Origin of the sequence: Caulobacter endophyticus, from assembly GCF_003116815.1 — a bacterium.
Classification (GTDB): Bacteria; Pseudomonadota; Alphaproteobacteria; order Caulobacterales; family Caulobacteraceae; genus Caulobacter; species Caulobacter endophyticus.
In genome coordinates, this window is the sequence record NZ_QDKQ01000041.1 from 1 (window position 1) to 56,003 (window position 56,003).

Annotated in this window: 50 protein-coding genes (1 of these 50 running past the window's edge); 26 read left to right on the forward strand and 24 right to left on the reverse strand. The window is 69.2% G+C overall.

Annotated elements, in window-relative coordinates; genetic code table 11:
- Nucleotides 1-205: 205 nt before the first annotated feature.
- Both hslU and hslV read right to left on the reverse strand, forming a co-directional pair.
- Entirely contained in the window at nt 206-1,501 is a 1,296-nt protein-coding gene (hslU, locus tag DDF67_RS11850) for an ATP-dependent protease ATPase subunit HslU (protein WP_109101104.1), read from the reverse strand.
- Nucleotides 1,501-2,100 carry an ATP-dependent protease subunit HslV gene (hslV, locus tag DDF67_RS11855; protein ID WP_199228459.1) on the reverse strand — a complete coding sequence of 200 codons (600 nt, stop codon included), beginning with the start codon at nt 2,098-2,100 and terminating at the stop codon, nt 1,501-1,503. The genes hslU and hslV overlap by 1 nt, the downstream gene beginning before the upstream one ends.
- A 5-nt stretch (nt 2,101-2,105) precedes the next feature.
- Between hslV and DDF67_RS11860 the strand changes: the two genes are divergently transcribed.
- Together DDF67_RS11860 and DDF67_RS11865 are read left to right on the forward strand one after the other, a co-directional pair.
- Nucleotides 2,106-2,843, forward strand: coding sequence for a HesA/MoeB/ThiF family protein (locus tag DDF67_RS11860; RefSeq protein WP_199229217.1), 738 nt, complete (start codon nt 2,106-2,108; stop codon nt 2,841-2,843).
- A 131-nt stretch (nt 2,844-2,974) separates the two neighbouring features.
- Nucleotides 2,975-4,489 (forward strand): acetyl-CoA hydrolase/transferase family protein, encoded by a 1,515-nt coding sequence (locus tag DDF67_RS11865; RefSeq protein WP_109101107.1) that lies wholly within the window; start codon nt 2,975-2,977, stop codon nt 4,487-4,489.
- A gap of 7 nt (nt 4,490-4,496) precedes the next feature.
- On the opposite strand, the gene DDF67_RS11870 is transcribed toward DDF67_RS11865, so the two are convergent.
- Both DDF67_RS11870 and DDF67_RS11875 read right to left on the reverse strand, forming a co-directional pair.
- Complete coding sequence (locus DDF67_RS11870; protein WP_233247630.1) at nt 4,497-6,464, reverse strand: alpha/beta hydrolase family protein; 1,968 nt, start codon at nt 6,462-6,464, stop codon at nt 4,497-4,499.
- A gap of 170 nt (nt 6,465-6,634) precedes the next feature.
- Nucleotides 6,635-7,621: a 2-hydroxyacid dehydrogenase gene (locus DDF67_RS11875; RefSeq protein WP_109101109.1), complete on the reverse strand. Its 987-nt coding sequence runs from the start codon at nt 7,619-7,621 to the stop codon at nt 6,635-6,637.
- 73 nt (nt 7,622-7,694) lie between these two features.
- Between DDF67_RS11875 and DDF67_RS11880 the strand changes: the two genes are divergently transcribed.
- The 8 genes from DDF67_RS11880 (at nt 7,695) to DDF67_RS11915 (ending at nt 13,569) form a co-directional block, all read left to right on the forward strand.
- Nucleotides 7,695-8,249, forward strand: coding sequence for an SH3 domain-containing protein (locus DDF67_RS11880; RefSeq protein WP_109101110.1), 555 nt, complete (start codon nt 7,695-7,697; stop codon nt 8,247-8,249).
- A gap of 86 nt (nt 8,250-8,335) precedes the next feature.
- Nucleotides 8,336-8,851: a 3-hydroxyacyl-[acyl-carrier-protein] dehydratase FabA gene (gene fabA, locus DDF67_RS11885; RefSeq protein WP_058348531.1), complete on the forward strand. Its 516-nt coding sequence runs from the start codon at nt 8,336-8,338 to the stop codon at nt 8,849-8,851.
- A gap of 72 nt (nt 8,852-8,923) precedes the next feature.
- Nucleotides 8,924-10,138 carry a beta-ketoacyl-ACP synthase I gene (gene fabB / locus DDF67_RS11890; RefSeq protein ID WP_109101111.1) on the forward strand — a complete coding sequence of 405 codons (1,215 nt, stop codon included), beginning with the start codon at nt 8,924-8,926 and terminating at the stop codon, nt 10,136-10,138.
- Nucleotides 10,139-10,220: 82 nt separating this feature from the next.
- Nucleotides 10,221-11,090, forward strand: coding sequence for a hypothetical protein (locus tag DDF67_RS11895; RefSeq protein ID WP_109101112.1), 870 nt, complete (start codon nt 10,221-10,223; stop codon nt 11,088-11,090).
- A 28-nt stretch (nt 11,091-11,118) separates the two neighbouring features.
- Nucleotides 11,119-12,042 carry a phytanoyl-CoA dioxygenase family protein gene (locus DDF67_RS11900; RefSeq protein WP_109101113.1) on the forward strand — a complete coding sequence of 308 codons (924 nt, stop codon included), beginning with the start codon at nt 11,119-11,121 and terminating at the stop codon, nt 12,040-12,042.
- A gap of 65 nt (nt 12,043-12,107) precedes the next feature.
- Nucleotides 12,108-12,923, forward strand: coding sequence for an enoyl-ACP reductase FabI (locus DDF67_RS11905; RefSeq protein ID WP_109101114.1), 816 nt, complete (start codon nt 12,108-12,110; stop codon nt 12,921-12,923).
- Between the two features lie 95 nt (nt 12,924-13,018).
- Nucleotides 13,019-13,252, forward strand: a complete 234-nt coding sequence (locus DDF67_RS11910; RefSeq protein ID WP_109101115.1) for a ribbon-helix-helix domain-containing protein — start codon at nt 13,019-13,021, stop codon at nt 13,250-13,252.
- Nucleotides 13,249-13,569 (forward strand): type II toxin-antitoxin system RelE/ParE family toxin, encoded by a 321-nt coding sequence (locus DDF67_RS11915; RefSeq protein ID WP_109101116.1) that lies wholly within the window; start codon nt 13,249-13,251, stop codon nt 13,567-13,569. Before DDF67_RS11910 ends, DDF67_RS11915 begins: the two co-directional genes overlap by 4 nt.
- On the opposite strand, the gene DDF67_RS11920 is transcribed toward DDF67_RS11915, so the two are convergent.
- From DDF67_RS11920 to ccmA, 5 genes are all read right to left on the reverse strand, one after another.
- The gene (locus DDF67_RS11920) at nt 13,566-14,174 is read right to left on the reverse strand and encodes a TetR/AcrR family transcriptional regulator (RefSeq protein WP_109101117.1); all 609 of its coding nucleotides are present in this window, start codon (nt 14,172-14,174) and stop codon (nt 13,566-13,568) included. The two genes, DDF67_RS11915 and DDF67_RS11920, sit on opposite strands and share 4 nt — an antisense overlap.
- Entirely contained in the window at nt 14,174-15,778 is a 1,605-nt protein-coding gene (locus tag DDF67_RS11925) for a DHA2 family efflux MFS transporter permease subunit (protein ID WP_109101118.1), read from the reverse strand. Before DDF67_RS11925 ends, DDF67_RS11920 begins: the two co-directional genes overlap by 1 nt.
- A 12-nt stretch (nt 15,779-15,790) precedes the next feature.
- Entirely contained in the window at nt 15,791-16,909 is a 1,119-nt protein-coding gene (locus DDF67_RS11930) for an HlyD family secretion protein (protein WP_199229218.1), read from the reverse strand.
- Nucleotides 16,910-17,050: 141 nt separating this feature from the next.
- Entirely contained in the window at nt 17,051-17,716 is a 666-nt protein-coding gene (gene ccmB / locus DDF67_RS11935; protein WP_109101120.1) for a heme exporter protein CcmB, read from the reverse strand.
- A complete protein-coding gene (gene ccmA, locus DDF67_RS11940) occupies nt 17,713-18,330 on the reverse strand; it encodes a heme ABC exporter ATP-binding protein CcmA (RefSeq protein ID WP_109101121.1) in 618 nt (205 codons plus the stop codon). The genes ccmB and ccmA overlap by 4 nt, the downstream gene beginning before the upstream one ends.
- A gap of 181 nt (nt 18,331-18,511) precedes the next feature.
- Between ccmA and acnA the strand changes: the two genes are divergently transcribed.
- The 3 genes from acnA to DDF67_RS11955 all read left to right on the forward strand — a co-directional run bounded on the left by acnA (nt 18,512) and on the right by DDF67_RS11955 (nt 23,021).
- Nucleotides 18,512-21,199: an aconitate hydratase AcnA gene (acnA, locus tag DDF67_RS11945; protein WP_109101122.1), complete on the forward strand. Its 2,688-nt coding sequence runs from the start codon at nt 18,512-18,514 to the stop codon at nt 21,197-21,199.
- Between the two features lie 185 nt (nt 21,200-21,384).
- On the forward strand, nt 21,385-22,095 hold the full coding sequence (locus DDF67_RS11950; RefSeq protein WP_109101123.1) for a DUF1223 domain-containing protein: 711 nt from the start codon (nt 21,385-21,387) through the stop codon (nt 22,093-22,095).
- A gap of 596 nt (nt 22,096-22,691) precedes the next feature.
- The gene (locus DDF67_RS11955; RefSeq protein ID WP_101715256.1) at nt 22,692-23,021 is read left to right on the forward strand and encodes a DUF2794 domain-containing protein; all 330 of its coding nucleotides are present in this window, start codon (nt 22,692-22,694) and stop codon (nt 23,019-23,021) included.
- Nucleotides 23,022-23,093: 72 nt separating this feature from the next.
- Here the strand turns inward: DDF67_RS11955 and DDF67_RS11960 are convergent, their stop codons facing one another.
- Nucleotides 23,094-23,846 (reverse strand): Bax inhibitor-1/YccA family protein, encoded by a 753-nt coding sequence (locus DDF67_RS11960; protein ID WP_109101124.1) that lies wholly within the window; start codon nt 23,844-23,846, stop codon nt 23,094-23,096.
- A gap of 200 nt (nt 23,847-24,046) precedes the next feature.
- Here DDF67_RS11960 and DDF67_RS11965 point away from each other — a divergent pair, with 200 nt between their 5' ends.
- Nucleotides 24,047-25,099: an aldo/keto reductase gene (locus tag DDF67_RS11965; protein WP_109101125.1), complete on the forward strand. Its 1,053-nt coding sequence runs from the start codon at nt 24,047-24,049 to the stop codon at nt 25,097-25,099.
- A gap of 151 nt (nt 25,100-25,250) precedes the next feature.
- Here DDF67_RS11965 and DDF67_RS11970 read toward each other — a convergent pair whose 3' ends face one another.
- Nucleotides 25,251-26,447 carry a CaiB/BaiF CoA transferase family protein gene (locus DDF67_RS11970; protein WP_109101126.1) on the reverse strand — a complete coding sequence of 399 codons (1,197 nt, stop codon included), beginning with the start codon at nt 26,445-26,447 and terminating at the stop codon, nt 25,251-25,253.
- A gap of 115 nt (nt 26,448-26,562) precedes the next feature.
- On the opposite strand from DDF67_RS11970, the gene DDF67_RS11975 reads away from it, so the two are divergent.
- On the forward strand, nt 26,563-27,159 hold the full coding sequence (locus DDF67_RS11975) for a DUF4142 domain-containing protein (RefSeq protein WP_109101127.1): 597 nt from the start codon (nt 26,563-26,565) through the stop codon (nt 27,157-27,159).
- A gap of 225 nt (nt 27,160-27,384) precedes the next feature.
- Here the strand turns inward: DDF67_RS11975 and DDF67_RS11980 are convergent, their stop codons facing one another.
- Nucleotides 27,385-30,990 carry an ABC transporter permease/M1 family aminopeptidase gene (locus DDF67_RS11980; protein WP_109101128.1) on the reverse strand — a complete coding sequence of 1,202 codons (3,606 nt, stop codon included), beginning with the start codon at nt 30,988-30,990 and terminating at the stop codon, nt 27,385-27,387.
- A gap of 12 nt (nt 30,991-31,002) precedes the next feature.
- The gene (locus DDF67_RS11985) at nt 31,003-31,881 is read right to left on the reverse strand and encodes an ABC transporter ATP-binding protein (protein WP_109101129.1); all 879 of its coding nucleotides are present in this window, start codon (nt 31,879-31,881) and stop codon (nt 31,003-31,005) included.
- A gap of 170 nt (nt 31,882-32,051) precedes the next feature.
- Here DDF67_RS11985 and DDF67_RS11990 point away from each other — a divergent pair, with 170 nt between their 5' ends.
- The 4 genes from DDF67_RS11990 to DDF67_RS12005 all read left to right on the forward strand — a co-directional run bounded on the left by DDF67_RS11990 (nt 32,052) and on the right by DDF67_RS12005 (nt 34,740).
- Nucleotides 32,052-32,732: a fumarylacetoacetate hydrolase family protein gene (locus DDF67_RS11990; RefSeq protein WP_109101130.1), complete on the forward strand. Its 681-nt coding sequence runs from the start codon at nt 32,052-32,054 to the stop codon at nt 32,730-32,732.
- A 16-nt stretch (nt 32,733-32,748) separates the two neighbouring features.
- The gene (gene maiA / locus DDF67_RS11995; protein ID WP_109101131.1) at nt 32,749-33,393 is read left to right on the forward strand and encodes a maleylacetoacetate isomerase; all 645 of its coding nucleotides are present in this window, start codon (nt 32,749-32,751) and stop codon (nt 33,391-33,393) included.
- Nucleotides 33,386-34,027, forward strand: a complete 642-nt coding sequence (locus DDF67_RS12000) for a carbonic anhydrase (protein WP_109101132.1) — start codon at nt 33,386-33,388, stop codon at nt 34,025-34,027. Before maiA ends, DDF67_RS12000 begins: the two co-directional genes overlap by 8 nt.
- Before the next feature lie 95 nt (nt 34,028-34,122).
- Nucleotides 34,123-34,740 carry a DedA family protein gene (locus DDF67_RS12005; protein WP_101720328.1) on the forward strand — a complete coding sequence of 206 codons (618 nt, stop codon included), beginning with the start codon at nt 34,123-34,125 and terminating at the stop codon, nt 34,738-34,740.
- On the opposite strand, the gene pbpC is transcribed toward DDF67_RS12005, so the two are convergent.
- The 4 genes from pbpC to DDF67_RS12025 all read right to left on the reverse strand — a co-directional run bounded on the left by pbpC (nt 34,737) and on the right by DDF67_RS12025 (nt 43,474).
- The gene (gene pbpC / locus DDF67_RS12010) at nt 34,737-36,794 is read right to left on the reverse strand and encodes a penicillin-binding protein 1C (RefSeq protein WP_233247632.1); all 2,058 of its coding nucleotides are present in this window, start codon (nt 36,792-36,794) and stop codon (nt 34,737-34,739) included. The two genes, DDF67_RS12005 and pbpC, sit on opposite strands and share 4 nt — an antisense overlap.
- A 124-nt stretch (nt 36,795-36,918) precedes the next feature.
- Nucleotides 36,919-41,946, reverse strand: coding sequence for an alpha-2-macroglobulin family protein (locus DDF67_RS12015; protein WP_109101134.1), 5,028 nt, complete (start codon nt 41,944-41,946; stop codon nt 36,919-36,921).
- Between the two features lie 122 nt (nt 41,947-42,068).
- Entirely contained in the window at nt 42,069-42,929 is an 861-nt protein-coding gene (locus DDF67_RS12020) for a carbonic anhydrase (RefSeq protein ID WP_109101135.1), read from the reverse strand.
- Nucleotides 42,930-43,000: 71 nt separating this feature from the next.
- Nucleotides 43,001-43,474: an Lrp/AsnC family transcriptional regulator gene (locus DDF67_RS12025; protein ID WP_109101136.1), complete on the reverse strand. Its 474-nt coding sequence runs from the start codon at nt 43,472-43,474 to the stop codon at nt 43,001-43,003.
- Nucleotides 43,475-43,594: 120 nt separating this feature from the next.
- Here DDF67_RS12025 and ald point away from each other — a divergent pair, with 120 nt between their 5' ends.
- Nucleotides 43,595-44,719: an alanine dehydrogenase gene (gene ald / locus DDF67_RS12030; RefSeq protein WP_109101137.1), complete on the forward strand. Its 1,125-nt coding sequence runs from the start codon at nt 43,595-43,597 to the stop codon at nt 44,717-44,719.
- A 171-nt stretch (nt 44,720-44,890) separates the two neighbouring features.
- On the opposite strand, the gene pyrF is transcribed toward ald, so the two are convergent.
- The gene (pyrF, locus tag DDF67_RS12035) at nt 44,891-45,580 is read right to left on the reverse strand and encodes an orotidine-5'-phosphate decarboxylase (protein ID WP_109101138.1); all 690 of its coding nucleotides are present in this window, start codon (nt 45,578-45,580) and stop codon (nt 44,891-44,893) included.
- An 89-nt stretch (nt 45,581-45,669) separates the two neighbouring features.
- Between pyrF and DDF67_RS12040 the strand changes: the two genes are divergently transcribed.
- Nucleotides 45,670-46,368, forward strand: a complete 699-nt coding sequence (locus DDF67_RS12040; protein WP_109101139.1) for a MarC family protein — start codon at nt 45,670-45,672, stop codon at nt 46,366-46,368.
- 126 nt (nt 46,369-46,494) lie between these two features.
- Here DDF67_RS12040 and DDF67_RS12045 read toward each other — a convergent pair whose 3' ends face one another.
- The 3 genes from DDF67_RS12045 to DDF67_RS12055 all read right to left on the reverse strand — a co-directional run bounded on the left by DDF67_RS12045 (nt 46,495) and on the right by DDF67_RS12055 (nt 48,649).
- On the reverse strand, nt 46,495-47,295 hold the full coding sequence (locus tag DDF67_RS12045; RefSeq protein ID WP_109101140.1) for an SDR family NAD(P)-dependent oxidoreductase: 801 nt from the start codon (nt 47,293-47,295) through the stop codon (nt 46,495-46,497).
- A 162-nt stretch (nt 47,296-47,457) separates the two neighbouring features.
- Nucleotides 47,458-48,066 carry a flavodoxin family protein gene (locus DDF67_RS12050; protein WP_109101141.1) on the reverse strand — a complete coding sequence of 203 codons (609 nt, stop codon included), beginning with the start codon at nt 48,064-48,066 and terminating at the stop codon, nt 47,458-47,460.
- Between the two features lie 133 nt (nt 48,067-48,199).
- Complete coding sequence (locus tag DDF67_RS12055; RefSeq protein ID WP_109101142.1) at nt 48,200-48,649, reverse strand: Rrf2 family transcriptional regulator; 450 nt, start codon at nt 48,647-48,649, stop codon at nt 48,200-48,202.
- A gap of 176 nt (nt 48,650-48,825) precedes the next feature.
- On the opposite strand from DDF67_RS12055, the gene DDF67_RS12060 reads away from it, so the two are divergent.
- The 4 genes from DDF67_RS12060 (at nt 48,826) to DDF67_RS12075 (ending at nt 53,309) form a co-directional block, all read left to right on the forward strand.
- Nucleotides 48,826-50,820 (forward strand): potassium transporter Kup, encoded by a 1,995-nt coding sequence (locus DDF67_RS12060; RefSeq protein WP_109101143.1) that lies wholly within the window; start codon nt 48,826-48,828, stop codon nt 50,818-50,820.
- The gene (locus DDF67_RS12065; protein WP_109101144.1) at nt 50,821-51,183 is read left to right on the forward strand and encodes a hypothetical protein; all 363 of its coding nucleotides are present in this window, start codon (nt 50,821-50,823) and stop codon (nt 51,181-51,183) included.
- 92 nt (nt 51,184-51,275) lie between these two features.
- Entirely contained in the window at nt 51,276-52,502 is a 1,227-nt protein-coding gene (locus DDF67_RS12070; RefSeq protein WP_109101145.1) for an argininosuccinate synthase, read from the forward strand.
- Nucleotides 52,503-52,643: 141 nt separating this feature from the next.
- On the forward strand, nt 52,644-53,309 hold the full coding sequence (locus DDF67_RS12075; protein WP_146198019.1) for a DUF6624 domain-containing protein: 666 nt from the start codon (nt 52,644-52,646) through the stop codon (nt 53,307-53,309).
- Here DDF67_RS12075 and DDF67_RS12080 read toward each other — a convergent pair.
- From DDF67_RS12080 to DDF67_RS12090, 3 genes are all read right to left on the reverse strand, one after another.
- Nucleotides 53,306-53,695: a hypothetical protein gene (locus DDF67_RS12080; RefSeq protein WP_109101147.1), complete on the reverse strand. Its 390-nt coding sequence runs from the start codon at nt 53,693-53,695 to the stop codon at nt 53,306-53,308. The two genes, DDF67_RS12075 and DDF67_RS12080, sit on opposite strands and share 4 nt — an antisense overlap.
- Before the next feature lie 13 nt (nt 53,696-53,708).
- Entirely contained in the window at nt 53,709-54,152 is a 444-nt protein-coding gene (locus DDF67_RS12085) for a hypothetical protein (protein ID WP_109101148.1), read from the reverse strand.
- 108 nt (nt 54,153-54,260) lie between these two features.
- Nucleotides 54,261-55,082 carry an acid phosphatase gene (locus DDF67_RS12090; RefSeq protein WP_233247631.1) on the reverse strand — a complete coding sequence of 274 codons (822 nt, stop codon included), beginning with the start codon at nt 55,080-55,082 and terminating at the stop codon, nt 54,261-54,263.
- 152 nt (nt 55,083-55,234) lie between these two features.
- Between DDF67_RS12090 and DDF67_RS12095 the strand changes: the two genes are divergently transcribed.
- A protein-coding gene (locus DDF67_RS12095; protein ID WP_109101153.1) for a TonB-dependent receptor crosses the window boundary here: on the forward strand, nt 55,235-56,003 show its start. 1,274 nt of this gene lie beyond the right edge of the window; the window shows 769 of its 2,043 coding nt (coding positions 1-769); the start codon lies at nt 55,235-55,237; the stop codon falls past the right edge of the window.

Genomic DNA, 56,003 nt, shown 5'->3' on the forward strand with positions numbered 1-56,003 from the left:
TTTCGCCGAACGCCGGGGATCCACGCTGCTCTATCCCCATAACCAGGAACCTCCCCCTGTGGGGGAGGCGATCGCGAAGCGATCGGTGGGGGGAGTTGGTGCGAGGCTGGCCGGCGCCTCGGAAGCTGAGAACGGCCCCCCTCCGGCCCTTCGGGCCGCCTCCCCCAGAGGGGGAGGATCTTTCAGGCCGCCTTCCCCCTCCCCGTCAGAGAATATACCGGCTCAGATCCGCATTCGCCGCCAGGGTTCCGACGCGCTTGTTGACGTAGTCGGCGTCGATGGTGACGGTTTCGCCGCCGTGGTCGGTGGCGGTGAAGCTGATCTCCTCGACGACCTTTTCCATGATCGTCTGCAGGCGACGGGCGCCGATGTTCTCGACCGAGGCGTTGACCGCCACGGCCGCGTCGGCCAGGGCGTCGATGGCCTCGTCGGTGAACACCAGGGTCAGGTTCTCGGTGGCCATCAGGGCCTGGTGCTGGCGCAGCAGGTTGGCTTCCGGCTCGGTGAGGATGCGGCGCATGTCGTCGCGCGACAGGCCCTTCAGCTCCACGCGGATCGGCAGGCGGCCCTGCAGCTCGGGCAGCAGGTCCGACGGCTTGGCGACGTGGAAGGCGCCCGAGGCGATGAACAGGATGTGGTCGGTCTTCACCGGCCCGTACTTGGTCGACACCGTCGTGCCCTCGATCAGCGGCAGCAGGTCGCGCTGCACGCCTTCGCGGGACACGTCGGCGCCGCCGCGCTGGGAGCTGCTGGCGACCTTGTCGATCTCGTCGAGGAAGACGATGCCGTGGTTCTCGGCCAGGGCCAGGGCTTCCTGCGTCAGGGCCTCCTGGTCGAGCAGCTTGTCGCTCTCCTCGGCGATCAGCGGCGCCCAGGCGCCCGAGACCGTGGTCTTGTGGGTCTTGGTGCGGCCGCCGCCGAACGACTTCATCATCTCGCCCAGGTTCAGCACCGAGGCGCCGGGCTGGCCGGGAATCTCGAACATGCCGCCGCCGCCGTTGTCGGCCAGGGTCAGCTCGATCTCCTTGTCGTCGAGTTCGCCGGCGCGGAGCTTCTTGCGGAAGCTGTCGCGGGCCGCCGTGGCGCCGGGGCCGGTCAGGGCGTCGAGGATGCGGTCCTCGGCGGCGGCTTCGGCCTTGGCCTTCACGCCGGCGCGGCGCTTGTCGCGGACCATGGCCAGGGCGCTTTCCACCAAGTCACGGACGATCTGGTCGACGTCGCGACCGACATAGCCGACCTCGGTGAACTTGGTGGCCTCGACCTTGAGGAAGGGCGCCTGGGCCAGCTTGGCCAGGCGGCGGGCGATCTCGGTCTTGCCCACGCCGGTGGGGCCGATCAGCAGGATGTTCTTGGGGGTGATCTCGTCCTGCAGGTCGGCCGGGGTGCGGCGGCGGCGCCAGCGGTTGCGCAGGGCCACGGCCACGGCGCGCTTGGCCTCGGCGTGGCCGACGATGAAGCGATCCAGTTCGGAGACGATTTCGCGGGGGGAGAACTCGGTCATCAGAGGCTTTCAACCGTCAGGTTGCCGTTGGTGTAGACGCAGATCTCGGCGGCGATGGCCATGGCGCGGCGGGCGATCTCCTCCGCGGTCAGGTCCTGGTCGATCAGGGCCTTCGCCGCGGCGAGCGCGTAGTTGCCGCCCGAGCCGATGGCCGCGACCGCGCCGCCGCCGGGGCTTTCGCCCGGCTCCAGCACGTCGCCGACGCCGGTGACGGTGTAGATGGCGTCCTTGTCGGCGACCAGCAGCATGGCCTCCAGCCGACGCAGGTAGCGGTCGGTGCGCCAGTCCTTGGCCAAGTCCACGCAGGCCCGGGCCAACTGGTTGGGATATTGTTCGAGCTTGGCTTCCAGCCGCTCGATCAGGGTGAAGGCGTCGGCCGTGGCCCCGGCGAAGCCGGCGACGACGGCGCCTCCGGCCAGGCGGCGGACCTTGCGGGCGTTGCCCTTGACGACGGTTGGGCCCATGGACACCTGTCCGTCGCCGGCGATCACGGTCTGGCCGTTCTTGCGCACCGCGAGAATGGTGGTGCCGTGCCAGTCGGGGAACGAGTTCGAGCTTTGCATGGCTTCGCATGTGGCGAGGCCGGCCTGGAGGGTCAAGCGCCATGAGCTTTTCGGAACGCGAGGTCGAGCGCTACGCCCGCCACTTGGTGCTGCGCGAGATCGGCGGGCCGGGGCAGCAGAAGCTCAAGGCGGCCAGGGTTCTGATCGTCGGCGCTGGCGGGCTGGGCGCGCCCGCGGCCCTCTATCTGGCGGCCGCCGGGGTGGGGACGATCGGCATCGCCGACGCCGACACGGTGTCGCTGTCGAACCTGCAGCGCCAGGTGCTCTATGCGGAAGCCGACGTCGGCAAGCCCAAGGTCGAGGCGGCGGCCGCGCATCTGGCGGCGCTGAACCCGAACGTGGCGGTGGTCCCCCACCCCGTCTGGCTGGACGAGGCCAACGCCCGCGAGATCGTGCGCGGCTACGACATCGTGCTCGACGGCACCGACGACTTCTCCACCCGCTTCGCGGTCAGTGACGCCTGCCTGGCGCAAGGCAAGGTGCTGGTCAGCGGAGCCCTGGGGCGCTGGACGGGCCAGGTGGGCGTGTTCCACGGCCAGCCCTGCTATCGCTGCCTGGTGCCCGAGGTTCCGCCGGACGCCGAGACCTGCGCCCTCGTGGGCGTCGTCGGCGCCCTGGCCGGCGTGATCGGCTCGATGATGGCGCTGGAGGCGGTGAAGGTGATCACCGGAGCCGGAAAGCCGCTCGACGGGCGCCTCCTGATCTACGACGCCCTGGCGGCCGAGACCCGCACGGTACGCATCGGCGCGGACCCCGCCTGTACCGCCTGCGGAGCATAGCGCCGTTCGGCGAAAACCTTGTGCCTACGGGGCTTTACGGGGTCGAGTCGGTGGATCGTTTGGTCTAGGTTGCCGGCCGCCGGTCCCGGCGGACCTCCCCCTTGCCGCCGGTCGGCCAAGGGAGAAAACCGATGACCACCTCTCGCATCGCCCACCCCGGCCTGGCCGCCAAGGTCATGAGCGCGCAGGACGCCGCCGGCCTGATCGAGCCGGGCTCGACCGTCGGCATGAGCGGCTTCACCGGCTCGGGCTATCCCAAGGCCGTGCCGCTGGCCCTGGCCGAGCGCATCGAGACCGCCCACGCCGCCGGCCAGCCGTTCCGGGTCAAGGTGTGGACCGGCGCCTCGACCGGCCCTGAGCTGGACGGCGCCCTGGCCAAGAGCGACGGCGTCGAGTTCCGGCTGCCCTACAATTCCGACCCCATCGCCCGCGAGAAGATCAATCGCGGCGAGATGGAGTATTTCGACATGCACCTGAGCCAGGTCGCCCCGATGGCCTGGCAGGGGTTCCTGGGTCCGCTCGACACGGCGGTGGTCGAGATCGCCGGGATCCGCGCCGACGGCTCGCTGATCCCGTCCTCGTCGGTGGGCAACAACAAGACCTGGCTGGACCGGGCCTCGAAGATCATTCTCGAGGTCAATCGCTGGCAGAACCCGGCGCTGGAGGGGATGCACGACATCTACTACGGCACCGCCCTGCCGCCGAACCGCGTACCGATCCCGCTGGTGAGGCCCGACGACCGCATCGGCGAGGCCTGGTTCCGGGTCGATCCGAGCAAGGTCGTGGCGGTGGTCGAGACCGACGCGCCCGACCGCAACCTGCCCTTCGCCGCCCCCGACGCCTCGGCGCTGGCGATCGCCGGCCACCTGCTGGAGTTCTTCGCCCACGAGGTGAGGATGGGCCGCCTGCCCGCCTCGCTGCTGCCGCTGCAGTCGGGCGTGGGCAACATCGCCAACGCCGTGCTGACGGGCCTGGTGGACGCCCCGTTCGAGAACATGACCGCCTATACCGAGGTGATCCAGGACGGGATGCTCGACCTCCTGGCCGCCGGCAAGCTGCGCATGGCTTCGGCCACGGCCTTCTCGCTGAGCCCCGAGGCCGCCGCGGGCCTCAACGCCGACATGGCAAGCTTCCGCGACAAGATGATCCTGCGCCCGCAGGAGATTTCCAACCATCCCGAGCTGATCCGGCGCCTGGGCTGCATCGCCATGAACGGCCTGATCGAGGCCGACATCTACGGCGCGGTGAACTCGACCCACGTGATGGGCTCGCGCATCCAGAACGGCATCGGCGGCTCGGGCGACTTCGCCCGCAACGCCTATGTGTCGATCTTCATGACCCCGTCGACGGCCAAGGGCGGCAAGATCTCGGCCATCGTCCCGCAGGTCAGCCACGTCGACCACATCAACCAGGACGTCCAGGTGATCGTCACCGAGCAGGGCCTGGCCGACCTGCGCGGCCTGTCGCCCAAGCAGCGGGCCCGGGTGATCATCGACAACTGCGCCCACCCCGATTTCCGCCCGGCCCTGGAGGACTATTTCCAGCGCGCCCAGCTGGGCGCCTACGGCCGCCAGACCCCGACCCTGCCGGGCGAGGCGCTGTCGTGGCACCAGCGCTTCATGGAGACCGGCGACATGCGGGGCTGAGGCGGCTTCAGGCGCCGAAGGCCTTGGCGATATGGTCGACCGTGCGGGTGTAGAGCAGACGCCAGTGCTCTTCTTCCAGATCGCGGTGGCCGACGCCCTTCATCTCGATGTGTTCGACGCTCTTGCCGGCCGCGCGCAGGGCCTGAGCCATGATCTTCGACTGCTTGGGCGAAACGACGTCGTCCTCGGTTCCGCTGATCAGCAGGACCGGGGCCGTGAACTTGGCGGCCAGCAGGGCCGGCGACGCGGCCCTCATGGCCTCGCCGTCGGTGGCTGGGTCGCCGATGGTTTCGAGCCAGTAGAGGTAGGCCGGTGAATCCGCGCCCTCCTCGGCCTTGGCGAAGGCGATGGCTTCGTGCAGGTCGCTGTCGCCGGCCATGGCCACGACCGCTTTGTAGAGATCGGGACGGCGGGCCGCCCCCATCAAGGCCGCATAGCCGCCGTAGCTGTAGCCACAGATGGCGATCTTGCCGGGATCGATGCGGCCGGACGCCGCCATCAGGCTCACGGCGTCCTCGACGTCCTCCTGCATGCGGCCGCCCCAGCGCTTGCGCCCTGACTTGGCGAAGGCCTCGCCATAACCGCCCGATCCCCGGAAGTTGGGCTGCAGGACCATCCAGCCCTGGGCCGCCAGCACTTGAGCGAAGGCGTCGTACTCGACGCTGTCGCGGATCTCCGGCCCGCCGTGAGGCATGACAACCAGTGGGCGCGGACCCCGTATCAACGGCACGGTCAGGTAGGCGGTGATCGCCGCGCCGTCGCGGGTCTTGACGTTCAGCACCTCGACCTTGGCCAGACGATCGGCCGTCAGCCAGGGCTTCTTCTGGCCCAGGGCGTCGAAGCGCTTGGCCTTGCGGTCGTAGAAATAATAGGAGCCCGCGTCGCGAGGCCCGCTGACAAGGGCCAGAAAGCGCTGGCCATCGGCGCTGACGTCGAAGAAGTCGATGTTGGACTCGTTGCCGAGAAACTTGTTCAGGGCCCGGAAGTGCGGTCCGAACGCCGGGTCGACGAACTGATAGTTGCGGCGATCATCGGTATAGCTGGCGCCGATGAGGTCGCCGGACGGAGTATAGATCGCCGCCTCCACGTCGCGCCCGGGTGGCGAGGCGACGGGGTCGCCGAGGCTCATCGTGGACAGGTCGAACTTGCGCAGCGCCGTGGTGTCTGATCCTTCCACAAAGGCGGTCGCCAGCATGACGCCCGGCTCGCGGGTAGGGCCGACGATCACGAACTCCTGTTTGGCCCAGTCACCGGCTCGGACTTTCTTGTAGAACGTCCAGGCCTTCGCCCCCGGAGGGCGGGTGTAGATCGACATCACCGTGCCGCGATAGTTGCCGTCGTAGCGGACGACGGGCACGCCGTTCTGGAACGCCCAGCCCCAGGTCTTCTGCTCGCCTCGCTCCATCAGAACCGGCAGGCCGGTGTTGATGTTGACCCTGTAAAGCGCCCAGGTCCCGAAGTCGGGGCGCCAAGCCTGCATCAGCACGTAGTTGGGGTCGTCGCGCAGCAGATCCACCACGCGGGACAGGTCGTATATGTTCCTGATCCGGTCGGTGCCGTCGTTGAACAGCACCTTGGGATTCTTGCCGTCGGGGTCGACGGCGATGATGCGGCGTACGCTGGGGCTTTCCTTCTTGGTGCGTTTGCGCCCGCTCGCCTCGGTCGCGTCGGAGCGGATCCAGATCAGCAAGCGGTTGTCGCTGCCCCACGCCAGCCGATAGCCGTCCATCGCCCCGAGTTGCACCAGCGTGCGGCCGGTGTCGGGGGAGTCGGCGTTCAGCAGCGTGACGGTGGCGGAGGTCTGCTTTTCGCCGTTCTTCTCACCCACCACCTTGACGGTCAGGATCGCGATCCGCTTGCCGTCGGGAGAGAGCGCCATGTCGCGGTCGAGTTCAGGCCGCAGGAATTCCTCGACGGTCGGCGGGCTCGGCTGGCCCAACGCGGAGAAACCCGACAGCAGTACTGGGGACGCCATAGCCCCCGCGATGGCTTGGCGACGCGAAACCATGAGAAACCTCAACCATAGGGAATGGCGAGGGGAGGATGTTACTCACTCATGGTCAAGCTTGAAGCGCGGGCTTCGGAGAAAATCGCCGGCTCGGGCGATTTTGGGGGCCGCCAAGCCAGGGCGATGTGTCCCCGAGCCTACAGCATCGCCGGGATCACGCGGTCGGGCGGGCGGTGGCCGTCCATGAAGGTCTTCACGTTGACGATGACCTTCTCGCCCATGTCGATGCGGCCCTCGACCGTGGCCGAGCCCATGTGCGGCAGCAGCACGACGTTGGGCAGCTTCAGGAGCTTGGGATTGATGGCGGGCTCGTGCTCGTAGACGTCGAGGCCCGCGCCGGCGATCTCGCCGCGGGCCAGCATGTTGGCCAGGGCGCCCTCGTCGATCACCTCGCCGCGGGCGGTGTTGACGACGATGGCGTGCGGCCGCAGCAGCTTCAGGCGCCTGGCGGAGAGCAGGTGGTAGGTGGCTGGGGTATGCGGGCAGTTGATCGAGATGATGTCCATCCGGGCCAGCATCTGGTCGAGGCTTTCCCAGTAGGTGCAGCCCAGCTCCTCGGCGATGCGCGGGCTGACGGGCTTGCGGTTGTGGTAGTGCACCTGCATGCCGAAGGCCTTGGCGCGGCGAGCCACGGCCTGGCCGATGCGGCCCATGCCGACGATGCCCAGGCGCTTGCCCCACAGGCGGCGGCCCAGCATCCAGGTCGGCGACCAGCCCTGGAACTCGCCGGCCTTGACCACCTCGGCCCCTTCGACGACACGGCGGGAGGCGGCCATGATCAGGGTCATGGTCAGGTCGGCGGTGTCCTCGGTCAGGACGCCAGGCGTGTTGGTGACGATGATCCCCCGCGCATTGGCGGTGGCGACGTCGATATTGTCGACCCCGGCCCCGAAATTGGCGATCAGCTTGAGCCGCTCGCCCGATCGCGACAGAAGGCGACTGTCGATGCGGTCGGTGATGGTGGGCACCAGCACGTCGGCCCGTCCCATGGCCTCGACCAGCTCTTCGGCGGTCATCGGCTGGTCGGACAGGTTCAGTTCGGTGTCGAACAGTTCGCACATGCGCGTCTCGACCGGATCGGGCAGCTTGCGCGTGACGACGACTTTGAGCTTGCGGGCAGGCATGAGCGGTCCGAAAAGCCTTTCCCTGACGGGCGTTCGAAATCTGTAGCAAAGGGGCCGGAAGCGGCCAAGCAACATGCCGGTGAAATGCAAACATCGTTCGCTGGGCGGATTGGCCTTGGGGGGAGCGGCGCTGGGCGGTCTTGCAGGGGCGATGCTGCTGCTGGCGGGGCCCGCCCTCGCCCAGACCCCGACCACGACCCCGTCGGGCCTGCCGGTGCCGCGCTACGTCGTGCTGAAGTACGGCGAGGTCAACGCGCGTCAGGGTCCGGACGAGCAGCACCGGCTGCTGTGGATCTACAAGGCCAAGGGCCTGCCGGTGCAGGTGGTGGCCGAAACCCGCGAGTGGCGGCGGATCTGCGATCCCGAAGGCGGCCTTGCCTGGGTGCACAAGCGCACCACCGACGGCCGGCGCACCGCCATGCGGGTGCAGGACAGCCCCCTGCCCCTGCGCGCCTCGCCCAAGCCGGAGGCGCGGATCAGCGCCTATCTGGCCGGCCGCTCGATCGCCAATCTCGACAAGTGCGAGAAGGGCTGGTGCCGCCTGAAGGCCGACGGCGCGTCGGGCTGGGCCCCGGAAGGCGAGATCTGGGGAGCCAAGGAGACCTTGCAGTGTCCGAAGGGGCGCTGATTTCGATCCCTTTGAGCGCTGCTCTCACCAATTGTCGCCGAATGTAACATTGAGGCCCGCCCCGGCGCCGTGCTAGGGGCGTTCACATGCAAAAGAGCGCCTACACCTTCGAAGAGCTCCTGGCCTGCGGCCGGGGCGAAATGTTCGGACCCGGCAACGCCCAGCTGCCCGTGCCCCCGATGCTGATGTTCGATCGCATCGTCCGGATCGAATCCGAGGGCGGCAAGTACGGCAAGGGCTATGTCGAAGCCGAATTCGACATCAAGCCGGACCTCTGGTTCTTCGGCTGCCACTTCATCGGCGACCCCGTCATGCCCGGGTGCCTGGGCCTGGACGCCATGTGGCAGCTGGTCGGCTTCTTCCTGGGATGGTCGGGCGCTCCCGGCCGCGGCCGCGCCCTGGGCGTGGGCGAGGTGAAGTTCACCGGCCAGGTGACCCCCGAGGTCAAGAAGGTCGTCTACAAGATCGACCTGAAGCGCGTGATCATGCGCAAGCTCGTCATGGGCATCGGCGACGGCGTCATGGAAGCCGACGGCAAGGTCATCTACGAAACCAAGGACCTCAAGGTCGGCCTGTTCACGGCCGAACAGATGGCGGGTTGATCCAACCGACAGGCTGGCCGTTCTTGTCAAAAGAGCTGGCTCCGGCGGGATCGGGGAGAAAGAGGTACTGATATGCGTCGCGTCGTCGTCACGGGACTGGGCGTCGTCTCGTCCATCGGCAACAACGCCAACGAGGTGCTGGCTTCGCTGCGCGAGGCCAAGTCGGGCGTGGTCGCCGCGCCGGAGTACGCGGAACTCGGTTTCCGCTGCCAGGTGCACGCCGCGCCCCAGATCGAGTGGGAAGGCCTGGTCGATCGCCGGGCGGCCCGCTTCCTGGCGCCCGGCACGGCCTATGCCCACATCGCCATGGAGCAGGCGATCGCGGATTCCGGTCTCGAAGAGTCCGAGATTTCCAACGAGCGCACCGGCCTGATCGTCGGTTCGGGCGGTCCGTCCACCCGCGTCATCGTCGAGGCCGCGGCCACGACGAAGGAGAAGGGCCCCAAGCGGATCGGTCCGTTCGCCGTGCCCAAGGCCATGAGCTCGGGTCCGTCGGCGGTGCTGTCGACCTGGTTCAAGATCCGCGGGATCAACTACTCGATCAGCTCGGCCTGCGCGACCAGCGCCCACTGCATCGGCGCGGGCGCCGAGCAGATCCAGCTGGGCAAGCAGGACATCGTCTTCGCCGGCGGCTGCGAGGAGCTGGACTGGACCCTGTCGAACCTGTTCGACGCCATGGGCGCCATGAGCACCAACTTCAACGACCGCCCGGCCGTGGCCAGCCGCGCCTACGACAAGGACCGCGACGGCTTCGTGATCGCCGGCGGCGCGGGCATCGTGGTGCTCGAGGAGTACGAACACGCCAAGGCGCGCGGGGCCAAGATCTATGGCGAGCTGATCGGCTACGCCGCCAACTCCGACGGCTACGACATGGTCGCCCCGTCGGGCGAGGGCGCGGCCCGCTGCATGAAGCTGGCGATGGCGGAAGCTGGCGGCCGGACCATCGACTATCTGAACCCGCACGGCACCTCGACGCCGGTCGGCGACAGCAAGGAGATGGGCGCGGTGCGCGAGGTGTTCGGCGACAAGGCGCCGCTCATCTCGTCGACCAAGTCGCTGACCGGCCACAGCCTCGGCGCGGCCGGCGCCCAGGAGGCGATCTACTCGATCCTGATGCTCAAGAACGGCTTCGCCGCCGAGAGCGCCAATATCGAGAACCTCGACCCCGAGTTCGCCGACCTGCCGATCCTGCGCGAGCGCGCCGACAAGCAGCTCGGCACGGTGATGTCCAACAGCTTCGGCTTCGGCGGCACCAACGGCACGTTGATCTTCGGCCAGGTCGACTAAGCTGAGCCGCGCCGCCGCGATCGATTGGGTTCGCGGCGGCGCCGGCCGGCTCTGGACGGGGCCGGACGGGCCGGCGAACGCCGTGACCCGCTTGGCGGGGGGCTGCCCCCTGCCGGCCTTTCGTCCGCTTGACGGCGCCTGGGCGGAGCTCTGCCGGGCCGCCGCCGATCCCGCTTCCCGCCTCGAAGGCCGCCTGCCGGCCCTGATCGCCTCCGGGGCGCGGCCCTATGGCCTGGTCGCCGATAGCCACGGACGCCTGCTTTGCCGCCGCGGCCGGCGCGGCGCGGCCTGGCTGCTGCCGATCTGGAGCCTGGAGACGGGCGCCTCGGCGCGGGGCCTGGGCGGCGAGGGCCGTTCCGGAGCGGGGCCTCGCGTCCGCGCCGCGCTCGCCCGCCTGCTGGCGATCGAGGGCCTGCCGATCCTGGTCAAGTTCGGCCAGGTCGACATCGAGTTCGTGCATCCCTTCAAGCGGCTGGCCGCCGGCGCCCTGGCTTTCGACGAGGCCGAGTTCGACGCCTTTCTGGACGAGACGATCGGGCGCTACGCGAGCTTTCTGACGGGGGCGGTTCCGATGGAGCTGCGGGCGCGGGTTCGGGTGACCTCGCCGTTTCCGCCCGTCCTGTCCGACGCCGCCTGGCGCGCCGGCTATATCAACGCCCACATCGTCGACCAGCACGGACCGGCCGGAGCGGATCTGGCGGCGGCGCTGGCGGGCCTGGAGATACCCGATCTTGCGCGGCGCACGGCGCTGCACCGGCGGGCCGGAGAGCGGCTGCGCCAGGCCGCAGAGGCCGAGGGCTTCGCGTTCGTCGACGACCTGTCGCCGTTCCTGGGGACGGACGGCCTGGTCGATCCGGCCCTGGCCGGTCCCGCCGCCGGCCATGACCATCACCTCGACTTCAGGGCCTCGCGCCGAGTGATGCTTGACCGGATCTGGTCGATCATCGATTGAGTGATGCGGGGCTTTGGGGCGTTGCGAAATGGTGTCTGGGGTTAAGGGCGCATCGGCGGGAGCGGTTTCAGCGCCGTGGATCGAGGCCGAGGGCCTGGAGGATCGTCTGGCCCAGGCCGACGCGCCCGAGGCGCACAGGGCCTTCGCCCGCGACCTGGCGCGGGACGGCCTGGCGATCATCGACCTGGGCGACGAGCTGCTTGAGCTCTGCAGCCGCATCGACGCCGAGACCCGCCATCATTTCGAGGCCGGCGCGACGCGGGTGCACGACGCCTGGCGGCGCAGCCCGGCGATCCGCGAGATGGCGACCCATCCGGAGATCCTGGCCCGTCTGGCCCTGGCCTACGGCCGCAAGCCCTTCCCATTCCAGAGCCTGAACTTTCATCGCGGCAGCCAGCAGGACGTGCACGCCGACACCCTGCATTTCCACGCCGAGCCGGCGGGCTTCATGTGCGGGGTGTGGCTGGCCCTGGAGGACGTGCGGCCCGAGGCCGGACCGCTGGTCTATTATCCCGGCAGCCACCGCCTGCCGGTGCTGACCATGGCGCAGGCGGGCGCGGCGGAAGGGACCACGACCGTGGCCAACTACAACGACCTCTACGGGCCGGCGATCCTGCGGCAGCTGGCCGAGGGCGGCTTCGAGCCGCGCCTGGCGGTGCTGAAGAAGGGGCAGGTCGCGGTGTGGGCGGCCAACCTGGCCCATGGCGGCTCCAGGATCGCCGACCCCGACACGACCCGGCGCTCGCTGGTGCTGCACTACTACTTCGACGACTGCGTCTACTACACGCCGATGCTGTCGACCCAGGATCGCCAGGCTCGCCGCCTGCCGGCCGATATCGCCACCGGCGGGTGGCGCTGGCCACGGCGGGCGGGGCGGCGCGTGACGGTTCCGGTCAGGCAGCTGGCGGCGGCGATCGCCTACAGGCTGACCCGTCGTACGCCGCGTTTCTAGGCCGCCGGGGTTCCGTCCTCGCGGCGAGGCTGCTAACCAGCGGCCAAAGATCAAGGAGCCGACCGATGGCCGACGACTACGCATTCCCCAAGGGCGAGCTGATGGCGGGCAAGAAGGGCCTCGTCATGGGCGTGGCCAACCACAACTCGATCGCCTGGGGCATCGCCAGCCAGCTGGCCGCCCAGGGCGCCGAGATGGCCTTCACCTACCAGGGCGAGGCGCTGGAGCGCCGCGTGCGCCCGCTGGCCGAGAGCATCGGCGTGACCACCCTGATCCCGGCCGACGTCACCGACGACGCCTCGATGGACGCGGCCTTCGCCGCCATCGAGGCGAAGTTCGGCACGATCGACTTCGTGGTCCACTCGGTGGCCTTCGCCAACAAGGACGAGCTGAAGGGCTCGTTCGTGGACAACACCACCCGTGAGGGCTTCCTCACGGCCATGAACATCTCGGCCTTCAGCTTCGTGGACGTCGCCAAGCGCGCCGCCAAGATCATGCCGAACGGCGGTTCGCTGATCACCATGACCTACCTGGGGTCGGAGCGGACCATCCCGAACTACAACACCATGGGCGTGGCCAAGGCCGCCCTGGAAGCGGCGACCCGCTACATCGCCCGGGACCTCGGCCCCAAGGGCATCCGCTGCAACGCCATCTCGGCCGGCGCCATGCGCACGCTCGCCCTGGCCGGCATCGCCGGCGGCCGCGGCATGATCGCCCAGGGCCGGGCCTTCAGCGCCATGAAGGAAGACACCTCGATGGAAGGCGTCGCCGGCGCGGCCCTTTGGCTGGTCTCGGACCTGGGCCGCTCGACCACGGGCGAAGTCGTCCACGTCGACGCCGGCTTCCACATGATGGGCATGCCCGACGAAGCCGAGGGCTGATCCTTCGGCTCCTCGCGTGACGAACGAAGCCCGGCGGAGCGATCCGCCGGGCTTTTTCGTGGGCGCTTTTCGGGCGTCGTGTTAGCGTTTGGCCCATGAGCACGCTGAACATCGCTCTGCCCGATACGCTCCAGGCCTTCGTCGAGGAGCAGGCTGTCGCCCAAGGCTACGAGGGCGAGGCCGACTATGTGCGCGACTTGATCGAGCGGGAGCAAGATCGCGAGGCGCTCAATGCACTGCTGCGCAAAGGCGAGATGTCGCCTCCGGGTCGCGTGGCCGACGACGCCTATTTCGACGATCTCCGCGCTCGGATCTTGAAGCAAGGGTGAGCTTCAAGCCGGTCATCCCGCGAACTGAGGCCGAGGCCGATGTTGAAGCGGCGGTGAGTTGGTATTTATCTCAGGCGGGTGTGACGACGGCTCTCAGCTTTGCCGAGGCAATGTATGAAGCCTATCGGATCATAGGCGAGCGCTCAGCCGCGGGGTACGCCGCGTACGCCTACATTCTGAAACGCCCAGGCCTTCGGACCTGGCAGTTGAAGCGCTACCCCTATCTGATCTTCTACTTCGAACGGAACGAACACGTGGACGTCTGGCGCGTGCTCCATGGCCAGCGAGATCTCCCCGCAGGGATGCAGGACGTCTAAGGCGCGTAGGCCCGCATGAACCGGGCCGCCGCCGCCGCCGCCAGGGCGTTGAACTGCTCGGGGGTGCGATCCGACGGCAGGCGCAGCAGGGCGCGCAGCTGGCTGTGGCCCAGCACCATGCCGGCGAAGAACTCGGCGGCCTGTTCGGGGTCGTCGACCGCCAGGCGACCCAGCCTGGTCTCGGTCTCCAGGAAGGCGGCCAGCTGGCGGCGGGTCTGGCGGGGGCCGGCCTCGAACACCTCGTTGGCGACATCGGGCATCTCGCCCGCGCCCTGGATGATCACCCGCATCACCGAATAGCCGTTGGTGGTGATCACCGTCTCCAGCATCGAGCGGGCGAAGGCCTCCAGCGCCTCGCGCGGATTGTCGACGGCGCCCGGCTCGCGCAGCGGGGCGGTGATGCGCGCCACGCGGCGGGCCATCAGCGCCTTCACCAGCTCGGCCTTGGAGCCGTAGTGGTTGTAGACCGTCTGCTTGGAGACCCCGGCCCGACGGGCGATGGCCTCCATCGGCGCGGCCAGGCCGCGCTGGCCGATCACCTCGACGGCGGCGTCGAGAATGGCCTCGGTCTTGGCGACGTCGATCTGTCCGGCGATCCTGGGCATCAGTGGGCGTCCGACGGCGGCGGGGGGATGACCTTGGGCGGGGCGGCCAGCAGGCTGACGACGGCGGCGACGAAGCAGCCGTAGGCCAGCAGGGTGAAGCTGTCGCCGAAGGCCAGCACCGTGGCCTGCTGGTTCATCATGTTGCCGATCGCCTTGCGGGCCGCGCCGTCGGGATCGCTGACTCCAAGCTGCTGCATGCGCGCCGCCAGGCCGGCCATCATGGTCGCGGCCTCGCCGCCGTTCATCACCTTCGACGACATGTCGTTGAAGTAGAGGGCGGTCTGCTGGGTGATGCTGGTGGCCAGCAGCGCCAGGCCGACGGCGCCGCCGGTGTTGCGCGACAGGTTCACGAGGCCGGAGGCGTTCTTGACCATGTGCTGGGGCAGGGTGCTCATCGTGATCTGCTGGGTCGCGATCATGGCGATCATGACCCCGACGCCCCGGCAAGCCTGCACGCCGGCGAATTCCCAGAAACCCCAGTTTTTGGTCACGCCATGGGCCATGTACATGCCCCAGCCCGCCAGCAGGAAGCCGATGCACATCGGAATGCGCGGATCGACCTTGCGCACGATGCGGCCGGCGATCGGGCCGGTGGCGAACATCGAAAGGCCCGAGACGACCATGGTCGTGCCCACTTCCGAGGCCGAATAGCCCCGCACGCGGCTGAGGAACTGCGGCAGCAGGAAGGTGCCGCCGAACAGGCTGGCGCCCGAGATCGCCGTCATCATCACGCCGATGCTGAAGTTGCGGTTGGCGAAGGCCTTCAGCTCGACGATCGGGTTCCTGTAGGTCAGCTGCCGCCAAATGAACACGACGCCCGTGACCACGGTCACGACGGTCAGGCCCAGGATCAGGTCGTCCTCGAACCAGTTCTCCTTGGCGCCTTCCTCCAGCACGTACTGCATGCTCATCAGGAAGGTCGCCATGAAGGCCAGGCCCGTCCAGTCGAAGCCCTTGGCGAGGCTGGGGTCGCCCTTGTCGAAGTCGCCCCAGCGGGCCACGGCGAACAGCACCAGGATGCCTGGCGGGACGTTGATGAAGAACAGCCAGCGCCAGGAGAGCCACTCGGTCAGGTGGCCGCCGAGGGTGGGGCCGACGGTGGGGGCCAGGGTGACGATCAGGCCCATGATCACGCTGGCGGTGATCCGGCGCTCGGGCGGGAAGGCGGTGAAGGCCACGGCGAACACCGTCGGGATCATCGCCCCGCCGATGAAGCCCTGCAGGGCCCGCGTCAGGATCATCATGTCGATCGACGAGGACAGGCCCGTCGCGACGCTCATCAGGATGAAGCCCAGGCACGAGGCCATGTAGACCCGCTGGGTGCCCCACAGGCGCGAGAGGTATCCCGACAGCGGGATCATCACGACCTCGGGGATCAGGTAGGCGGTCTGGATCCAGCTGACCTGGTCGGCGCTGGCCCCGACGCCCGCCTGGATCTGCGGCAGCGAGGCCGCCACGATCTGGATGTCGAGGATGGCCATGAACTGGCCGATGACCATGGCCCCGAAGCCGAGGAAGAGCTTGGTCCAGTCGACCTCGCCCGCGGGTTTGGTCGCGGGGGGAGCGCCAGGCTTGGCGGAGGCGGGGAGGGCGGCGTCGGTCACGACGGCGCGGCCTTAGCGGGCCTGGGTCGCGGTCGGCGCGCGGGCCACTTGGCTCGCCCCCTGGCCTGCATCGGCGAAGGACGGGCCCGAGCGGTCGCGCACGTCGACCTTGACCTCGACCGACAGGCCCGGACGCAGGGCCGCGCCGGCGCCGGTGCGGTCGACCACGATCTTGACCGGCAACCGCTGGGTGATCTTGGTGAAGTTGCCCACCGCGTTCTCGACCGGGATCAGGGCGAACTCCTGGCCGGTGGCCGGGGCGAAGCTGTCGACCTTGCCGACGATCTTCTGCTTGCCGAAGGCGTCGGCGTGGATCTCGACCGGCTGGCCGACGCGCAGGCGGGCGACCTGGGTCTCCTTGAAGTTGGCGACCACGAAGCTCTGGCCGACCGGCACCACCGACATCAGGACCACGCCCGGCTGCACCAGCTGGCCGGGGCGCACGGTGCGGGCGCCGACGACGCCGGCGGCGGGGGCGCGGATCACGGTGCGTTCCAGGTCGATGCGAGCCTGGTCGACGGCGGCGTGGGCGGCGGCGGCCTGGGCCACGGTCTGGGCGCGGGCCGAGCCCAGCGACGAGGCGGTGCGGCGCTCGGCCTCCAGGGCGGCCTGGGCGCTGGCGACGGTGGCGTCCGACTGCTTGGCGCCGGCGGCCTCGGTCTGGACCTTCTGCTGCGAGACCCAGCCCTGCCTGGCCAGGGCGTCGTAGCGGGCGAGGTCGGCGCGGGCCCGGCCGGCGTCGGCCTGGGCGCTGGCCACGCCCGCCTGGCGCTGCTGGATCAGGGCCTGTTCGAGGACGGCCTTGTCGTCGACGCTCTTGATGGCGGCGTCGAGGGCGGCGGCGTTGGCGATGGCCTGGTCGAGCCGGGCCTGGAAGGTGGAGGGATCGATCTTGGCCAGCACCTGGCCGGCTTCGACGCGCTGGTTGTCGGCCACCAGGACCTCGGCCACGTAGCCGGTGACCTGGGGACTGACCGAGACGGTGTCGGCCCGGACGAAGGCGTTGTCGGTGCTCTCGAAGCGCTGCTTGTCGATGTACCAGAAGACGCCGCCGGCCAGGATGGCGACCCCGGCGACCCCGGCGATCAGCAGCGGAACCAGCTTCTTCTTCTTCGTCTCGGCCATGGCCAAATCCTGACAGGAGGTAGGCGTCCGGCGGACCAATGTTCGCCTGTCGGACGCGACGGGGGATAAATGGACGAATTCGTCCAAAAATCAATCCGCCCTCGCCGCGTCATTGTGCGGCGCCGCAAATTTGCGATCCGAAAGGCTTCAGTCGAGGGCGTTGCGGCAGGCCGCGGCCATGGCCAGGGGGCTGAGCGCGATCGCCGCGGCGCTGTAGGCCAGCAGGAACAGCAGGCCGCCGGTCCAGGGCAGGCCGCCGGCCAGGGCGTCCAGCGCGCCGGCCCCGAAGATCACCGGCGGGGCGTAGAGCGGCAGGACGATGACCGCCACCAGCAGGCCGCCGCGCTTGCTGCCCAGCGACAGGGCGGCCCCCAGGCCGCCGAGGAACGAGAAGGCCAGGCCCCCGGCCAGAGCGCAGACGAACAGCAGGGGCATGGTCGCCGGCGAGGCACCCAGCGCCACCGCCGCTATCGGAGCGGCCAGGGCCAGCGGCGCGCCGGCCGCCAGCCAGTGGGCCAGGCATTTCGCGGCGGCGACGGCTTCGAGGGGAGCGGGCCCCAGGGCCAGCAGGTCGAGCGCGCCGTCTTCGAAGTCGCGCTCGAACAGGCGCTCCAGCGAGAGCAGGGCGGCCAGGGCCAGGGCCAGCCAGGCGATGCCGGGGGCCAGGCTCGCCAGGCGTTCGGGCGCGCGGCCGGCGGCCAGGGGCAGCAGGGTGACGACGCAGGCGTAGAAGGCCAGGGCCAGCAGCGGTCCGCCGCCCCGGCCCCAGGCCAGGGCGAATTCGCGCCGGAAGAGGACGCCGAACCCCCTCATGCGCCGACCTCCACCAGGCGGGCGGGAACGGGCAGGGGGTCGTGCACGGCGGCCAGCACCATGCCGCCGCCCGCCAGGTGCTGCGCCAGGATCGCGCCGAAGGCGGCGCGGTGGGCGGCGTCCAGCGGGGCCATCGGCTCGTCGAGCAGCCAGAGCGGGCGGGGGCTGGCCAGCAGCCGGGCCAGGGAGACGCGGCGACGCTGGCCGGCCGACAGGCGGCGAACCTCCAGGTCGAGCAGGCGGCCAAGCTCCAGCCGCTCGACGGCGGCGCGGGCTGAGGCCTCGCTCCCGCCGGTCCAGCGGGTCTGGAACAGCAGTTCCTCCCAGGCGGTGCGGGCGGTCTTCAGGCCGTCGTGATGGCCGGCCAGGTGCAGGTGGTCGGCGCGGGCGACTTCCGCTTCCAGTATCCGCCCTTCGGAGCCTTCGAAACCTATGGTTCCGGCCTGGGGCCGCAGCAGCCCGGCGACGGCCCGCAGGAGGCTGGTCTTGCCCGCCCCGTTGCGGCCCAGGAGGGCCACGGCGTCACCGCTTTCGAGGTCCAGATCGAGGCCCGAAAACAGGGTCCGTTCACCCCGCGACAGGCTCAAACCCTTTATGCGAACGGCTCTCATCATTGGAAGTCCATGCACCTTGCATGGACGTTGTGGGTAACCGGCGCTAAGAAGCGCTCGGCCGTCACCCTCCGCTTAGGATGGGGCGTACGCGGCGCGAGGATGGACGCTGTGGGTCCGCCTCGATCGCGCGATCCCGGGAGTGGTTTTCCGGCGGCCGTGAACAGAGAAGGGATCCTTCGAAATGGCGTCTGTCGACAGCCTCAAAACCCGCCGCGAACTCGTCGTCGGCGGTAAGACCTACGTCTATTACAGCCTTCGCGCCGCCGAGGAAGCCGGTCTGGCCGGTACGGGCTCGCTGCCCGTCTCGATGAAGGTGCTGCTGGAAAACCTGCTGCGTTACGAAGACGGCGTCTCGGTCAACGAAGCCGACCTGAAGGCCGTCGCCAACTGGCTGGAAAACAAGGGCTCGGTCGAGCACGAGATCAGCTTCCGCCCGGCCCGCGTGCTGATGCAGGACTTCACGGGTGTGCCCGCCGTCGTCGACCTGGCCGCGATGCGCGACGCCATGGTCGCCCTGGGCGCCGACCCGGCCAAGATCAACCCGCTGAACCCCGTCGACCTGGTCATCGACCACTCGGTGATGGTCGACAACTTCGGTGACAGCAAGGCCTACGACGCCAACGTCAAGCGTGAGTACGAGCGCAACATCGAGCGCTACCGCTTCCTGCGCTGGGGCTCGTCGGCCTTCAACAACTTCCGCGTCGTGCCCCCCGGCACTGGCATCTGCCACCAGGTGAACCTGGAATACCTCGCGCAAACCGTCTGGACCGCCATGGTCGACGGCGCCGAGGTGGCCTACCCCGACACCGTCGTCGGCACCGACAGCCACACCACCATGGTCAACGGCCTGTCTGTCCTGGGCTGGGGCGTCGGCGGCATCGAAGCCGAAGCCGCCATGCTCGGCCAGCCGATCCCGATGCTGATCCCGGAAGTCATCGGCTTCAAGCTGACCGGCGCCATGCCGGAAGGCGCGACGGCCACCGACCTGGTGCTGACCGTCACCCAGATGCTGCGCAAGAAGGGCGTGGTCGGCAAGTTCGTCGAATTCTACGGCGACGCCCTGGCCAACCTGACCCTGGAAGACCAGGCGACGATCGCCAACATGGCTCCGGAATACGGCGCCACCTGCGGCTTCTTCCCGATCTCGGCCGCCACCGTCGCCTTCCTGAAGGGCACCGGCCGCGACGCCGAGCGCGTCGCCCTGGTGGAAGCCTACGCCAAGGAACAGGGCCTGTGGTGGGAGCCCGGCGTCGCCGAGCCGACCTTCACCGACAGCCTGGAACTGGACCTGGGCACGGTCCTGCCGTCGCTGGCCGGTCCGAAGCGCCCGCAGGACCGCGTCCTGCTGGCCGACGCCTCGAGCAAGTTCGCCGAGTCGCTGGTCGGTGAGTTCGGCAAGGCCGAAAGCCCCGAGTTCCGCGCTCCGGTCGAAGGCGAGGACTTCGACGTCGGCCACGGCGATGTGGTGATCGCCGCCATCACCTCGTGCACCAACACCTCCAACCCCTCGGTCCTGATCGCCGCCGGCCTGCTGGCCAAGAACGCGGTCGCCAAGGGCCTGAAGGCCAAGCCGTGGGTGAAGACCTCGCTGGCCCCCGGCTCGCAGGTCGTCACCGACTACCTGGCCAAGGCCGGCCTGACCAAGCACCTGGACGCCCTGGGCTTCAACCTGGTCGGCTACGGCTGCACGACCTGCATCGGCAACTCGGGTCCGCTGCCGGAAAACATCAGCAAGACGATCAACGAGAACGACCTGGTCGCCTGCTCGGTGCTCTCGGGCAACCGTAACTTCGAAGGCCGCGTGAACCCGGACGTCCGCGCCAACTACCTGGCCTCGCCGCCGCTGGTGGTGGCCTACGCCCTGGCCGGCTCGCTGAAGATCGACCTGAACACCCAGCCGATCGGCAAGGACAAGAAGGGCAACGACGTCTTCCTGCGCGACATCTGGCCGTCGAACGAGGACATCGCCGCCCTGCAGCGCAAGTCGATCAACGAGAAGATGTTCGCCAGCCGCTACGGCGACGTCTTCAAGGGCGACAAGAACTGGCAGGGCATCAAGGTGACCGGCGGCCAGACCTACGCCTGGGAAGGCGAGTCGACCTACGTCCAGAACCCGCCCTACTTCCCGAACATGTCGATGACGCCGGCTCCGGTCACCGACATCGTGGAAGCCCGCGTCCTGGCCGTGTTCGGCGATTCGATCACCACCGACCACATCAGCCCGGCCGGTTCGATCAAGACCTCGAGCCCGGCTGGCCAGTACCTGGTCAACCACGGCGTCGAGCCGATCGACTTCAACGGCTACGGCGCCCGCCGCGGCAACCACGAAGTCATGATGCGCGGCACCTTCGCCAACATCCGCATCCGCAACAAGATCACCCCGGAGATCGAAGGCGGCGTGACCAAGCACTTCCCGTCGGGCGAAGTGATGCCGATCTACGACGCGGCCATGAAGTACCAGGCCGAGGGCCGTCCGGCCGTCGTGTTCGCCGGCAAGGAATACGGCACCGGCTCGTCGCGTGACTGGGCCGCCAAGGGCACCAAGCTCCTGGGCGTCCGCGCGGTGATCACCGAGAGCTTCGAGCGCATCCACCGCTCGAACCTGGTCGGCATGGGCGTGCTGCCGCTGCAGTTCATCCAGGACGGCTGGCAGAAGCTGGAGCTGACCGGCGAAGAGCTGGTCTCGATCCGTGGCCTGACGGATCTGGCCCCGCGCAAGCAGCTGATCGTCGAGCTCTACCGCCCGACCGACGGCCGCATCGCCCGCTTCCCGGTGCGCTGCCGCATCGATACGCCGACCGAACTCGAATACTTCAAGAACGGCGGCGTCCTGAACTACGTGCTGCGTAACCTGGCCAAGGCCGACTAAGCAGCGACGTTCTTCAGACGTTGAATACGAGACGGCCGGTCCCCCTGGGGCCGGCCGTTTTCGTTCGCCCGGCGGTCTGCCGGGGTGCCGACATCGTTGTCGTGTGGATTTCCTGGCGCCGAAGCGGTCATTTCACGGCCTCGTGAGGGGCGACGCAGCGCTTTCTTGGCTTAAGTGCGCCGCACATGCGTACGGCCTTGATCTCCCTTGTCTCCCTCGTCCTCACGAGCCTCGCCGCCGCTCCGGCCGCGGCCAAGTCTCCCGTGCTGGTCGAGCTTTTCACCGCCCAGGGCTGTTCGTCCTGCGGCAGGGCCAACCAGGCGGCCGCCGAGCTCGCCGAGCGCGACGACGTGCTGGCCCTGACCTATTCGGTCGACTACTGGGACTATCTGGGCTGGAAGGACACCTTCGCCAAGCCGGCCTTCGTCGAGCGCCAGCGCGCCTACGCCAAGGCTTTCGCCCTGCGTGACGTGCCCACGCCCCAGGTGGTCGTGGCCGGCAAGGTGCAGGCCTCGGGCGCCAAGGCCGAGACCGTCGAGCGCCTGATCGACACCGCCCACCTGCCGCCCGCGCCGGACATGGAGTTCGTGGGTACGGGTCGCGTGGCGATCGGCTCGGGCGCGGCCCCGCGCGGCGGGGCCGAGGTGTGGCTGGTGCGCTTTGATCCGCGCAAGCAGGAGATCGCCGTCAAGCGCGGCGACAATCGCGGCCAGACCATTGTTCATCGCAACGTGGTGCGCGAGATCGTCAAGATCGGGGCCTGGACGGGCCGCCCGAAGATGTACCGCCTGCCCGTGCTGGCCAAGGACGACGACCTGGCCACCGCCATCATCGTCCAGGGTGCCAAGGGCGGCCGGGTGCTGGGCGTGCTGCCCCCCGGCGGCAAGAGCCGCTAGGGCCTCCGCCTTCCAGACAAAAGAAACCCCGCCTCGCCTAGGGGATGGTCGGCGACGCGGGGTCTTTAGGGGAGGGGATAGAAGATACGCGCCGGTCGAACGGGGCGCCCGCGAGCCGGAAGGGCTGGAGGGGCTGTTCAGGATCCCGGACCGCGAGGCGTTCCGATCGACCGACCATGAGACTATCGAGGCCCCAAGAGGCCGGCGAAGGGCGCGATCAGGGTTCTTTCGCGACGGGGTGGGGCGGCTCTGTGGCGATCTTTGCAGTTCCGCAAGCCGCCTCAACCCCAAATGCGAAAAGCCCGCGTGGGAGGGGTTTCCACGCGGGCTCTGCAGTTAAGAGAGGGGTTCTCTTGATTTGGTCTGTCGGCCGACCGGCCCGCGATCAAGGGGGGCTGGGGGGGCTGTTCAGGATCCTGGACCGTGGGGTCTCCGATCAGCCGACACTGACTTTTTCGCCCTCGAACCGGGCGGGCGAAGGACCGAAACAAGGTCATTTCGTGGCCTGCTGCAGCTTGGCTTGTCGCTTCGTCGAACAGTGTTGCGGATCCGTGACGCTCGCCTGAAGAGGTGATTTGGGGTTAGGATTCGCCTCCATGGCCCTTGATGTCTCCCCTCCCGTCGGCGGCGTCGTGTTCTTCGAGCGGCGCGAGATCGACCAGCTCCTGCGGCTCTATGGCCGGATGGTCGCGGCCGGCGAGTGGCGCGACTACGGCATGGGCGGCGCGGCCGACCACGCGGCCTTCTCGATCTTCCGCCATGCCGCCGAGGCGCCGCTCTACCGCGTGGAGAAGTGGCCAGAGCTCGCCCGCAAGCAGGGCCAGTGGCTGGTGCGCGGCCAGGGCGGCATGGTGCTCAAGCGCGGCCACGAACTGGCCCAGGTGCTGCGGCTGTTCGACAAGGGCCGGTTCAAGGTCGTCGACTGAACACCCCGAGGCACCACGAAAAAGCCCCGGCGGATCGCTCCGCCGGGGCTTCGTTCGTCGCCTGCGAGGGGCTTATCGGCGCGAGCCGAAGATGCTGAGCAGGAATTGGAACAGGTTGATGAAGTTCAGATAGAGGTTCAGCGCGCCGTAGTTGGTGGCCACGGCCATCGACTGCTGATCGCCGCCCATCTGGTAGTAGGACATCTTCAGGTTCTGGGTGTCGTAGGCGATCAGGCCCGCGAAGATGAACACGCCCAGCACGCTGATGATGAAGCCCAGGCCCGGCATCGGGAAGAACACCTGCACCAGCGAGGCGAGGATCAGGCCGATCAGGCCCACCATCAGGAAGCTGCCGAAGCCCGACAGGTTCTTCTTGGTGGTGTAGCCGAATAGGCTGAGCGCGCCGAAGGCGGTGGCGGTGATCAGGAAGGTGCTGGCCACCGAGGCGCCGGTATAGGCCAGCAGCCACACGCCCGAGCCGGCGCCGATGGTCGCCACCAGCGCCCAGTAGAGGATGCCGGACGAACGGGCGGTTGGGTTGCGCATGGCGAACATGGCCACAAGCATCATCACCAGCGGGGCGAAGCGGATCGCCGTGCCCAGCAGGGTGAAGCCGGCCAGGCGGCCGTCCGGGGTGGTCAGGTACAGCAGGCTGGTGACCGGCGCGTAGGCGCTGGTCAGGAAGGCCAGGGCGGCCGACAGCAGAAGTCCCAACGCCACCTTGTTGTAGACGCCGAGCATGAAGCTGCGCAGTCCGGCGTCAACCGACATGTCGGCGCGATCCGCCGGGATCGAGCGCGCATAGCCGCGGTTGAAGTCGCTCATCGAGAGTAGCCCTTATGTTTTCTCCGTCCCCGAGGGGACACGTGTGAAATATCGGATCGAATGGCCTTCCGCGCAAGGCTCCTGGCGGAAAGACCAGGGCGGGGCGGATGTATCAAAGTATGTCCGGCCGGCGGAGGTTTCGGTTCGCCTGGGCGGCATGACGTCTTAAACAGGTCGGGCAAAGCCAAGCAGGGGACTTCATGGACTACGTCGAACTCGGCCGCACCGGCATCCAGGTCTCGCGCTGCTGCCTGGGCACCATGACCTGGGGCTCGCAGAACAGCGAGGAAGAGGCCCACGCCCAGATGGACTATGCGCTGGGGCGCGGGGTCACCTTCTGGGACACGGCCGAGATGTACGCCAGCCCGCCGACGGCCGAGACACAAGGCCGCACCGAGCGCTACATCGGCAGCTGGCTGGCCAGGACGGGCAAGCGCAAGGACATCGTCCTGGCCTCGAAGGTCGCCGGCCGCGGCTCGGCCTTCGGCGGCCTGCCGTGGATGCGCGCCGACGGCGCCAGCACCCGTCAGACCAGGGCCCAGATCGACGAGGCGGTGGAAGGCTCGCTGAAGCGCCTGCGGACCGACTATCTCGACCTCTACCAGCTGCACTGGCCCGACCGCGCGGTGCGGGTGTTCGGCGGCCAGACCTATAAGGACTATGACGACGACTACGAGCGCTTCGGGGATATCCTGGAAGCGCTGGACGAGCATGTGAAGAAGGGCTCGATCCGCAGCATTGGCGTCTCCAACGAGTTTCCCTGGGGCGTGATGAAGTTCCTGGCCGAAAGCGAAAAGCGGGGCCTGCCGCGCATCGCCTCGATCCAGAACGCCTATCACCTGGCCAACCGGGTGTTCGAATACGGCCTGGCCGAGGTCGCCATGCGCGAGCAGGTTGGCCTGCTGGCCTATTCGCCCCTGGCCCAGGGCCAGCTGACCGGCAAGTACCTGGGCGGAAACCTGCCCGAGGGCTCGCGCAAGGCGCTCTACAACCGCATGCAGCGCTATGAGGGTCCCGGCGCGATCGAGGCCTTCACGGCCTATGTGGACCTGGCCCGCCAGCACGGCCTGGACCCGGCGCACCTGGCCCTGAAATTCGTCGACGCCCGCCCGTTCGTCACCGCCACGATCATCGGCGCCACGAGCATGGAGCAACTGAAGACGGATATCGACGCATTCGACGTGGAGTGGACCGAGGAGCTGGAGAAGGCGGTGAACGCCATCCACGCGGCGCGGCCGAATCCTTGTCCGTGACATTGCGGACGTGCGGGATCCAATAACCCGTAAAACCCCCGCGAAAGCGGGGGCCTGGGCTTTTTCTGAAATGCGTGGCGCTCGGCGATAAAACGCCTGGGTCCCCGCTTTCGCGGGGATTTTACGGAAGAAGAGTTTTCTCCTCCGGACTTCAAACGATCCCCCGCGCCTTCAGCTCGGCCACCGTCTCGGCCGTCATTCCCGCCACCTCGGTAAGCACGGTCTGGGTATGTTCGCCCAGCGTCGGGCCGGGCCAGCGGACGCCGCCGGGAGTGGCGGTGAGGCGGGGGAAGGCGTTCTGCATCTTCACCTGGCCGAACACCGGGTGGGGCACGGTGACGATCGACTCGCGGGCCTGGAATTGCGGGTCGGCCAGCATTTCGGGCGCGCGGTAGATGCGGCCGCAGGCCAGGCCCGCTTCCTCCAGCTTCGGCAGCAGGTCGTCGATGTCCTGGTCGAGGGTCCAGGCGGCGATGCGGGCGTCGAGTTCGCCCTGGTTGACGCCTCGGGCGGCGTGGTCGCGATAGCGGGGGTCCTCGGCCAGGTCGGGCCGGCCCATCAGTTCGCACAGGCGCTTGAACAGGGTGTCCTGGTTGGCGCCGATCAGGACGAGTTCGCCGCTCCTGGTCGGATAGACGTTGGACGGGGCGATGCCGGGCAGCACCGCGCCAGAACGCTCGCGGATGTAGCCGGTCAGGTCGTATTCGGTGACCAGGTTCTCCATCACCGTCAGCACGCTCTCGTAGATCGCCGCGTCGACCACCTGGCCCTTCCCGGTGGCGTGGCGGGCGTGAAGGGCCATCATCACGCCCAGGGCGGCGTTCAGGCCCGACAGGCTGTCGCCGATCGAGATCCCGGCCCGGGCCGGATTGCGGTCGGGCTCGCCGGTGATGTGGCGAAGACCGCCCATGGCCTCGCCGACCAGGGCGTAGCCGGCGCGCCTGGCGTAGGGGCCGGTCTGGCCGAAGCCCGAGACGCGGGCCATCACCAGGCCCGGATTGAGCCTGGATAGCGCCTCGTAGCCCAGGCCCCATTTCTCCAGCGTGCCGGGGCGGAAGTTCTCGACGACGACGTCGGCCCCGGCGATCAGGTCGCGGGCGATGGCGCGGCCTTCGTCGGTGCGCAGGTCGACGGTCACCGACTTCTTGTTGCGGCCGATGACCGGCCACCAGGGCGACAGGCCCTGGGGCTTGGAGCGTCCCCACTGGCGCATCGGGTCGCCGGTCCTGGGGTCTTCCAGCTTGATGACCTCGGCGCCGAAGTCGCCCAGCACCTGGCCGCAGAACGGACCGGCGATCAGCTGGCCCATCTCGATGACGCGGACGCCCGCCAACGGCCCTTGGGTCATTTTGTTCCTCTCCCCGATCACGGAACCATCACGCGGTCGTGAGGCTTTGTTCGCCAGACGGCGGCGCGTGAAGCTGCCGCTTCTTCCTTAGAAAAACACGTAGGGAAAGAAAGCCATGACCCGCAAGCTTCTCATCGTCGGCGCCGCCTTCGCCGCTCTCAGCCTGGCCGCCTGCGGCCAGAAGACCGACGAAACCAAGGGCGCGGCGACGCCGGCCGAACAGGCCGCGACCCCGGACGCCAACCCCTCCGCCACGGTCCCTACGCCAGCGGATGAAGCCGCCGCTCCGGACTTCGCCGCCAAGGCCGCGGCCAGCGACATGTTCGAGATCGAGGCCGGCAAGGTGGCGCTGAAGCGCTCGACCAACGCCGACGTCAAGAAGTTCGCCCAGGCGATGATCGACGCCCACACGGCCACCAGCCAGGGCCTCAAGGCCGCGATCGCCGCCTCGGGCGCCAGCATCACCCTGCCGACCGCCCTGCCGGAAGACCTGCAAGGCAAGCTGGACGACCTGAACAAGGCCGACGCCAAGGACTTCGACAAGAAGTACGCCGACAGCCAGGTCGACGCCCACCAGGCGGCCCTGAACCTGCTGCAGCGCTACGCCCAGGATGGCGACGTGGCCGCCATCAAGACCTTCGCGGCCGAGACCGCTCCCAAGGTTCAGGAACACCTGAACATGGCCGAAGGCCTGAAGAACGGCATGAAGTAGAACGGCATGAAGCAGGGCTCGCAAGAGCCCTGACGTGGAAAACCCCCGGTCGGAAGGCCGGGGGTTTTTCTTTGGAGCGTTATGCTCCTCCCTCGAGGCGCGGGGGAGGTGGCGCGGCGCCATCGGCGACGTGACGGAGGGGGCGAGGGACAGAGCGCCGAGCCCAGTCTCGCCCCCTCCACCCCTTCGGGGTCCCCCTCCCCCGTTTCACGGGGGAGGAGCAATTCAGTCCGCCGTCTTCACGACGTTGTCGTCGCCGTTGCGGTCGATGACGATGTTGTACGGGTCGACGCCGGCGAAGCGGGGGGCGACCTTCGTGAGGAAGGTCAGGGTCTGGGTCCCGCTGCGGATCGGGCGGCGTTCCATGGCCACCACGTCCTTCTGCTCGAAGTCCTTCTTGCCGGGCTCGGCCGTGAAAAGGCCCACGTCCAGCACCTCGTTCAGGGGCGCGTTGGTCTCCTTGCCGCGACCGTCGGCGTACATCTTCCTGGCCTCGACCACGAGGGCGACGTCGAACCGGCCGTCGGCCCGCTTCCTGACCGTCGCGCTCTTGGTCTTGAGGTCGTAGAGCGTGATCTTCTCGAAGAGGTCGGTGACCAGGGCCTGCCTGTCGGCAGGGACCTCGGCGCGCAGGGCGGTCAGGAAGTCGAGCGAGGTCGGGTAGGGCGCGCCCTTGAAGCCGTGATCGGCGATCAGCCTGCGCAGGACGCGGTTGACCGTCTCCTCGCCTACCTCGTGCTGCAGCCGGTACATGACCAGCGAGCCCTTGCGGTAATGGATGTAGCCCTGGTTTTCCACCCGGGCCAGCGGCTGCTCCTCGAGCACGTCGCCGCCGCGCGAGCGCAGGTAGCTGTTGAGCTCGAACTTCAGGAACTTGCGGATCTGGGCCTCGCCGTACATCCGCTTCATGACCATCAGGGCCGAGTACTGGGCGAAGGTCTCCGACAGCATGGTCGAGCCCTGCTGGTCGGCGCCGAGCACCTGGTGGGCCCACCACTGGTGGCCGATCTCGTGGGCGCCGACATAGGTGACCATGTCGATCTTCTCGGGGTTCCGGTAGTCGGCGATGAAGAACATGCTCTCCGACCACGGGATCGTGCCCGCGAAGGCCTGGGCGAAATCGGCGTAGGCCGGGAATTCCTGGAAGCGCAGCTGCCTGAACTGATAGGGGCTGAACTGCGCCTGGTAATAGTCGAGCGAGGCCTTCATCGCGCCGCGCATGCGGTCGATGTTCCAGGCGTGCTGAGGGTCGTAGTAGACCGCCAGGTCGATGCCCTTGTAGGTCTCGCGCGAGACCGCGTAGCGGGCCGACTGGATCGACAGGAACGGCAGGATAGGCGCGTCGGCGACGAAGCGCACGGTGCGGCGCTCCTGGTTCCCCGTCTTCCAAACCCGTTCGGACACCTTGCTGCCGGGCGCGATCGGCGTCTGGTCGGCGTCGGTGGTGACGGTGATGTCGGAGGTGACGAAGTCGGCGTCCTTGCGCAGGCCGTTGAACTGGCGGCTCGCCACGTCGCCCAGCCTGGCCATGCGCAGCTCGGGCGGCAGGCCGTACTTGCGGCGCTTGGCGCGATCCTGCAGCAGGCCGTCGCGCCCCATGCCCAGGATCGGCGCGATCTCCATGTTGTTGAGGAACGTGCCGTTGGCGACCACGCGACGCTCGTCGCCGCTGTTCTTGAAGCCCTTCTGGCTACGCTCGGTGATGAAGCTCATCCGGCGCGTCTCGCCCGGCGCCATCGGGGTGTCGAAGGCGAAGATCCGGTAGTTGAAGCGCTCGAAGGTCTGCTTGGGCCGCGCGCCTTCGATCGACAAGGCGCGAACGGCCAGGTCGCGGTCGAAGCGGACGTGGATTTCCTTCAGGGGCGCGCCGGTCTTGTTCTGGAAGACGTAGGCGCCGCGGGTCACTGCGCGCGGCTCGCCCGGATGCAGGTCGACGTCCAGCTTCATGCCGACGATCTTGGGCTGGGGCGCGTTCTCGTAGCGCAGCAGCGCCTTTTCGAGGTCGGCGGTCCAGCGTTCGTCGTCGAGATTGGTGCGGTAGGCGTTCCAGACGTTGGTGTTGACGTAGATGAAGCCGCCCAGGCCGGCGAAGACCAGGAAGACGGCGCCGAACACCACGCCGCTCGCGCCGCGCAGGCGTCGGGGCAGGCGGCGCAGGCGCGGCAGCAGGCGGGTCTCGGTCCCGCGCCGCCACAGGGCGTAGCACAGCACCGCCAGCAGCACGGCGAAGGCGCTCCAGTAGGCGCGGAACCACCAGGCCCCGATCCAGAACGCCCCCAGGCGGTTCATGTCGGAGAACGGCGTGCCCGGCGCACCGCCGTAGTTGTAGAGATTGTGCTCGAAGCCGAGGTTCTGGAACGTCACCTGGGTGACGATGTAGACCACCATCAGGCCCCAGCCGATGAACTTGTGCGGGCTCAGCACCTGCAGGAACACCGCCAGCACGGCCAGCAGGATCCAGTCGACGGCCTGGGGCAGGACGTACCACAGCAGGTACTTGTCGAGCTCCAGCCGGAAGTAGCCGTGGCCGATCTGGCTGACGACGCCCGCGACCACGCTGACCAACAGGGTCGACAGCAGCACCAGCGAGATGGCGGCGATCTTCGGGGCGGTGAAGGCCCAGTCGCCGACCGGCGTGGAGTCGATGATCTCGTGGGTGCGGCGCTCGCGCTCGCGCCAGACCAGCTCGCCGGCGTAGTAGATGGCGATGATCATCGGGATCAGGCTGAACGAGCCCAGCAGCGGCCGCAGCAGGGCGCGGGTCACCGGATAGATCTGGCCGCCATAGCCGTCCGCATCGGTGGCGAACCACAGCGAGCCGGCCGCATTGAACAGGCCCAGCGCCAGCAGCACGAAGAAGGCCGGGCTCTTGAACACCTGGCCCATGTCCAGGCGCGTGCGGGCGACGAACTGGGTCCAGGCCGCGGCGGCGTCGTGGCGCGGCGCGGGCAGCGGGCGCGGGGCCGGCGGCGGGGTGGCGGCTTCGGCCTTGGCGTCCTTGCGGGCGGCCTTGCGGGTCTTGCCCGCCGACAGCTCGGCCGACTGGAAGCGGAACAGGCCATAGGCCGCCGCCAGCAGGCCGGCGGCCAGCACGACGACGAAGGCGCGGTTGAACAGCAGCACGCCTTCCAGCGGCGGGATCAGGGTGTTGCGCTCGTTGGCGGTCCAGTAGCGCGTGACCAGGCCGAAGGCGCTGGTGCCCAGCGGCTCCCACATCGCCGCGGCGGTCTCGAACTCGGGCTTGTCCAGCGCGATGCCGGCGATGACCCACAGCACCATGAAGCCGATGACGCCGACATAGGTCCACATCATCGAGCGGGTGATGGTGGCCAGGGCGAAGAACATCGCCGAGGTCAGCAGGATGTTGGGCAGGGCGAAGGTCAGGTACGACAGGACGTACGCATCGAGCATCTGCGGCCCGAGCGTCTCCTTGTCGACCCAGGGCATCAGCGAGCCGAGGAAGATGGCCAGGGGTACGGCCAGGAACGAGATCGCCGCGGCCAGGACGGCGCCGGTGAAGCGGCCGTAGAGATAGTCGAACTTGCGGATCCTGGTCGTGCGCAGGATCGGGCCGTAGCCGGTCTCGTCGTCGCGGACGATGACGTTGGCCACGAAGGCCGTCGTCACGAACATGTAGAACAGCGAGAAGACCAGCGACGACATCGCCAGGGCGAACGGGCCGTTGCGGTGGTCGCTGGGGCCCAGGCCGATGCTGATCTGGCTGATCGTGGTGGCGCCGAACGCCAGCAGGAAGAACAGGACCGCGACCACCCAGAACACCGGGGAGCGCAGCTGGTAGCGGAGCTCGAAGCTCGCGATCTTGCCGAACATGCCGCCTGCCCCCTACGCCGCGCAGCGGGTGGTGGCGAGGGTCGAGAAATAGACGTCCTCGAGACCGCCGGTGACGGGCGCGAAGCCGGCGCCGGGATCCTGGTCGGCCAGGACGTGGATGATGGTGCGGCCGCCCAGCAGCCGGGTCGAGATCACCTGGTGGGCCTTGCGGGCGTCCTCCAGCTCGGCCTTGTCGATGGTCTTCTTCCAGATCCGGCCGTCCAGCTGGCGGATCAGGTCGGCCGGGGCGCCTTCGCGCACGATGCGGCCGTCGCAGATGATGGCCATGGCCGGGCAGAGGTCGGAGACGTCCTCGACGATGTGGGTCGACAGGATCACGACCACGTTCTCGCCGATCTCGGCCAGCAGGTTGAGGAAGCGGTTGCGCTCTTCCGGATCGAGGCCGGCGGTGGGCTCGTCGACGATGATCAGGCGCGGATCGCCGATCAGGGCCTGGGCGATGCCGAAGCGCTGGCGCATGCCGCCCGAGAAGCCTGCGATGGCCTTGCTGCGCACGTTCCACAGATTGACCTGGGCCAGCAGGCTCTCGACCGTGTCCTTGCGCTCCTTGCGGCCGGCGATGCCTTTCAGCACCGCCATGTGGTCGAGCATGTCGTAGGCGCTGACCCGCGGATAGACGCCGAAGTCCTGCGGCAGGTAGCCGAGCACGCGGCGCAGGCCTTCCGGATCCTTCAGGACGTCGATGTCGCCGAAGCGGATGTGGCCCGAGGTCGGGGCCTGGAGGGTGGCGATGGTGCGCATCAGGGTCGACTTGCCGGCCCCGTTGGGACCCAGCAGGCCGTACATCCCGCGCGGTATGGTCAGGCTGACCTCGTCCAGGGCGCGCACGCCGTTGCCATACACGTGCGTCAGGTTTTCGATGATCAGCATCGGTACTCACGGCCCCCGGTCTTGTTAACGCCAACAGTCCCCACGGCGACATGACAAGACGGCGCGAGCCTGGGCAAGTGAAAGAACGTTTAGGCGGTCGGGTTCCCGACGAATGGCGGGCTTTTCCGGCGGGGTTCCGGTCGGGCGGTTTTGGGTCTAAGCAGGCGGCCATGACGACCTTCGCCTTTCCCCCGCCCATCCAGCCTTCGGTTCCGGTGGAAGGATCCGAGGCGGTCTTCCCGGTGCGCCGCATCCTGTGCGTGGGCCGCAACTACGCCGCCCACCGCGCCGAGATGGGCGGCGACGAGCGCGACCCGCCGTTCTTCTTCGCCAAGCCGGCCGACGCGATCGCGCCGCTGATGAGCCAAGTGCCCTATCCGCCGCGCACCGCTGACCTACACCACGAGATCGAGCTGGTGGTGGCGCTGAAGTCGGGCGGCGCCGATATCGCCGTCGACGACGCGCTGGACCATGTGTTCGGCTATGCCGTGGGCGTTGATCTGACCCGCCGCGACCTGCAGGGCGCGGCCAAGGCCAAGGGCCATCCCTGGGAAGCGGGCAAGGCCTTTGACTTCTCGGCCCCGATCTCGGCCATCCGCCCGGCGGCCGAGGCCACGTTCGACGGCGCCATCTGGCTGACCGTCAACGGCGTGCAGCGCCAGACGGGCCTGGTCTCCGACATGATCTGGAACATTCCCGAGATCATCGCCGAGGCCAGCAAGCTGTGGACCCTGGCGGCCGGCGACCTGATCTTCACCGGCACGCCCGAGGGCGTCGCCGCGGTGGTTCGGGGCGACGAGATCGCCGGCGAGGTCGACGGCGTCGGCGCCCTGGCCTTCAGCCTGGTCTGACGGGAGGCGCGCGGCCGTGACCCTCACGCTGTTCGGCTACTGGCGGGCGGCCGCGCCCTATCGCGTCCGCGTCGGCCTCAATCTGAAGGGCGTCGCCTACGACCAGGCGCCGGTGAACCTGCTCAAGGGCGAGCAGCGAGCCGCCGCCTATCGCGACCTCAATCCGCAGGGGCTGACCCCGGCGCTGGCGCTGGGCGACGGCGTGGTGCTGACCCAGAGCCTGGCCATCCTCGAATGGCTGGACGAGACCTTTCCCGAGCCCGCCCTGCTGCCGGCCGACCCGCTGGGCCGCGCCCGCGTGCGGGCCATGGCCCAGGTCGTCGCCTGCGACATTCATCCGCTCAACAACGTGCGGGTCATGGGCGAGCTGACCGCGCGGGGCCAGGACGAGCCTGCCCGCAAGGCCTGGATGGCCCGCTGGCTGGCCGAGGGCTTCACCGCGCTCGAAGCCGCCGTCGCCGCCCACGGCGGGACCTATGCCCATGGCGACGCGCCGACCCTGGCCGATGTGTGCATCGTTCCTCAGGTCTATGGCGCGCGCCGGTTCGACATCGACCTTTCACCCTATCCGACCCTGGTGGCGGCCGCCGACCGCGCCGCCGACCATCCCGCCTTCGCCGCTGCTCACCCCAGCCTCCAGCCGGACGCCGCCGATGCTTGAAGATCTGAAAACCAACAACGCCAACTGGTCCAAGCGCAAGACCGAGGTCGACGCCGAGTTCTTCAAGCGCCTGGAGAACCAGCAGAGCCCCGAGTACCTGTGGATCGGCTGCAGCGACAGCCGCGTTCCGGCCAACGAGATCGTGGGCCTGGATCCGGGCGAGCTGTTCGTGCACCGCAACGTCGCCAACCTGGCCCCGCCGCAGGACGCCAACTACCTCAGCGTGCTGCAGTTCGCGGTCGACGTGCTGAAGGTCAAGCACATCATGGTCGTGGGCCACTACGGCTGCGGCGGCGTGGCGGCGGCCATCGACGGCAAGCGCCGGGGCCTGGTCGATCACTGGCTGCACCCGATCCGCGAGGTCCACGCCGAACACCGCTGCGAGCTGGACGCCATCCCCGAGGAGCGCGACCGCCTCAACCGCCTGTGCGAGCTGAACGTCATCCGCCAGGTGCGCAATGTCGCCTCGGACGTCTTCGTGCAGGACGCCTGGGCCCGCGGCCAGAGCCTGGCGGTGCATGGCTGGGTCTATTCGCTGGCCAATGGCCTGGTCACCGACCTCAATGTCGGCATCGAGAGCATCGAGGACTATCACCGCGTGCTGGCCGGCCCGACCGCCGGCGAAGGCATCTAGGAGACAGGAAAAGAGGGCCGCGCCCGATCGTCGCAGTTGGCGGATCGGTGTTCGGCCCTTACTTGTTCGTCACCATCCCCTGTCACGGTGGTTGCATGGACGCCTTTCTCCAGAGCCTGCACAGCCTCGTCGTCGAGCACCGCCTGCTGGTGTGCGCGATCCTGGCGGTCGTCACCCTGCTCGAAGCCCTGATGCTGGTCGGGGTGCTTATCCCGATCATGGCGGTGATGCTGACGGCCGGTGCGCTGATCGCCACCGGCTCGCTGCATCCGGTCGAGGTGATCGTCTGGTGCAGCGTCGGCGCGGCTCTGGGCGACGCGATCTCCTATCTGATGGGCCGCCACATGGGCGCCTGGGCCGTGCGCCATCCGGTGCTGGCCAAGCACCGCCGCACCGTGGCCCGCGCCCGCCTCTACACCCGCCGCTACGGCGTGCTGGCCCTGGCCGTGGCTCGCTACCTCGGCCCGCTGCGCCCGTTCGTGCCGATGGCCGCGGGCATGACCCGCATGCGCGACTGGACCTTCCACGCGGCCAACACCGTCACTGCCCCGGTGTGGGTGATCACCGTCCTGGCTCCCGGCTATCTGGCCGCACGCCATCTGGGCTACTGGAAGCCCGATCCGGTTTGGCTGACCGCGGTGGTCGTCGGCGGCCTGCTGCTGGTCGCCACCGTGATGATCCTGCGCCGCAAGCCCGCGGCCTCGAAGGTCTAGCCCGGCGCCCTGATGCGCACCCGCGCGCTGGCCGCCCGGCCCTGGCCATCAACCACCCGCAGCCGATAGAAGCCCGCCGCGGCCGGTCGCCAGACCGGCTTGCCGCCGACCGGATCGTCGGCCAGGGGCTTGCCGTCCACATACCACGACAGGTTCTCGCCGCCGGCCGCCAGGACAAGGCCGCGCGAGCCCTGGCCCAGACCCTCGACCTGCACCGTCGCCCCGTCGGGCGGGAAGATCAGGCGCGGGCCCTCATCGGCGACAGTGCGCAGCTGTTGCAGCGCCCCCGGGGCCGACTTCGGCGCGATGGGACGCGGGGCGGCGGCGGGCGCACCCACCAGGTCGGCGACGTCGAACAGGGTGGGCAGGGCCGCGTCGCGTCCCGTGAGGCCGCGGCGCGCGCCGCCGTCGGCCCGGCCTGTCCAGACGACGATGGCGTGGCCGCCGACGATCCCGGCCGCCACCGCGTCGCGAAAGCCGTAGGAAGTGCCGGTCTTGAAGGCCATGGCCGGCCCGCCTCGGGTCAGGGCCGAAGGGGCGCGGCCGCGTGGGCCAGGGGCTTCGCGCAGGATGTCGAGCACCTGGCCCACGGCTTCGGGCCGGGCGATGCGGGTTCCGCCCGAACGCTCGCGGGTCTTGGCCTCGTCCACCGTATAGGCCAGCGGTTTGGCCACGCCGCCGTCGCCGAGGGCGGCGTAGAGAGTGACGAGGTCGCGCAGGGTGATGCCCGCGCCGCCCAGGGCCAGGGCCAGGCCCGCGGCCTTCACCTCGGCCTTGGGACGCAGCAGCTTGACGCCGCCGGCCTCGAGGCGGGCGGCGAAGGCTTCGGGGCCGATCTTCTCCAGGGTGGCGACGGCCGGCACGTTCAGCGAATAGGCCAGGGCCTCGCGGGCGGTGACCTTGCCGTGGAACACGCGGTCGAAGTTTTCCGGCTGGTAGTCGGCGAAGCGGGTGGCCGCGTCCTCGATCTGAGTGTCGGGCGCCAGCATGCCGTCGTCGAAGGCGAAGGCGTAGACGAAGGGCTTCAGCGCCGAGCCGGGCGAGCGGGCGGCGCTGGTCATGTCCACCCAGCCGCCGGGTCGCTCGCGGCCGGCCGAGCCGACCAGGGCGCGCACGGCCCGGTCGCGGATCCGCACCACGATGATGGCGGCGGTGGCCTCGGGACCCTGGCTGGCGGCGACGCTGGCGGCCAGGGGCTCCAGCCGCGCCTGCAGATCGGGATCGATGGTCGTCAGCACGCTGGACCGGCTGGCGGGCGCGGCGGCGGCCTGCTGGCCCGCCAGGTGCCAGGCCAGGGCCGGGAAGGCGCTGCGGCGGGGGATGGGCTCGCCCTCGGCCTCGACGGCGGCGATCGTGGCCAGGGTCCCGGCGCGTACCATCTTGTCGAGCACCGCGCGGCGGGCCTCGCGGGCGGCCTCGGGCCGTCGGTCGGGACGGCGGGCCTCGGGCGCCTGGGGCAGGGCGATCAGCAGGGCCTGCTCGCCGTCGGTCAGGCTGGACGGCTCGTGGCCGAAATAGGAGAGGCTGGCCCCGCGCACCCCTTCCAGGTTGCCGCCGTAGGGGGCCAGCGTCAGGTAGAGGGCGAGAATCTCGTCCTTGCTCAGCCGGCTTTCCAACTGCACGGCGCGGACCATCTCTATAAGCTTGCTGCCCAGATTGCGCGGCCTGGGCTCCAGAAGGCGGGCGGTCTGCATCGACAGGGTCGAGGCGCCGCTGCTGACCCGGCCGTGGACGACCGCCGAGCCCGTGGCGCGGACCACGGCGATGGGATCGACCCCCAGGTGCCAGCGGAAACGGGCGTCCTCCACCGCCACCAGGCGCTTGAGGAAGGTCGGGTCGGTGCGCTCCAGGTCGGCCCGCACCCGCCAGCGGCCGTCCTCGACCGGCAGGGCGCGCAGCCACGCCCCGCGCTCGCCCAGCACCACCGGCGAGGAGCGCTTGGCGCGGCTCATGTCCGGCGGGAAGGCGGCGCTGAGCGCGAACACCCCGACCTGGGCGGCGAGGAAGCCAGCGAGCAGGCGCGTGATCAAAGCGACTTTCCCCTCCCCCTGGATGGGGGAGGGGTCAGGGGTGGGGGTGGCTTCGGCGTCGGCGGTGGTCACGGCGCTTCACCTTCAAGCGCTGTCACCCCCATCCCCGGCCCTTCCCCCATCGAGGGGGAAGGGAGCAGTTCCAACATCATTGGCCGGTGATCGTCGTGCGGCCGGCGTCCGACCGGGCGGCGATGCTCGGGCGGTACATGTCCTTGGCCACGGCGCCGGGCAGGAAGAACTCGCCCGGCGTCACGGCCCGCGCGATGTAGGCCATGGCGAAGGGCTTGTTCCCTTCAAGGTCGAGCGCGGCGATGTAGCGGTCGTCGCGGCTTTCCTGGGCGTCGGGCGTCGACAGCTCGCCCAGGAACCGGAACGGTCCGTTCTGGGCGTCGTCGGCGCCGAGCGGGGCCTCGATCTCGAAGCCGGCCGGCAGAGCGTCGTCGACCACCAGGGCGGTCGAGCGGGCCTGCATCGACCGGCCCTGGATCAGCACGATCACCCGTTCCCCCTGGCGGATCGCCGAGGGATCGACCGCGCCGCCGCTCATCGTGAACAGTCGCTTGGACACCGATAGGCCGTTGCTTTCGGCCGCCGGCGCGGCGATCGGCGTGCCGCGTACGCTGACCGTCCGCCAAAGGGCGCCCTTGCCCCTGTTGGTGAAGCGGGCGTCGGCCAGCTTGCCCACGGCCCAGCGCGGGGCGCCGCCGGCGGCCGGCAGGGCGACCACGTTCTGGGCCTCGATGTTGATGGGGCCGGCGGCCTTCATCAGCTGGTGGGCGGCATAGAGCAGCTGGGCCTGTTCCTGGGTGTTCAGGGCGTCGGGATCCTTGACCACGTTCTCCAGGCGGCCCTGCAGCCTGGCGGCGACGTCGGCTTGGCCGGCCTGCACCGCCAGCGCCGTGACCGCGGCCACGTCGCGCAGCGGGCTCTGGTACCAGTCGTACTCGTCGCGCCAGTTCAGCGAGTTCACCGCCTGGCGCATGGCCGAGCGGGCCCGGGCGTGGTCGCCCATCATCGCCAGACCCGCGGCCACCTGGGCCTTGGCGATCGGCTGGTCCTCGTCCTTCATCTGCACGTCGTGCCACCAGCGCAGGCGCGCCAGGTCGCCGCGCCCGGCCTTGGCCAGCACGTAGAGGGCGTAGGCGCTGGCCCGGCGGCGCATGCGCTGGGTGGCCTTGCGGCTTTCGTCCTCGTTGCGGCCCCACCAGGACGGATACTCCATCCGGTAGGACACCGAGGCCCAGCCGTCGGGACGGCTGACCTGGCGCATGGCGTTCAGCGCCTTGTCCAGCGCCTCGTCCGGCACGGCCACGCCTTGCGCCTTGGCCTCCAGCAGGAAGTCGGTGGCGTAGGCGCCCAGCCACGGGTCGGCCTCGCCGTCGCCCACGCGCCAAAGGCCGAAAGCGCCGTCCAGGGTCTGACGGTCCAGCAGGCGGCCCACCGCCCCGGCCAGGGCCGCGGGCGTGCGCCTGAGCTTGGGGTCGCTGGAGACGCTCTGGGCGTACATGAGCGGATAGGCGGCCGAGACGATCTGCTCGGTGCAGCCGTACGGGTAGCGTTGCAGGGCGACCGCGATCGCCGACGGGTCGAAGCCCTTGAACGGCGAATAGCTGACCTGCAGCGTCACGTCGCCGGCCGCCAGGCCCGAAAGCAGCTGGTAATTGGGGGTGTAGGTCGCGCCGGGGGCCTGCAGTTCGGTGGTGGTGCGCACCACGTCGCCCCAGCCCAGGCGGGTCTGGATCGGATAGTCCTTGGTCGTCGAGAAGCCGGGACCGCTGACCTTGAAGCCGATCTTGCCGACGCCCGTGACGTCGGGCGCCAGGAAGGGGATCTTCTCGGCGACGCGCTGGCCCAGGATCAGCGTGATCACCTTGCGGAAAGCGACCTTCAGCCCGCCCGAGGCGTTGGCCTCGGCGGTGTAGGCGCCCGGCTTGCCCTCGACATTGTGCAGCTCCAGCGTCGCGGTCGGCTTGTCGCCGGGCGACAGGAAGCGCGGCAGGTTGAGGTCGGCCACCACCGGCTGGCGAACGGTCATGGCCTTGGAGCCGGAGCCCACCGCATTGTCGGTCCAGGCCACGGCCATGATCCGCAGCTCGCCGTTGAAGTCGGCCGGCGGCAGCTTGATCGTCGCCTTGCCGTCGAGGCCGGTCTCGACCACGCCCGACCACAGGGCCACGGTCTTGATCGGCGTGACTGTCAGGCCCTCGCCGCCCAGCTCGTCGCCGCCGAAGTTGACGTTGGCCGGCGCGCCCATGTTGGGGTCGAGCAGGCGGCCGTAATCGTCGCGGTAGTCGAGCGTCAGGGCGCGCTTGCCGAAGTACCACTTCACCGGGTCGGGGCTTTCCTGGCGGGTCAGGCGCAGCACGCCCTCGTCCACCGCCGCCACCGTGACCCGGGCCTTCTGGCCAAAGCCCAGGCCCTGCACCTTGAGTGGGATCTCGACCGGCGCCTTGGAGTCGAGCTTCGGCGGCGTGCCGATGTCGACGGTCAGCTTGCGGCCCTTGGGCTCCAGCGGCACATAAACCAGGCCCAGGGCCCGCTTGGGCTTGGGCGAGGCCACCGGATCGCGCGGCTGGATGACGGTGACCATCACATAGGCCCCGCCGCCCCAGGCGGCGCTGGTCTTCAGCTTCACGGTCGCGCCGTTCTCGCCGACCGACAGGGTCTTGAAGTCGATCAGGCGGTCGGTGGCCACGGCCACCTGGGCCTGGCCGGCATAGGGCGCCTTCAGCGTGATTTCGACGGTGTCGCCCTGAGCATAGGCCTTGGTTCCGGCCGACACGCGGACGAAGTCGGGCGCCTCGGCGTCCTTGGCCGGCGAGCCCCAGCCCGACGAGAAGCGGGCCACGGTCTTGGTCCCTTCCGGTCCCTCGACCACCAGGCGGTAGTCGCCCCATCCCAGGCGGCGGTTGATGCGGCCGCCCTGGCCGGGCGACATGTTGAGGCTGCCCTTCATCACCACGGCGTCGCGGCTGGTGCGCCGCCACTGCCAGCGGCCGTCCTGCTGGAACCAGTCGTAGTTCCAGTTTTCGCTGATCAGGGTGTAGCTGGCGGTGGTCGAGATGCGCTTGCCGGCGGCGTCGACGGCGATCACCTCCAGGCTCACCGGCGGATCGTCGCGGCCCGAGCCGTCGCCCTGCTCGACCTTGACGCCGTAATAGATCGGCTTGCCGCGGACCTTCAGCTCCAGGCCCTCGCGCACGGGACGGCCGCCGGGCTCGAACACCGACGCGGCGACCGCCGCCACCAGGGGCTGGCCGGTGTCGCCGACGTCGCTGGTGCCGAGATTGAGGACCGCGCGGCCCTCGCCGTCGGTGACCGTGGTGCCCAGCTCGATTAGCTTTTCGTCGAAGGGCTCCTTGGCGTCGCCCCACTCGAAGCCCTTGTATTGCGGGAAGGGATCGGCATCGCGGCGCAGGCGGGCCTCGCCCTGCGTCTGCAGGCCCGAGCCCGGCGCGCCGTAGAGGAAGCGGGCGTTGACCGCGATCTGGCGGGTCTCGCCGATGCGGATGGGCGTGCTTTCCTGGCCGGTGGCGGTGACCGCCAGACGCTGGGGCGCGAAGTCCTCGACGCTGAAGCTCAGCGAACCGGACGAGGCCTCGATCCCCTCGATGTGCAGTTCGGCGGTCCAGCGGCCGCGCGGGGCGCTGCGGGGCAGGGCGATGTCGATCGGCACCGCGCCGGCGTTGGCCTGGCCGAACCACCAGCGCTTGAACTCCACGCCCGAGGGGCGCTTGACGAGAATATAGCCCTTGCGGTCGTTCACCGCCTTGGCCATGCGGTCGCGAACCATGGCCGTCAGGTGTACGGTCTCGCCGGGGCGATAGATGCCGCGGTCGGCATAGAGCCAGCCGTCGATGTCGCTGCCGACGGCGCGACCGCCTTCGCTTTCGGTGCGGCCGCCGACGCCCTGCTTGGACAGGTCCACCGGCGAGCGGTCGAGGTCGAGCACCGACAGGTCGCCCTCGGGGCCATAGGCCATGACCATCTTGGCGCGCTCGGCGCCTTCGCCCTTAAGCAGCGGGCGGGGGAAGCGCACCCGGCCGTCTGCGTCGCTCTTGACCTCGGCCAGGGGCTCGCCGTCCCGGGCGACCAGCGCCACGCGCACGCCCGACACGGTCTTGGCGGTCTTCAGCGAGCGGACCACGACGTCCAGCGCCTCGGAGCCGTCATAGGCGATCAGGGCCATGTCGGTGAAGACGATCCAGCGGCGGGCCTGGGCCGGCGGGGTGTCGCCCTCGCCGTCGGGATCGCGGCCGCCCGAGGCGTCGCGGGCCTTGATCAGGTAGGCGCCGGGCTTCATCTCCTTGAGCACCGCGCCCAGCGGGAAGACCGTCGTGGCCTTGGCGCCGGCCGCGCCATCGACCGTGACCTCGCCCTTCCAGATGCGGCGGCCGTCGTCGCCGGCGCTGTCCTCGCCATAGTCGCCGGCCCAATCGCCCTCGCCGGTGGGATCGGGGGCGCTGATCGACTTGCGCACCAGGTTGCGGTCGGACACGCGCCAGACTTCGACGGCCAGCTTCTGGACGTTCATGGTCTCGATGGCGACGCCGTCGGATTCCTCGCGCGGCAGGATCACCCCGTCGCCGGCGAAGCCGACATAGGGCGGCTTCTCGCCATAGGTGAAGTCGACGTCGGCATTGGCGCCGAGGGTCTCGCCGCCCTTGGCGGGTAGGCCCTTGAGCAGGGTGATGCGGCGGTCGGTGAAACCGACGCCGCCGATGCACAGTTCGTCGCCCTTGACCCGCACGGCCGGGGTGCGGCCCAGGTCGGGCGAGACCATGACGAAGTCGGCATAGGCCTTGGACGCGTCGAGCTCGCGGCTCATCTGGATGCAGGCCAGCGGATCGCCGCCGGAGCTGTCGATGCGGGTGCGCCAGACGGCGAAGCCTTCGGGCTTGGGCACGCCCCTCCGGCGGGCGTTTGCGTCGCGCGGCTTGCCGAACAGCGACCAGGCCTCGCCCTTGACGACGGCCGCGCCGGAGGCGGCCTTGGCCCCGCCGCCGAACCAGCCCAGATCGGCGGTCTTGGCGGCCACGAAGCCGCCGCCGAAGCCGACCACCAGCGCGCCCGCGGCGATGGCGGCAGCGGGAGTCCTGAGGCCCTTGAGAACCCGGGTCCAGACAGAGGTCTTGGCCGCGCCGTCGCCTTGCGGCGTCTCGTCCGTCGACATCCGTCGTCTCTCCCAAACCCGAGGTGATTTGGGGGACTTGAACCTAAGCGCGAGCGGGGGTCAACGGCGTCGTGACAGGGGTTCGCAAGGTTGTGCTTGAAGGAACCGGTTACCGCTTCCGGTCAAGCTTCGAAGGCGACCTGGGCGGTGGTCAGGTCGTAGCAGGCCGGCACGATCTTCAGGCGGCCCTGGGCGATGCGCTCGGCCAGTATGCCGTCGGCGACCTTGAGGCGTGAAGCGATGTTGCGGGCGTTGCGGCGGGCGGCCGCGTCTTGCAGGTCGGCGGCCCTTTCGCCCTGGGCGTCGAACACCGCCGGCAGGATCGGCGCCAGCATGGCCTCGAACACGCCGGTGGGACGGGACTTGCGGGTGGCCGAGTCGACCGCCGCTCCGACCACGCCGCATTTGGTGTGGCCCAGCACCACGACCAGCGAGGCGCCCAGCGTATCCACGGCGTAGACGATGGCGCCCAGCGCTTCGGGGCCGACGGTCGGGCCGGCCGCGCGCAGCACGAAGAGGTCGCCCAGATTGCAGTTGAACAGCAGTTCGGGGGCCACGCGGCTGTCGCTGCAGGCGACGACCACGGCGAACGGCCGTTCCGAGGCCGCCATTTCGCCGATGCGGACGGCCGACGGCAGGACGAGGCTGGCGCCGCCGCGCGCGAAGATCGCATTGCCCTGCTTGAGACGGCCCAGCGCCTCGTCCGGACTGATGCTGGGGACCGGCTTGGCCGGCTGCACCTGCACGCCGGAGACGGCGGTGGGGGCATCGGACTCTGCGCCTTCAAGCGGCGGAACGCTCTTCAGCGCCTTGTCGAGGGCGGCCTTGTCGGTGGGCTGGGTCGCCAGGGCCTTGGCGGTGCGACGCGCCTTGGGCTTCCAGACCGGCGGGGTCTTCGTCTCCTGATAGCCCTCGGCGTGCGCCAGGACGGGCGCGGCGAGGCCGGCGGCCAGGCCGCCCAGCAGGATGCGTCGAGAAACCATGGTCGCCCCCGGAAACGATGAATAGCGCCGCGACCCTAGGGGCAGGGGGTTAACCGGAACCCAAGCCGGGTTCAGAGCGGCAATTCGACGCGTTTGACCACGGTGCGCATGGCGACCGACGAACTGACCCGCACCACGCCGGGGATGCGCGTCAGTTCCTGCGAGTGAACGCGCTCCAGGTCGTCGACGTCGGCCACCACCAGGCGCAGCAGATAGTCCGAGCCGCCGGTCATCAGGTAGCACTCGGCGACCTCGCGCACATTGGCCACGGCCTTCTCGAAGGCGGTCAGGGCGGCCTCGGCCTGGGACGACAGGGTGACGGTGACGAAGACGCTGAGCGGCAGGCCCACGGCCCGCTCGTCGATCACCGCGGCGTAGCGGCCGATGACGCCGGCGTCTTCCAGGGCGCGCACCCGGCGAAGGCACGCCGACTCCGACAGATTGGCCGCCTTGGCCATGTCGACATAGCTGGCCCGACCCTCGCGCTGGAGCAGGCGGAGGATCTTTCGGTCGAACACATCAAGCGTGACCGGGGATTTCTTCACCGAATGGCTCCGTTTGCGCAGGATTCCTGCATACCACGTTCTTTGAAGGACGAAAGAACCAAGAAACCTGCGAACGCAGAGGCGTACACCAGCGTTAAAGCTACAAAGCGAGGAAACATCATGCGCGTTGGCGTCCCCTCCGAGATCAAACCGGGCGAGCACCGGGTCGGCCTGACCCCCACCGCCGTCCGCGAATACGTCGCCCACGGCCACCAGGTGCTGGTGCAGCAGGGCGCTGGCCTGGGCGCCGGCTATGCCGACGAGGCCTACGTCAAGGCCGGCGCGAGCATCGCTCCCGACGCCGACGCCGTGTTCGCCGGGGCCGAGATGATCGTGAAGGTCAAGGAGCCGCAGAAGATCGAGTGGGAGCGCCTGACGCAGCGCCACATCCTCTTCACCTACCTGCACCTGGCGCCCGATCCGGCCCAGACCGAGGGCCTGCTGGCCTCGGGCTGCGCGGCCATCGCCTACGAGACCGTGACGGACGCCAAGGGCGGCCTGCCGCTGCTGGCCCCCATGTCGGAAGTGGCCGGCCGGATCGCCGTGTTCTCGGCGGCCGAGACCTTGCTCAAGCACAACGGCGGCATGGGCCTGCTGCTCTGCGGCGTGCCCGGCGTACCGCCGGCCCGCGTGGCGGTGCTGGGCGGCGGCGTGGTCGGCTCCAACGCCGCCCGAATGGCCGCCGGCCTGGGCGCCGAGGTTGTGGTGCTGGAGCGCTCGATCCCGCGCATGCGCGAGCTGGACGACCTCTATCAAGGCCGCATCCTGACCCGCTACTCGACCCTGGACGCGGTGGAGGAAGAGATCCTCAAGGCCGACGTCGTCATCGGGGCGGTGCTGACCGCCGGCGCGGCCGCGCCGAAGCTGGTGCGCCGCGAGCACCTGTCCCGCATGAAGCCGGGCTCGGTGCTGGTCGACGTGTCGATCGACCAGGGCGGCTGCTTCGAGACCAGCCACCCGACCACCCACGCCGAGCCGACCTACACGGTCGACGGCGTCGTCCACTACTGCGTGGCCAACATGCCGGGCGCGGCCCCCCGAACCTCGTCCGAAGCCCTGGGCAACGCCACCCTGCCGTTCGGCCTGGCCCTGGCCGACAAGGGTCTCGACGCCCTGGAGGACAATGTCCACCTGGCGCGCGGCCTCAACGTGCTGGGCGGCAAGCTGACCCACCCGGCCGTGGCCCAGGCCCTGGTCAAGGACTTCGTCGACCCGTTCGGCGTCTGGGGCGGCTCGAAGCTGTAACTGACTCTCTCCCGTCATCCCGGAAGCCGCGCCAGCGGCTATCCGGGACCCAGGGGGCCGCCTGCGCGGTGGCGTCCGCCGCCTTCAGAGGTGGCTGGCGCGATGCGTCGACCCTGGGTCCCGGCTCTTCGCGCTGCGCGCCGGGGCCCTGATGACGAAAGTTGGGAGCTTTTAAAGCCCCGCCATCTCCTCGATCACCTTCAGCGCCGCTTCGCGCGGGTCGTTGGCGGCGGTGATCGGGCGGCCGCAGACCAGGTGGCTGGCGCCGGCCTTCAGGGCGTCGGCCGGGGTCGCAGCGCGGGCCTGGTCGTTCTTGGCCGCCCAGAAGGGGCGCACGCCGGGCGTCACCACCAGGAAGTCCGGGCCGCCGATCTCACGGGCCAAGGCGGCCTCGTTAGGGGACGAGACGATGCCGTCGACGCCGCATTCGATGGCCTGGCGGATGCGGCGCTCGACCAGGGCGCGGGCGCTGAAGGCGTAGCCCATCTCGATCAGGTCAGCGTCGGTCAGGCTGGTCAGCACGGTGACGGCCAGGATCTTCAGGTCCGAGCCGGCCTTGGCCTTCACCGCCGACCGCATCACCTGCGGTTCGGCGTGGACGGTCAGCAGGTCGCAGCCGGCGCCGGCCAGCACCCGGGCCGAGCGCTCCACCGTCGCGCCGATGTCGTGCAGCTTCCAATCGAGGAACACCTGCTTGCCGGCCTTCGTCAGGTCGCCGGCGAACGCCATCCCGTCCGTCGCCAGCAGCTCCAGGCCGATCTTGTAGAACGAGGCGGCGTCGCCGATGCGCTCGACCATTTCCCGGGCGTCGGCGACCGTGGGCAGGTCCAGCGGGACGATCAGGCGCGGATCGGCGGTCATGGGCTAGGCTCCGGTGTTGGCGCGCGAGGCCGCATCGCTCTAGAGAGAGCGACGGTTTCCCGCATAGTCATGAAGGTTGAGGACGTCGAATGAGCCAGGCCGAACTCGCCGTCAACTTCTTCGTCGCGCTGTTCGCCCTGATCGACCCGATCGGCAACGTGCCGCTGTTCGCCGCCGCCACCCTGGGCGCGGCCTCGGCGGGCCGTCGGATGGTGGCGGTCTATATCGGCCTGTTCGTCGTGGCTTTCCTGGTCTTCTTCTATTTCACGGGCGTGGCTTTGCTGGAGTTCTTCGGCATCTCGATGCCGGCCTTCCGCATCGCCGGCGGCATCATCCTGTTCATTCTGGGCCTGGACATGGTGCGCGACGACTTCACGACCATGTTCGCCGACGCGGCCGAGGGCGAAGGCGAGCCGCTGTCGGCGCGGGTCTACGCCAAGAAGCGGTTCGAGCGGCTGATCGTGCCCTTCGCCATGCCGCTGCTGATCGGCCCGGGCGCAATCTCGACGGTGATCATCTACGCCAGCGAGGCCAAGCACCTGGGCCTGGCCGGCATGGCCCTGGGCGTCGGCGTGATCGCCGCGGTGTCGGTGGTGCTGGTCGCCACCTTCTGGGCCGCGCCGGTGATTAGCAAGGTGCTGGGCCGCATCGGCATGAGCATCGTCGTGCGCGTTCTGGGCCTGATCCTCTGCGCTCTGGCCGTGCAGTTCGTGCTGATCGGCGTGGGGGATGCGACGCGGGGGCTGATCCGGGCGGATGCGAAGGCGCCGTACGCGGCGGAGAAGTAAAGACCCTCTCCCCGAAGGGGGAGGTGGCCGCAAAGCGGTCGGAGGGGGAAGGGGCTGCTGAGGTGGGATCACTTCCCCCTCCGTCGCCTGCGGCGACACCTCCCCTTTCAGGGGGAGGATCTGGATTCAAACCTTCCGGAACTTGCCGCCCTGGTTGGCGATCAGCGCCAGGGCCCATTCGTCTGGGATGATCTTGGCCAGCACGGCGATAGCCTTGTTGGGCGCGCCGGTGACGCAGACGGGGCGGTTGGCCTCGGCGGCCTCGTAGCCCGCGGCGGCGACCTCGTCGGCGCCCAGCCACATCCAGGCCGGCAGGCTCTGGCTGACCTGGGCGCGGGTGCCGTTGACGTCGTGGAACTCCGAAAGCGTGAAGCCCGGGCACAGGGCGCTGACGTGCACGCCATTGGCCAGGTTCTCCAGGTGCAGGCTCTGGGAGAACTTCACCAGGAAGCTCTTGGTCGCCGCATAGAGAGTATGGCCGGCGGCGCCGGGAACCAGGCCCGCCAGCGAGGCGACGTTGACGATGCGGCCGAAGCGCCGCTCGACCATGCCCGGCAGCACCTTGTGGGTCAGGGCGCAGACAGACGTCAGCATCACCTGCAGAAAGGCCGACTGGTCGGTCCAGCTGGTCTGGTCGTAGGTTCCGGGCAGGCCGTAACCGGCGTTGTTGACCAGGGCGTCGATCTCGCGGCCCTCGGCGGCGATCGCCGCCAGCACGACGTCGACGCCGCCGGGGTCGGCAAGGTCGGCCGAAATCGCATAGGCCTCGACCCCGAAGCGCATCCGGATTTCGGCCGCCAGGGCCTCCAGCCGGTCGAGCCGGCGGGCGGTCAGGGCCACGTCGTAACCGTGGCTGGCGTAGATGCGGGCGAAGGCGGCCCCGATGCCGGCGGAGGCGCCGGTGATCAGGGCGAGGCGGCGGGCCATGTGGTCGAAGGTCCTGCAAGCAAAGCGTCACAGGAGTCGAGCACGCCCGCCGATCCGGTTCAAGCGGGGCGGAGGAACGACCTTGGGGAGGGCGGGGACGGTCGTTCCTCCGCGAAGGCGCGCCCTCGGGGGAGGGGCAGGGCGCGCCCGATAGTCCGGCTCCTAGGCCGCTTCGCTCAGCGCCGGCTGGGCGCCGCGGGTCCAGCGCACGGCGGCCTCGGCCACGCGCACGCCCAGCAGGCGGGCGGTCTCGCGGTCGCCGGCCGGCGGAGTGATCTCGGGCGAGGCGTTGTCCGACTGGGCGGCGACGCCGACGAACGAGCCCACGCGGTTGATCGTTTCCGGACCACGCTCGGCGGCGGTGACGGCCGGCGGGGCGATGCCGAGGTTGATCCAGTTCATGCCGTGCTGGGCCGCCAGGATCGTCAGGCTGTTGAGCGCGTGGCCCTTGTCGCCGGCGAAGCTGTGCGAGTTGGTGAAGCCCGCGGCCAGCTTGTCCTTCCAGCCGCCGGTGAAGAACACGGCCGAGGTGGCGTCGGCGAAGACTTTGAACACGCCCGAGACGTCGCCCATGTAGGTCGGGGCGCCGAACACGACGGCGTCGGCCTCGGTGATGGCGTCGAGCAGCGGCTTGAAGTCCTGGGCGGCGTTTTCGATCTGCAGCAGGACCGGGGTCTGGCCGGCGTCGCGGACGCCTTCTGCGACCTTGTCGGCGAGGACGGCGGTGTGGCCGTAGCCCGAGTGATAGACGATGGCGACCTTGGTGGTCATGGCGGTGGTCCCCTGAAGGAGAATGATGCTGTCCGAACAGGAACTGTATCGGTAGCGATTACGTAATAGCGCCCACCGCCGGCGCCAGGGGTAATCGCAACAATTTCTGATGCAGTTTTTCTGGGGTGCGCTTTCAGGCGCTCTTCAGCACCGCGTCGCGCTCGGCGGGGTCGGCCAGCAGGTCGGCCACCGAGATGAGCGACAGGCGCTCGGCGGCGGCGGCGTCGGCGGCGATCAGGGCCGCGCGGACGGCGTCGGGAATTCGCGCCCCGACCGGACAGCCCTTCACTCCGGGCGGGGCGGTGCCGAGATTGGCGCAGCCGTGGACGGCCCGCAGCACGGTGTCGAGAGTGATGTCCTGCGCCGGCTTCAGCAGCCAGGCGCCGCCGTTGGCGCCGGCGCGCGCGCCGATCAGCCCCGCCTTGCCGAGCATGGCGGTGACGCGTCTCACCACCACGGGATTGGTGGGGACGGAGGCCGCGAGTTCGGCGCTGGCCACGGCGCGGTCGGGGCTGAAAGCCTCCTTGTGCGCCAGGTAAGCCAGGGCGTGAGCGGCGACGGGGAACTTCTGACTGTCGGACATGATCTTCTGTTAAGTCCGGAACGTAAGGGGGGAACGCACGCGTTGAAACAAAAACCGTCACCGGTCCGCGGCCAAGGTGGCGATTGAACCCGGATCGGATTGGGTGTATCGCGCGCCGCTTGATCGATATGGGGCTTCGCGCGAGATTTTCGAGGGCGCGGTCCCGGAGGGATTGAATGGCTTCCGAAGCCTCCGGCGTTTCGAACTCTGAGAACGCCTCCGTCGCGGCGTGCGACATTCCCCAGCAAGCGGGCTCCGCCAATGGTCACGGTCCAAAGGGCCATGGCACGTTCGCGCTCGCCCTGGGCTCGGTCGGCGTCGTCTTCGGCGACATCGGCACCAGCCCGCTCTACGCCTTCAAGGAGGCGCTGCACGCGTCGGCCGCCGACGGCGTGACCCGGGCCGAGATCCTCGGCGTGGTGTCGCTGGCCCTGTGGGCGCTGATCCTGGTCGTGACGATCAAGTACGTGCTGTTCATCATGCGCGCCGACAACAAAGGCGAGGGCGGCGTTCTGTCGCTGATGGCCCTGGCCCAGCGCGCCATGGGCCGGCGCACGGCGGTGGTGTTCGGCCTGGGCGTGATCGGGGCGGCGCTGTTCTACGGCGACGCGGTGATCACCCCGGCGATGTCGGTGCTGTCGGCGGTCGAAGGCCTTCGGACCATTCCCGCGCTCGAGCACGGCATCACCACCGAGATGGTGCTGATGATCGCCACGGTGATGCTGCTGGGGCTGTTCTTCATCCAGAGCCGCGGCACGGCCAAGGTCGGCGCGCTGTTCGGCCCGGTCTGCGCCCTGTGGTTCACCGTCATGGCGGTGCTGGGGGTCTACAACCTACTGGCCCACCCGGGCGTGTTCCGCTCGATCAATCCCTATTACGCCGTCCACTTCCTGCAGCATCACGGCATGGCCGGTTTCATCGTGCTGGGCGCGGTGTTCCTGACCGTCACTGGGGCCGAGGCCCTGACCGCCGACATGGGCCACTTCGGCCGCTGGCCGATCCAGGCCGCCTGGCTGTTCTTCGTGCTGCCCTGCCTGGCCTTGAACTATCTGGGCCAGGGGGCGCTCGCCCTCAACACCCTGATCGAGGCCGAGCGCGCCGGCGTGCCGTTCCAGGAGCTGAACTGGTTCTTCGAGATGGCGCCCGACGTCCTGCGCCTGCCGCTGGTGATCCTGGCCGGCGCGGCCACCGTCATCGCCAGCCAGGCGGTGATCACCGGCGCCTTCTCTCTGACCCAGCAGGCGATCCAGCTGGGCCTGCTGCCGCGCATGGACGTGCGCCGCACGTCGGAGACCCAGTCGGGCCAGATCTTCGTGCCGCAGCTCAACACCATGCTGCTGCTGGGCGTGCTGGCGGTGATGTTCACCTTCAAGACCTCGTCGGCCATGGCCCACGCCTATGGCCTGGCCGTGACCGGCACCATGGTGGTGACCACGACCATGGCCTTCATCGTCATGCGCCAGCTGTGGAAGTGGCAGCTGCCGGCGGCCCTGGCCTTCCTGATCCCGTTCATGGCGCTGGACCTCGTCTTCCTCAGCGCCAACGCTCTGCGCTTCTTCACCGGCGGCTGGCTGCCGGTGCTGATCGGGGCGGCCCTGTTCACGATCATGGCCACCTGGGTGCGCGGCAGCCAGATCCTCAGCGAGAAGACCCGCCGGGACTCGGTGCCGCTGGCCGACCTGATGGAGATCCTGCGGGCCCGCGCGCCGCACCGCGCTCCCGGCACGGCGATCTTCCTGACCTCCGACCCGGACATGACCCCGGTCGCCCTGATGCACAATCTCAAGCACAACAAGGTGCTGCACGAGCGCAACGTGGTGCTGACCGTCCGCACGGCCGAGACGCCGCGCGTGCCCGAGGAGGACCGGATCAAGACCTTCAAGGTCAATGACGACTTCAAGAAGGTCGAGATCTACTACGGCTTCATGGAGAGCCCGAACGTGCCCAAGGCGCTGGCGCTGCTGCGCAAGCAGCAGGGGCTGAAGTTCGACATCATGGCCACCAGCTTCTTCCTCGGCCGCCGCTCGATCGTGCCGTCGGCCAATTCGGGCATGCCGCTCTGGCAGGATCGGCTGTACATCTTCCTGATGAAGAACGCGGCCAACCCGACCGACTTCTTCAAGATTCCGCCCGGCCGCGTGGTCGAGCTGGGCGCCCAGGTGACTGTGTAGATGGATATTCTCGGCGTCATCGGCGACGTGCTCTGGATCCTGGCCCTGTCGATCATGGCCGGGGCCTCTCGCATGGCCTGGAGCAAGATCTCCAAGGGCGAGCCGACCCCGGTGGCCTGGTCGCCGAAGGGCGACACCCTGCTGCGCCTGCCGCGGGGACCCGCCCTGGTGCTGCTGCCGGCCGGCGCCTTCGTCATCAGCCTCTACCTGCTGGTCGAGAGCCGCCAGGCCGACGAGTTGACCATGTCGATCATCATGCTGGGCCTGCGTGCGACCCTGGCGGCGATCTTCGCGGTCATCCACCTGACCCAGGTGCGGCGGGCGCTGAACCAGCTGGCGCAAGAGGGCAAGATCCGGCTGTAGGGCCGCGCGCCCTCGCTGTTGTTTCCCTCGTCGCAAAAGCGCGCTAAACGCCCCGCGACTTTGTGTTTTCGCCTTCGACAAGGACCCCCGACATGGCCCAGAAGCCCGTCAAGAAGGTCGTGCTCGCCTATTCGGGCGGTCTCGACACCTCGATCATCCTCAAGTGGCTGCAGACCGAGTACGGCGCTGAAGTCGTGACCTTCACCGCCGACCTTGGCCAGGGCGAAGAGATCGAGCCGGCTCGCGCCAAGGCCCTGGCCGCCGGCGTGAAGCCCGAGAACATCTTCATCGAGGACGTGCGCGAGGAGTTCGTGCGCGACTTCGTGTTCCCGATGTTCCGCGCCAACACGGTCTATGAAGGCCAGTACCTGCTCGGCACCTCGATCGCCCGCCCGCTGATCGCCAAGCGCCAGATCGAGATCGCCCGCCAGGTCGGCGCCGACGCCGTCAGCCACGGCGCCACCGGCAAGGGCAACGACCAGGTCCGCTTCGAGCTCGGCTATTACGGCCTCGAGCCCGACATCACCGTGATCGCCCCCTGGCGCGAATGGGACTTCAAGTCGCGCGAAGCGCTGCTGGAGTTCGCCGAGAAGCACCAGATCCAGATCACCAAGGACAAGCGCGGCGAAGCTCCCTTCAGCGTCGACGCCAACCTGCTGCACTCGTCGTCGGAAGGTAAGGTCCTGGAAGACCCGGCGGTCGAGGCCCCCGAGTTCGTCCACATGCGCACCATCGCGCCGGAAGATGCGCCGGACCAGCCGACCATCATCACCATCGACTTCGAGAAGGGCGACCCCGTCGCCATCGACGGCGTGGCGATGAGCCCGGCCACCCTGCTGACCAAGCTGAACGAGCTGGGCCGCGACAATGGCGTCGGCCGCCTCGACCTGGTCGAGAACCGCTTCGTCGGCATGAAGTCGCGCGGCGTCTACGAGACCCCGGGCGGCACGATCCTGCTGGCCGCCCACCGCGGCATCGAGAGCATCACGCTCGACCGCGGCGCCATGCACCTGAAGGACGAGCTGATGCCGAAGTACGCTTCGCTCGTCTATAACGGCTTCTGGTTCTCGCCCGAGCGCGAGATGCTGCAGGCGGCCATCGACTACAGCCAGTCCAAGGTCTCGGGCCAGGTCCGCGTGAAGCTCTACAAGGGCAATGTCACGGTCATCGGCCGCACCAGCCCCTACTCGCTGTATGACCAGGACCTGGTCACCTTCGAAGAGGGCAAGGTGGCCTACGATCACCGCGACGCCGGCGGCTTCATCAAGCTCAACGCCCTGCGCCTGCGCGTGCTGGCCAAGCGCGACCAGCGCGGCTGAGGCTGTTCGCAGCGTCGATCAGGAACGAGCCCCGCCGGAAACGGCGGGGCTTTTTCTTTGCCTGCCGGTCAGGTCGAGGCGTCGCCATGATTGCGCCGCCAGGCTCTGCTGCTTTTCCGGTATCGACGAAAGGGGGCGGCCATGATGCGTGCGGGATTGGCGGTGGTGGTGCTGCTGGCGAGCGGTCCGGCCCTGGCCGAGGAGACGCCGGCCGTGGCGCGGGCGCGGGCGGACGCCGTGGCCCTGGTGGGCAAGCAGGCGCTGATCGAGGAGCTGGGCGGCATGGGCGCGGTCGACCAGGCGACGCGCGTGACCTTCCTGAAGGTGCGCAAGACAGCCTCGCCCGAGGACCGCCAGGCGCTCGACGCGATCTGGGCCGAGCACTACGAGCCGATCGACCGTAAGCATACGGAGCGGCTGAAGGTGCTGCTGGCGGGGCGCGGCTGGTTCACGCCCGACGAGGTGGGGCAGCGCGCCGCCGACGGGGCCTTCCACATCGTCAACCATTCCCCGGACCTGGCTTTCCAGAAGGAGGCCCTGGCCAAGATGGAGCCTCTGGTCGCGCAGGGGAGGGCGCCCAGCGGTTATCCCAATCTCTACGATCGGGTCGCCGAGCAGGAAGGGCGGCCTCAGCGCTACGCCACCCAGCGGGCGCGTTGCGTCGACGGCCGTCACGCCATGCCGGACAATGTCGAGGATCCGGCCGGCCTGGAGCAGCGCCGCGCGACGCTTGGGCTGCAGGCCATGCCCGACTACCTGAAGGGTCTCGACGACATGTACGGCCGCTGCGACCCGCCGAAGAACTAGCTGGCCGCCGGGGTCGTCGGCTGCACCAGGTTGGGCGCGATGTTGACGCCGGTCTTGTTGTAGATCACCCAGCCGACCACCTGGAACACCGTGTTGAGCAGGGTCTGGCCCAGCGCAAGCGTCATGAACTTCGTGAACTGGATCGTCTGGTTGAAGGCCAGTTCCTGGTTGTGGAGGATCATGTCGGCGGCTTCCGGCGTGATCTGGTGATTGGCCAGGGCCGTGCGGGTCTGGATCGTCGCCTCGGCCAAGCTGCGCAGATAGCCCGGCACCACGGTCTTGTTGGCGTTCCACCAGTCGGTGGCGGTGGCGCCCAGCTGCTGCTCCAGCACGGCGGCCAACTGGTCGGCGTTGTCGACCTGCAGGTTGGAGAAGTCGATCGTCATCGGGCGCCTGGCCTCACTTCATGGCGGCGACGGCCTTGGCCGCCTGGTCGCAGCTGACCATCATCGCGGTGGTCGCGCCGGTGTTGGGAACGATGCCGGCCAGCTGGTGCAGCTGGGCCAGGCCCTGGACCTGGGCGCTGCAGCCCTTGATCAGCGCCACCTCGGCGTCGATGGCCTTCTGGGCGGGCCTGGCCGCATAGGGCTGGCTGCCGGCGCGGATCGCCGCCACGGCAAGGGCGGCCTGGATGTCGGCATAGGTCTCGATCTTGCCGGGATAGGTGGACTTGTCGACGTAGAGACCCATCTCGGCCTCGGCCGCCAGCCTGGCCACGCCCTCGTAGGCGGTGGTGATCTTGCTATCGAGCGTGGGATCGTAGGGCGGCGCGAACACCGCGCAGCTGGCGAGCGTCAGAATGCAGGCCAGGGCGATCGCCGGCCGTCGCATGGTCTCGAACATGGGTCCCCTCCCGAAGGCCGCCAGGGTGGCGCCGCTCCGGAAGGGGCTCAAGCTCAAAGTTGAGCGATACGCTCACGCGCCCTGAGGGCGAGCGCTTCAAGTATGGTGTCAGGCGCCGCAGCCGGCGGGCGGACCCCCGGCCCTGGAGGCGGCGATCTCGGCCTTGGCCTTCTCCAGGTCGGCGGCGAAGGCGGGATCGGCGTGCAGGCGCGAGACCATCGCCCCGCCCAGCAGCCGGCCGGCCTCCAGGTCGCTGGGGAAGTGCACGCCGCAGACCACCCGGCTGTCGCCGAACTCGCGGCCGCGCGCGGTCAGCTGGGCGGCGCGGTCGGGAACCAGCTCGGCCAGCACCAGGCCCCAGGACCAGCCGATCAGGGCGTGGCCCGAAGGGTAGGAGCCCTCGGTCTCGATCCACTTCTCGCGCGGCACGCAGATCGGCTTGCTGTTGCCCACCGGCGGGCGCGGCCGCGAGAAGGCCTGCTTGGCCGGGCGATAGATTGTGCCGGCGTCGTCGGTCATGCGCAGCAGCAGATTGGCCAGGATCGGGGTCTTCTCCGGGCTGATCGTCACCTTGGCGGCGCACGAGAAGCTCTTGAAGCCATTGGCGCCGGACAGGTCGGCGTCGGCGATCGCCTTGTCCCAGGCGGGCGTTCCGGCCAGCTTGCGGCTGTCGTCATAGGCGGCGCGGTCGGCCTTGCCGCGCGGCGAGTCCGGCGCCGGCGGCGGACCGACGACGCCCGGCGCGTCGAACGGCTCGGCCAGGGTCAGATAGCCCTTCGGCGGCTTGGTCCAGGTCGTGGAGCCCCCTGCCTGGGCATAGGTCTTGCCCTGAGCCTGGGCCGGCGACTGACCCGACAGCGGCGCGCAGGCGGCGAGCAGCATTACGGCGGAAATGGGGGCGCCAACGAGGGCGAGCGACGAAATACGCATCATGGAAAGCCCGAAGTGAGGTCGTCCGGACACAGAGCGAGACGACTTGCCTGCGTCAAGCGAAAGCGGATTGACGAGTGGATATGTTATTTCATAACGCGATCTTCGCCGCTCCCCCGGCAAGCTAGGATTTTCCGTCCATGACCCGCTCCATGGTCCGTCGCGAGGCGCTCGCCGCCGCCAGCCTGCTCGTCCTCGCCGCCGCCGCGCCCGCCTGGGCCGCCGACACGGCCGCTCCGGCGCCCGCCGACACCGATCCGGCCAACGCCGTCTCGCAGGTGGTGGTCACCGCCGCCCCCTACGCCGTGTCGCTCGACACCGTGACCAGCAGCGTCAACGTCGTCACCCGCGACAAGCTCGACGTCGCCCCGCCCGCCGGTCTGGGCGACGTGCTCAACGGCCTGCCCGGCCTGCGCTCCACCTTCTACGGCCCCGGCGCCTCGCGCCCGGTGATCCGCGGCCTGTCGGGCCCGCGCGTGATGGTGCTGCAGAACGGCGTCGGCCAGGTCGACGCCTCGGCCCTGTCGCCCGACCATGCGGTGGCCTCCGATCCGGCCGAAGCCTCGCGCATCGAGGTGCTGCGCGGCCCCTCGACCCTGGCCTATGGCGGCTCGGGCATCGGCGGCGTGGTCAACATGCTCGACGACCGCGTGCCGTCCACGCGCGCCAGCGCGCCCGTCGAGGGCCGCGTGGCCGGCTCGATATCCAGCGTCGACAGCGGCTGGGGCGTCAGCGGCGCGGCCAAGTTCAACGCCGGCCCGCTGGTCTTCGCGGTCGACGCCGTGCACCGCCAGAGCGACGACTACGACGTGCCGGTCGCCCCGGTCTCCTCGCGCCTGGCCGCCCGCGACGGCCTGACCGTCGATCCGGAAAAGACCGTGCGCAACACCGACGTGGAGATGGACGCCTACGGCGCCGGCG

Excerpts from the sequence above, each read along its gene's own strand:
- hslU (WP_109101104.1), bottom strand. The coding sequence starts at position 1,501 with ATGACCGAGTTCTCCCCCCGCGAAATCGTCTCCGAACTGGATCGCTTC.
- DDF67_RS11860 (WP_199229217.1), top strand. The coding sequence starts at position 2,106 with ATGAGCTTTTCGGAACGCGAGGTCGAGCGCTACGCCCGCCACTTGGTG.
- DDF67_RS11865 (WP_109101107.1), top strand. The coding sequence starts at position 2,975 with ATGACCACCTCTCGCATCGCCCACCCCGGCCTGGCCGCCAAGGTCATG.
- DDF67_RS11870 (WP_233247630.1), bottom strand. The coding sequence starts at position 6,464 with ATGGCGTCCCCAGTACTGCTGTCGGGTTTCTCCGCGTTGGGCCAGCCG.
- DDF67_RS11875 (WP_109101109.1), bottom strand. The coding sequence starts at position 7,621 with ATGCCTGCCCGCAAGCTCAAAGTCGTCGTCACGCGCAAGCTGCCCGAT.
- DDF67_RS11880 (WP_109101110.1), top strand. The coding sequence starts at position 7,695 with ATGCCGGTGAAATGCAAACATCGTTCGCTGGGCGGATTGGCCTTGGGG.
- fabA (WP_058348531.1), top strand. The coding sequence starts at position 8,336 with ATGCAAAAGAGCGCCTACACCTTCGAAGAGCTCCTGGCCTGCGGCCGG.
- fabB (WP_109101111.1), top strand. The coding sequence starts at position 8,924 with ATGCGTCGCGTCGTCGTCACGGGACTGGGCGTCGTCTCGTCCATCGGC.
- DDF67_RS11900 (WP_109101113.1), top strand. The coding sequence starts at position 11,119 with ATGGTGTCTGGGGTTAAGGGCGCATCGGCGGGAGCGGTTTCAGCGCCG.
- DDF67_RS11905 (WP_109101114.1), top strand. The coding sequence starts at position 12,108 with ATGGCCGACGACTACGCATTCCCCAAGGGCGAGCTGATGGCGGGCAAG.
- DDF67_RS11910 (WP_109101115.1), top strand. The coding sequence starts at position 13,019 with ATGAGCACGCTGAACATCGCTCTGCCCGATACGCTCCAGGCCTTCGTC.
- DDF67_RS11920 (WP_109101117.1), bottom strand. The coding sequence starts at position 14,174 with ATGCCCAGGATCGCCGGACAGATCGACGTCGCCAAGACCGAGGCCATT.
- ccmB (WP_109101120.1), bottom strand. The coding sequence starts at position 17,716 with ATGAGGGGGTTCGGCGTCCTCTTCCGGCGCGAATTCGCCCTGGCCTGG.
- ccmA (WP_109101121.1), bottom strand. The coding sequence starts at position 18,330 with ATGATGAGAGCCGTTCGCATAAAGGGTTTGAGCCTGTCGCGGGGTGAA.
- acnA (WP_109101122.1), top strand. The coding sequence starts at position 18,512 with ATGGCGTCTGTCGACAGCCTCAAAACCCGCCGCGAACTCGTCGTCGGC.
- DDF67_RS11950 (WP_109101123.1), top strand. The coding sequence starts at position 21,385 with ATGCGTACGGCCTTGATCTCCCTTGTCTCCCTCGTCCTCACGAGCCTC.
- DDF67_RS11955 (WP_101715256.1), top strand. The coding sequence starts at position 22,692 with ATGGCCCTTGATGTCTCCCCTCCCGTCGGCGGCGTCGTGTTCTTCGAG.
- DDF67_RS11960 (WP_109101124.1), bottom strand. The coding sequence starts at position 23,846 with ATGAGCGACTTCAACCGCGGCTATGCGCGCTCGATCCCGGCGGATCGC.
- DDF67_RS11965 (WP_109101125.1), top strand. The coding sequence starts at position 24,047 with ATGGACTACGTCGAACTCGGCCGCACCGGCATCCAGGTCTCGCGCTGC.
- DDF67_RS11970 (WP_109101126.1), bottom strand. The coding sequence starts at position 26,447 with ATGACCCAAGGGCCGTTGGCGGGCGTCCGCGTCATCGAGATGGGCCAG.
- DDF67_RS11975 (WP_109101127.1), top strand. The coding sequence starts at position 26,563 with ATGACCCGCAAGCTTCTCATCGTCGGCGCCGCCTTCGCCGCTCTCAGC.
- DDF67_RS11980 (WP_109101128.1), bottom strand. The coding sequence starts at position 30,990 with ATGTTCGGCAAGATCGCGAGCTTCGAGCTCCGCTACCAGCTGCGCTCC.
- DDF67_RS11985 (WP_109101129.1), bottom strand. The coding sequence starts at position 31,881 with ATGCTGATCATCGAAAACCTGACGCACGTGTATGGCAACGGCGTGCGC.
- DDF67_RS11990 (WP_109101130.1), top strand. The coding sequence starts at position 32,052 with ATGACGACCTTCGCCTTTCCCCCGCCCATCCAGCCTTCGGTTCCGGTG.
- DDF67_RS12000 (WP_109101132.1), top strand. The coding sequence starts at position 33,386 with ATGCTTGAAGATCTGAAAACCAACAACGCCAACTGGTCCAAGCGCAAG.
- DDF67_RS12005 (WP_101720328.1), top strand. The coding sequence starts at position 34,123 with ATGGACGCCTTTCTCCAGAGCCTGCACAGCCTCGTCGTCGAGCACCGC.
- DDF67_RS12015 (WP_109101134.1), bottom strand. The coding sequence starts at position 41,946 with ATGTCGACGGACGAGACGCCGCAAGGCGACGGCGCGGCCAAGACCTCT.
- DDF67_RS12020 (WP_109101135.1), bottom strand. The coding sequence starts at position 42,929 with ATGGTTTCTCGACGCATCCTGCTGGGCGGCCTGGCCGCCGGCCTCGCC.
- ald (WP_109101137.1), top strand. The coding sequence starts at position 43,595 with ATGCGCGTTGGCGTCCCCTCCGAGATCAAACCGGGCGAGCACCGGGTC.
- pyrF (WP_109101138.1), bottom strand. The coding sequence starts at position 45,580 with ATGACCGCCGATCCGCGCCTGATCGTCCCGCTGGACCTGCCCACGGTC.
- DDF67_RS12040 (WP_109101139.1), top strand. The coding sequence starts at position 45,670 with ATGAGCCAGGCCGAACTCGCCGTCAACTTCTTCGTCGCGCTGTTCGCC.
- DDF67_RS12045 (WP_109101140.1), bottom strand. The coding sequence starts at position 47,295 with ATGGCCCGCCGCCTCGCCCTGATCACCGGCGCCTCCGCCGGCATCGGG.
- DDF67_RS12050 (WP_109101141.1), bottom strand. The coding sequence starts at position 48,066 with ATGACCACCAAGGTCGCCATCGTCTATCACTCGGGCTACGGCCACACC.
- DDF67_RS12055 (WP_109101142.1), bottom strand. The coding sequence starts at position 48,649 with ATGTCCGACAGTCAGAAGTTCCCCGTCGCCGCTCACGCCCTGGCTTAC.
- DDF67_RS12060 (WP_109101143.1), top strand. The coding sequence starts at position 48,826 with ATGGCTTCCGAAGCCTCCGGCGTTTCGAACTCTGAGAACGCCTCCGTC.
- DDF67_RS12065 (WP_109101144.1), top strand. The coding sequence starts at position 50,821 with ATGGATATTCTCGGCGTCATCGGCGACGTGCTCTGGATCCTGGCCCTG.
- DDF67_RS12070 (WP_109101145.1), top strand. The coding sequence starts at position 51,276 with ATGGCCCAGAAGCCCGTCAAGAAGGTCGTGCTCGCCTATTCGGGCGGT.
- DDF67_RS12075 (WP_146198019.1), top strand. The coding sequence starts at position 52,644 with ATGATGCGTGCGGGATTGGCGGTGGTGGTGCTGCTGGCGAGCGGTCCG.
- DDF67_RS12080 (WP_109101147.1), bottom strand. The coding sequence starts at position 53,695 with ATGACGATCGACTTCTCCAACCTGCAGGTCGACAACGCCGACCAGTTG.
- DDF67_RS12085 (WP_109101148.1), bottom strand. The coding sequence starts at position 54,152 with ATGTTCGAGACCATGCGACGGCCGGCGATCGCCCTGGCCTGCATTCTG.
- DDF67_RS12090 (WP_233247631.1), bottom strand. The coding sequence starts at position 55,082 with ATGCGTATTTCGTCGCTCGCCCTCGTTGGCGCCCCCATTTCCGCCGTA.